Origin of the sequence: Pseudomonas sp. 273 (genome assembly GCF_029201425.1) — a bacterium.
Classification (GTDB): domain Bacteria; phylum Pseudomonadota; class Gammaproteobacteria; order Pseudomonadales; family Pseudomonadaceae; genus Pseudomonas; species Pseudomonas delhiensis.
Genome location: NZ_CP116775.1, coordinates 785,441 through 841,134 on the forward strand (window position 1 = coordinate 785,441; position 55,694 = coordinate 841,134).

Sequence of the window (55,694 nt, forward strand, 5' to 3'; positions counted from 1 at the left end):
GGTAAAGTCTTCTTGGAAAGCATTGCTGTATACAGCTTTCCTTGCATCGGCAGGCCCCTGGCCCCTGACGGCAGCAGCCGTTACTAACCGTCATCCTCCTTTACGATTATCGTCTCAACGAGCACCGCGAACCCTGGCTGTCGGCATCAGGGCCAGCCGCTCGTTCTCTGGCCCTGGCCCGCGTAAAGTCGATGGCATGGTGTTCTCCTGGGCATCGGTTGCAGTTGGGCAGCGTTGGGTTTACCGTTTCAATGAAAAGATCAATATCAGTGATCTTTTTTGCCTTTTGTTAAACCGCATCGATCTTGAGAGGTTTATAAAAACTGTATTTTGAACACTTTAAGTGATCAAAAATCAGGAAAGCTGAACCTGCTGCTGACCGAACTAAGTGACACACGGCTTATCTCGAGTCGCTGGTTGCGGGCCCACGGCTATTCCAACAGCCTCGTCGCGCGCTATGTGAGCAGCGGCTGGCTGGTGTCGCCAGTACGCGGCGTGTATATGCGCAAGGGCGGCCGCCTGCAATGGGAGGGTGTGGTTCGCAGCATACAGGTTGGGGAAGGCATGCCTTTGCATGTCGGCGGCCGTTTCGCGTTGAGCCTGCAGGGGCATGAGCACTACCTGCGCTTGGGCGATGCCGGAACCATCACGCTATATGGGCCGGAACGGCCACCGGGTTGGCTCGGCAAGCTGCCATTGGCGCAGCGTTTCGAGTTCCTGGGCAGGGGAGTCTTCGATCTGCCGCCCTTGTCGTTCACCGGTGCGGTGCCCGAGAGGATGCTGTCCGAGCAAGGGCTGACCTGGTACCGGGCCGCGCCGGGCGCCGATGCCCTGGTCTGCTCCACGCCGGAGCGGGCCATGCTGGAACTGTGCGATGGCGTCATGGATGCAGCGTTGGTCTACGAGGCCGATGCGCTGATGCAGGCCATGACTACCCTGCGGCCGCAGCGGGTCGGCCTGCTGTTGCGCCATTGCCGCAGCATCAAGGCCAAACGGGTGTTCCTGGCGTTGGCCGAGCGCCATCGACACGCGTGGTTGTCGCGCATATCGCTGGATGGTGTGGACCTGGGGCGGGGAAAGCGTGCGCTGGTGCCCGGCGGGCGATTGCATCCGACCTACCAGATCACCTTGCCGGAAGACCTCGATGAACACTTGGCTTGAGCGTTGGGACCGGCGCTATACCGACCGCGTGCGGCTCCTGGTCGAGATCCTGCCGCTGCTGGAGCGGGAGCCATGCTTTGCGCTCAAGGGCGGTACGGCCATCAACCTGTTCGAGCACGACCTGCCGCGCTTGTCGGTGGACATCGATCTGGCCTGGTTACCGGTACATGACTACAGCGAAGATGCAAGGCTGATCGCGCAAGCGCTCGGGCGACTGGCCGATAGGCTGCGTGCCCATCCCTTGCGCCTGCAGGTGCAGGAGGCGGCAGGAGAGGGCGCCGGCGTTACGCGGCTGGTGGCCAGTCGCGGCCGGGCGCGTGTGCAGATCGAGACGACCCCGGTCATGCGTGGCACGGTGCATCCGCCGCGGAAAATGGTGGTGCGCCCGAGTGTCGAGGAGGCATTCGGCTTCGCCTCGGCGCAGGTCCTGGACTTTGCAGACCTTTATGCCGGCAAGCTGGCTGCCGCGTTGTCGAGGCAGCATCCTCGTGATCTTTTCGATGTCGGACTGTTGCTGGAAGATGAACGAGCGGACCAATTGCTCTGGCGGACTTTTCTCGTCTACCTGACCTGTAGCCCCAAACCTGCCTGGGAGATGCTGGCGCCTCGAGTGCCCGCGGACTTCTCGGCGACCTTCGATGCGCACTTCAGGGGCATGACGGCCGAGCCTGTCGAGGCCAAAGCCTTGCTGGACATCCACGAGCGCCTGCTGACGCGCGTGGCCGGTTGGCTGGACGAGCCGTCATGTGCATTCCTGCGCTCCATCGAGGACCAGAAGCCGGACTTCGACCTGATCGGGCTTGCGCCTGCCGCCGATCTGCCGGCCGTGCGGCGCAAGCTGCACAACCTGGCCCAGCGCACCGACGCCAAGCGGCTGGCGGATCGGAGGCTGCTGGAAGAAACGCTGGCCGGGATCGTCGCCGCCAGATGAGGTGCTTACCCTCGCCTGCTGTGGCCTTGGAACTGCTCGACCACAAGGGGTGCTGGATCGAATGTTTGGCTTCACCCATGCTCGCCGCGTGGGTGAGCCCGGTGATCTGCAGGCGGGGAACCTTGCGTACGACGGTTGAGAGGGTAGGCGGGTATGGGCCCGCCTCCTTCTCGTTTCAGGCTGGTTGATACTGTTACGCCTCCTGTAGTCGCACGGAAGGTACCCCTGGGACTCGATGTTCCCGTCGTCGTTTCAGCGGCCGGCGAAGTTCGCCTCGCGGCGTTCCAGGAAGGAGGCCACGCCTTCCTTGACGTCCTCGCTGCCCATCAGCGGCTGCAGGTCCGGCAGCAGGCGGCGGGCGGCTTCCGCTTCGCCTTCGGCCAGGGCCAGGCGCGCGCTGGCCAGGGTGGCGCGCACGCCCAGGGGGCCTGGCGGGCGATGCGTTCGGCGATGGCCAGGGCCGCGGCGAATTCTTCGCCAGGGGCCGTGACCTCTTGCACCAGTCCCATGCGGTGGGCTTCCCGGGCGTCGAACTCGTCGCCGGTGAGCAGGTAGCGCATCGTGTTGCCCCAGCCGATGTTCTGCACGAAGCGGATGGTCGCGCCGCCCACGGCATAGATGCCACGCTTGACCTCGATCTGGCCGAAGCGCGCGTCCTCCGCGGCGACGCGCACGTCGGCGGCCAGCATCAGCTCCAGGGCGGCGGTGAAGCAGACGCCGCGGGCGGCGACCACGATCGGCTTGGCCACCCGCCGCGCCGGGTCGAGGCCGAAGGGGTCGCAGGCGCCAGGGGGAAGGTCGGGGAAGCGGCCGCTGGCGAACTGCGGGCCCCACTTGTCCAGCTCCAGGCCTGCGCAGAAGTGCTGGCCCTCGCCATAGAGCAGGCCGCAGCGCAGTTCGTCGTCGCGCTGCAGCTCGCCGTAGGCCTCGGCCAGCGCCAGGTACAGCTCCACGTCCATGGCGTTGTACTTCTCCGGGCGGTTCAGCCCGATGCAGAGCACATGGCCCTTGCGCTCCACTTTCAGTTTCTGGCTCATGCCGGCTCTCTCTCGTCGTGAATGGCGGTACAGCGAAGTTATCCAGATAGCCTTCCGCGGCGCCGCTGTCCATGTCTGTCAGGCATTTGCTGAGGCTGCCCGGGATGCGACATCGCGCGCCGTCTTCGCGCTCGCCTTGCCACCGGGAAAATGAGAAAATATTGCATTTGCGAGATACCCGCAGGGGTTGGGGGAGACATGAGCTTTACCCGCAGACAGGTACTGGGCGGCATCGCCGGCCTCGCCGTGGTCGGCCTCGGCGCCGGCGGCGCGCGCCTCTGGCTGGCGCGCCCGCAGGTGACCGCGGAGCACGACTATGAACTGATCGCCGCGCCCATGGACCTGGAGCTGGTGCCCGGGCACAAGACGCCGGCGCTGCTCTACGGCAACCGCTTCCCCGGCTTCGAGATCCGCGCCCGCCAGGGCGACTGGCTGCGCGTGCGCTTCACCAACAAGCTGGACGAGCCGACCACCATCCACTGGCACGGTATCCGCCTGCCGATCGAGATGGACGGCGTGCCCTACATCTCGCAGCCGCCGGTGCAGCCGGGGCAGAGCTTCGTCTACCTGTTCAAGACCCCCGACGCCGGCAGCTACTGGTACCACCCGCACCTGATGAGCAGCGAGCAACTGGGCCGCGGCCTGGTCGGCCCGCTGATCATCGACGAGCGCGAGCCCACCGGCTTCACCCGGGAGAAGATCCTCTGCCTGAAGACCTGGCACGTGGACGAGCAGGGCGCCTTCACCGCCTTCAGCGTGCCGCGCGAGGCCGCCCGCGAGGGCACTCGCGGCAGCCTGTCGACCATCAACGGCGAGCACGTGCCGGTGATCGAGCTGCCCGCCGGCCAGGTGACCCGCGTGCGCATCCTCAACATCGACAACACCGTGACCTACCGCCTCAACCTGCCGGGCAGCGAGGCGAAGATCTACGCCATCGATGGCCACCCGGTGGAGCCGCGGGACCTCGACGAGCAATACTGGATCGGCCCGGGCATGCGCCTGGAGCTGGCGATCCGCGGCCCGGCCGAGGGCCAGGAGCTGTCCCTGCGCGATGGCGTGGTGCGCCTGGGCACGGTGCGCGGCGTGGCGCCGGTGCAGGGCGGTTCCGCCGAGTGGCCGCCGGCGCTGCCGCACAACCCGGTGAGCGAGCCGGACCTGGACAAGGCCGAGACCATCGACTTCAAGTTCGAGTGGGTGGGCGCAATGACCGACTACTCCAAGGGCCAGGACACCCCCTCGCTGTGGCAGATCAACGGCGTGGCCTGGCAGGGCGGCGAGGAGCACAAGCACAACGCGCCGCCGCTGGCCAAGCTGGAGCTGGGCAAGAGCTACATCTTCACCCTGCGCAACCTGACGCAGTACCAGCACCCCATCCACCTGCACGGCATGGCCTTCAAGGTGCTGGCGTCCAACCGCCGGAAGATCATCCCGTACTACAGTGATACCTACCTGCTGGGCAAGAACGAGAGCGCGAAGGTGGCGCTGGTGGCGGACAACCCCGGCCTGTGGATGTTCCACTGCCACGTCATCGACCATATGGAGACCGGCCTGATGGGCACCATCGCCGTGGGTGACGCCTGGTGCGGCTGACCAACAGCAAGGGCCACCCGACGGTGAAGGGGCTGGCCCCGGTGGTCGACCGTAGCCGCGACCGCGAATTCATGCGCGAGGCCATGGTCCTGGCCGAGCAGGGCGCGGCCCTGGGCGAGGTGCCGGTGGGCGCGGTGCTGGTGCTGGAAGGGCAAATTATTGGGCGCGGCTTCAACCAGCCGATCACCGCCCATGATCCCAGCGCCCACGCCGAGATGGTCGCCATTCGCGAGGCCGCGGCGGCGACTGGCAACTATCGCCTGCCCGGCAGCACCCTCTACGTCACCCTGGAACCCTGCAGCATGTGCGCCGGCCTGCTGGTGCACGCGCGCATCCAGCGCCTGGTCTACGGCACCACCGAGCCCAAGTCGGGGGTGGTGGTCAGCCGCGGCGAGTTCTTCGCCCAGGACTTCCTCAACCACAAGGTGCTGGTGGAAGGCGGGGTGCTGGCGGAGGAGTGCAGTGCGATGCTCTCGGCCTTCTTCAAGGCAAGGCGCAAGGGGTAGGGCGCGGCGTCCTATGCATGGCGCAGCGGTGCTCGCGCCTACGAAAATCGATGCCAGCCGGTGATGTAGCAGCGGGCCCGGCTCGCGATTCGCACGCGGGGGGATGGTTTTAGCGTAGGGCGAATAACCGTTCGCGGTTATCCGCCGTTTTTCGTGGGTGCGGCGGATAACGCCTGAGGCGTTATGCGCCCTACGAATGGATTGCCGTCGGAGAGATTGGTGCGGACGGTGGGCCGATCGCGGACGGAGTCTCCTACGGCCGTGCTTTCCTGGAACCGTAGGAGCGGACTTTGTCCGCGATCATGGCGGATAACGCTGTAGGCGTTATGCGCCCTACGAACTATCGCGAACGCGGAAACCCAGGGTTCGCGAGCAAGAACTAGGCGTCCCCCTCGATCCTACGAAGAGCAGTGCCGCTCTTGATTTTGGGTTTCCAGAGAAACAACCGAGCGCACCGGAACGCCCCTTCAGAAGGCCGAGCGAAACCGGCGCTCAGGAGGTCATGCGACATGGATGTCGCTAGAGCCCCGATCAGCACAGGGACGTGCTGTCGGGGCGGGCCTCCGTGGCGGGGGAGTTCGTGAGGGTAGCCCGGCTTCATCGGGCCCGTATGCGGGGCAAGCCTTTTTGGTTCCTTTTGTGGCGTTTGACAAAAGGGACTCGCCCGAGGGGCGAAACAAGAAACATCAACGCACTCGGAGCGGCGCGCCACACCCAAACCCAATAGACAGTTGCTCCTACGCCACCCTTACCCATGCCATTTTCGTCCGCGATGCCCTGCGCTGCGTTCGTCTCAGAGCTTCTCGTCAGGCTCTTCGCTGGGTCGGGTCTTGTTCACCCCGGGCAGGTGCAGGCCGCTTTCGGCCAGTTGGCCGCCTTCGAGCTGCGGCTGGGTCACCCAGGTGAGGATGTCGTAGTAGCGCCGCACGTTCTGCACGAAGTGCACGGTCTCGCCGCCGCGTGCGTAGCCGTAGCGGGTCTTGCGGAACCACTGCTTCTGCGACAGGCGCGGCAGCATCTTCTTCACGTCCAGCCACTTGTCCGGGTTCAGGCCTTCCTGCTGGGCCAGCTTGCGGGCGTCGTCCAGGTGGGCGCTGCCGATGTTGTAGGAGGCCAGGGCGAACCAGCTGCGGTCCGGCTCCTTGATGCTGTCCGGCAGCTCGTCGCGGATCTGGTCGAAGTACTTGCCGCCGCCCTGGATGCTCTGCTTGGCGTCCAGTCGGTTGGACACGCCCATGGCCTGGGCGGTGCGGTTGGTCAGCATCATCAGGCCGCGCACCCCGGTCTTGGAGGTGGCGTCGGGCTGCCACATGGATTCCTGGTAGCCGATGGCGGCGAGCAGGCGCCAGTCCATCTTCAGCGTCTGGGCGATCTGCTTGAAGTGCGGCTCGTAGCGCGGCAGGCGCTGCTGCAGGTGCTGGGCGAAGGTGTAGGCGCCGACGTAGCCGAGCACGTCGACATGGCCGTAGTAGCGGTCCTTCAGGTGCTGCAGGGTGCCGTCCTGCTTGACCTTGTCGAGGAACTTGTTGACCTCGGCGTACAGGCTGTCGTCCGTCCCGCCGGGCAGGGCCCAGGCCAGGCCGCGGGCGTCGCCGAGGTCGAAGGCGACGCGCACGTTGGGGAAGTAGACCTGGTTCATCGCCAGCTCGTTGGAGTCGATCAGTGTCAGGTCGATGTCGCCGACGTCCACCATGCGCAGCAGGTCGACCATCTCGTCGGCGTCGGATTCCTTGTACTCCAGCTTCGGGTAGCGCTTCTTCAGCTCAGCCAACTGCATGGCGTGGCTGCTGCCCTTGAGCACCACGATGCGCTTGCCGATCAGGTCGTCCGGACGGGTGGGGCGCGGGTCGCCGTTGCGGTAGACCACCTGGGGGGTGACGTCCAGGTAGGAGTGCGAGAAGCGCACCGAGGTCTCCCGCTCGCCGCCGGGGGTGAGGCCGGCGGCGGCCAGGTCGGGGCCGCCGGATTGGCCGAGCTTGCTGTAGAGGTCGTCGAGGTTGTCGGCGGTCTCCATCTGCAGCTTCACCCCCAGGTGATCGGCGAAGCGCTTGGCCAGTTCGTATTCGAAGCCGGTCTCGCCGTTGCGATCCTGGAAGTAGGTGGCCGGGCTGTTGCGGGTTATCACCCGCAGCACTCCGTCCTTCTGCACCCGCTCCAGGGCTGTCGGGGCTTTCGCCTCGCTACAGCCGGAGATCAGCAGAAAGATACAGGTCGCCAGGATCCATACGGCGGAGCGCACGCGTGACGGGTTCAGGGCAAACATCGGCGCAGTATACGCCAAGGTCGCGGAGCCCAATATCTGGACAGCTCGGGGCATCTCTGCTAGCGGCTTCGTTTCAGACGCCGTACCAGACGCCGGTCAGGGGCCCCGGGGCGCGCCTGGAGCGGGCGTGCGGCGAGCTCGCTCGAAAGCGCTCGAAGATGAATGGCGCCGCTCCCCCGCCCAATGGCAGAAAGCCCTCGCCGTCGGCCGAGCTGCAGGTGCCGCCGGGGCACGCTTTACGGTAGAATGCACGGCCTCTGCGGGCCGGCCCTCCCGGCCCTGCGAATTCCCCTGTCTCCAGAGGCTGTTCCGACAATGCTGATCCTGCGCGGCGCTCCCGCCCTTTCCGCCTTCCGCCACGGCAAACTGCTCGACCTGCTCACCCGGCAGGTACCCGCTGTCACCGGGCTGTACGCCGAGTTTGCGCACTTCGCCGAGGTCAGTGGCGTGCTGACCGCCGATGAGGAACAGGTGCTCGGCCGGCTGCTGAAGTACGGCCCGAGCGTGCCGGTGCAGGAGCCCCGGGGCCGGCTGTTCCTGGTGGTGCCGCGCTTCGGCACCATCTCGCCGTGGTCGAGCAAGGCCACCGATATCGCCCATAACTGCGGCCTGGCGAAGCTCGAGCGTATCGAGCGCGGCATCGCCTACTACGTCGCCGGCGAGCTGTCCGAGGCCGACGTCGCGCAAGTCGCCGCGCGCCTGCACGACCGCATGACCCAGCTTGTCCTGAAGGATCTGGAAGAGGCCGCCGGCCTGTTCAGCCATGCCCAGCCCAAGCCGCTGACCGTGGTCGACATCCTCGGCGGTGGCCGCGCCGCGCTGGAGCAGGCCAACGTCCAGCTGGGCCTGGCCCTGGCCGAGGACGAGATCGACTACCTAGTGAAGAGCTTCGTCGAGCTGGGCCGCAACCCCCACGACGTCGAGCTGATGATGTTCGCCCAGGCCAACTCCGAGCACTGCCGCCACAAGATCTTCAACGCCAGTTGGGACATCGACGGCCAGGCCCAGGACAAGAGCCTGTTCGGCATGATCAAGAACACCTTCGAGATGCACCGCGAAGGCGTGCTGTCCGCGTACAAGGACAACGCCGCGGTGATGACCGGCTCGGTCGCCGGGCGCTTCTACCCCGACCCGCAGACCCGCCAGTACGCCGCCAGCGAACAGCCGGTGCATATCCTGATGAAGGTCGAGACGCATAACCACCCGACCGCCATCGCCCCGTTCCCCGGCGCCTCCACCGGCTCCGGCGGCGAAATCCGCGACGAGGGCGCCACCGGCCGCGGCGCCAAGCCCAAGGCCGGCCTGGTCGGCTTCACCGTCTCCAACCTGAACATCCCCGGTTTCGAGCAGCCCTGGGAAGTGCCCTACGGCAAGCCCGAGCGCATCGTCACCGCGCTGGACATCATGATCGAAGGCCCGCTGGGTGGCGCGGCCTTCAACAACGAGTTCGGCCGCCCGAACCTGACCGGCTACTTCCGTACCTTCGAGCAGGCCGTCGCCACTCCGCGTGGCGAGGAAGTGCGCGGCTACCACAAGCCGATCATGATCGCCGGCGGCCTCGGCAACATCCGTGAAGACCACGTGCAGAAGGGCGAGATCAGCGTCGGCGCCAAGCTCATCGTGCTCGGCGGCCCGGCCATGCTCATCGGCCTGGGCGGCGGCGCCGCCTCGTCCATGGCCACCGGCGCCAGCGCCGCCGACCTGGACTTCGCCTCGGTGCAGCGCGAGAACCCGGAAATGGAACGCCGCTGCCAGGAGGTCATCGACCGCTGCTGGCAACTGGGCGAGCAGAACCCGATCAAGTTCATCCACGACGTCGGCGCCGGCGGCATCTCCAATGCCCTGCCGGAGCTGATCAACGACGGCGGCCGCGGCGGCCGCTTCGAACTGCGCGCGGTGCCCAACGACGAGCCGGGCATGAGCCCGCTGGAAATCTGGTGCAACGAGTCCCAGGAGCGCTACGTGCTCTCGGTCGACGCCGCCGACTTCGAGACCTTCAAGGCCATCTGCGAGCGCGAGCGCTGCCCGTTCGCCGTGGTCGGCGAGGCCACCGAGGAAAAACACCTGACCGTCGCCGACAGCCACTTCGGCAACAAGCCGGTGGACATGCCGCTCGACGTGCTGCTCGGCAAGCCGCCGCGCATGCACCGTTCGGTCAGCCGTGAAGCGGAGGTCGGCGACGACTTCGCCGCCGCCGGCCTGGACCTAGCCGAAGCCGCCGAGCGCGTGCTGCGCCACCCGGCCGTGGCCAGCAAGAACTTCCTGATCACCATCGGCGACCGCACCATCACCGGCCTGGTGGCCCGCGACCAGCTGGTCGGCCCCTGGCAGGTACCGGTGGCCGACTGCGCCGTCACCGCCACCAGCTTCGACGTCTACACCGGCGAAGCCATGGCCATGGGCGAGCGCACCCCGCTGGCGCTGCTCGACGCCCCGGCCTCGGGGCGCATGGCGATCGGCGAGACCATCACCAACCTGGCCGCCGCGAGCATCGACAAGATCGCCGACATCAAGCTGTCCGCCAACTGGATGGCCGCCGCCGGCCACCCGGGCGAGGACGCGCGCCTGTACGACACCGTCAAGGCGGTGGGCATGGAACTGTGCCCGGCGCTGGGCATCACCATCCCGGTGGGCAAGGACTCCATGTCCATGAAGACCCGCTGGCAGGATGGCGAGGTGGAGAAGAGCGTGACCGCGCCGATGTCGCTGATCATCTCCGGCTTCGCCCCGGTGACCGACGTGCGCCGCACCCTGACCCCGCAACTGCGCCTGGACAAGGGCGAGACCGACCTGATCCTGATCGACCTCGGCCGCGGCAAGAACCGCCTGGGTGGCTCGATCCTGGCGCAGACCTACGGCAAGCTCGGCCAGCAGGCCCCGGACGTCGACGACGCCGAGGACCTCAAGGCCTTCTTCGCAGTGATCCAGGGCCTGAACGCCGACGGCCACCTGCTGGCCTACCACGACCGTTCCGACGGTGGCCTGCTGGCCGCCGCCGTGGAAATGGCCTTCGCCGGCCACTGCGGCCTGTCGCTGCGCCTCGACGCCCTGGCCGCCAGCCGTGAAGAGCTGGGTGCCGCGCTGTTCAGCGAGGAGCTGGGGGCGATCATCCAGGTGCACGAAGGTGCCACCCCGGAAGTGCTGGCGCAGTTCAGCGCCGCCGGCCTGGACGACTGCGTGGCGGTGATCGGCCAGCCGGTCAACGGCGACGAAGTCGAGCTGAGCTTCAGCGGCGAGATCGTCTACCGCGCCGAGCGCCGCCTGCTGCAGCGTATCTGGAGCGAGACCAGCTACCAGATCCAGCGCCTGCGCGACAACGCCGCCTGCGCCGACCAGGAGTTCGACGGCCTGCTGGAGGAAGACAACCCCGGCCTGTCCGTCAAGCTTTCCTTCGACGTCAACGACGACATCGCCGCGCCCTACATCAAGAAGGGCGTGCGTCCGCAGGTGGCGATCCTCCGCGAGCAGGGCGTCAACGGCCAGGTGGAAATGGCCGCGGCCTTCGACCGCGCCGGCTTCGCCGCGGTGGACGTGCACATGAGCGACATCCTCGCCGGCCGCGTCAGCCTGGAAGACTTCAAGGGTCTGGTGGCCTGCGGCGGTTTCTCCTACGGCGACGTGCTCGGCGCCGGCGAAGGCTGGGCCAAGTCGATCCTGTTCAACGCCCGTGCCCGCGACGGCTTCCAGGCCTTCTTCGAGCGCAAGGACAGCTTCGCCCTGGGCGTGTGCAACGGTTGCCAGATGATGTCCAACCTGCACGAGCTGATCCCCGGCACCGAGTTCTGGCCGCACTTCGTGCGCAACCGCTCCGAGCAGTTCGAGGCGCGCGTGGCCATGGTCCAGGTGCAGGAGTCGCAGTCGATCTTCCTGCAGGGCATGGCTGGTTCGCGCCTGCCGATCGCCATCGCCCACGGCGAGGGCCATGCGGAGTACGAGAGCGAGGAGGCGCTGCTGGAGTCCGACCTGTCCGGCTGCGTGGCGCTGCGCTTCGTCGACAACCACGGCAAGGTCACCGAGACCTACCCGGCCAACCCCAATGGCTCGCCACGCGGCATCACCGGCCTGACCAGCCGCGACGGCCGCGTGACCATCATGATGCCGCACCCGGAGCGGGTGTTCCGCGCCGTGCAGAACTCCTGGCGCCCGGACGAGTGGCAGGAAGACGGCGGCTGGATGCGCATGTTCCGCAATGCCCGCGTCTGGGTGGGCTGAGTTCGAGCCCGGGACGGGAACAGGGGAAGGCTTCGGCCTTCCCCTTTTTCGTTGTGGCGCCGTTTTTCCCGGGTCGATGGCGCGTGGGGCGGGCCATCGCGGACGGAGTCCGCTCCTACGGGGGAGTGGCGTGGGTGGGGATGGCGTAGGGCGCATAACGCCTAAAGCGTTATCCGCCATTTTTCATCGGGCTTCGGTGCATTGGCCGGCGGCGGATAACCGCGAACGGTTATGCGCCCTACGGTCGAGCGCGGGTGTAGGAGCGGACTCCGTCCGCGATAATCACTGCTACGGGAATCCAGGAAGAGGAGGGGGCATTGGCCGAGTCGGAGATCCTTCCCGAAGTCCGCCACGTGGAGGCCGGCCAGGCCCTGCGCCTGTGCCGTTGCGGCCGTTCGCCGACACTGCCGGATTGCCCGGCGGACTGCGCCCGGGCGCTGGCGTGGGTCGCGCCGCGCGAGCAGTTCCTGCTGCTCTGCCGCTGCGGCCGTTCGGCCGACCTGCCTTACTGCGACGGCAGCCACGCGCCCCCCACCGAAGGTTGGGCTGGGCGCTGGCGGCGCTTTATCGGAAAGTGATTTCGACTGAATCTGCACTCCATCACGTTTTACAAATCTTGGGAATTTTCCTCCAGAACGTGAAGGCAATCGCGCTGTCGAAATTTGCCGAGCATGACCGTCGAGTCACTGGAGGCAAAATGCCACTATCTGTGGCAGCATTCGCTCCTCGACTCCCCACCCGGTCCAGTTTTCCGCCACGGAGCGTCCGATGTACAAACTCTGCTTCTATGTTCCCGAGACTCACCTGGAGACGGTGAAGAAAGCGGTGTTCGCCGCAGGTGCAGGACGCATCGGTGCCTATGACAGTTGCTGCTGGCAGGCCCTCGGCCAGGGCCAGTTCCGCCCGCTGCAGGGCAGCAACCCCTTCCTCGGCGCGGCCGGCCTCGTCGAGCAGGTGGCCGAGTGGAAGGTGGAGATGGTGGTGGCCGACGAGCTGATCCACGACTCGGTCAAGGCGCTCAAGGCCGCGCACCCCTACGAGACGCCGGCCTTCGAAGTGTGGCGGCTGTCGGACATGGTGTTCTAGCCGCCGCGGACATGAAAAAGGCGCCCTCGGGCGCCTTTTCGTTTCCCGCTCAGGGGCGGATCTCGATCAGCGTGCCGTCCTTGACCAGGCTCCAGACCTCCTGCATGTCCGGGTTGGTCATGGCGATGCAGCCGTTGGTCCAGTCCAGGGTGGAGAAGTACCACTCCGGGTATTCGTCGCTCTGCGGGGTGCCGTGGATCATGATCATGCCGCCGGGCGACAGGTTCTTCTCGCGGGCGCGCACCACGTCGCGGGCGTTGGGGTAGGAGATGTGCATGGACAGGTTGAACTTGTCGCTGGTCTTGCGCCAGTCGATCCAGTAGAAGCCTTCCGGCGTGCGGTTGTCGCCCTCGGCCAGCTTGGTGCCGCGCGGGCTCTTGCCCAGGGAGATGCGGTAGCTCTTGAGGATCTTGCCGTTGCTCAGCAGGTGCAGCTTGTGCTCGGACTTGAGCACCAGCACCTTGTCGATGCGGCCTTCCAGGGTCGGCGTCGCATTGGCCTGCGAGAAGGCGGCAAAGGTCAGGCACAGAAAGGCAAGCAGCCAGCGCATGGAAAGACGATCCCCCGGATGTTCGATAAAGCGCCGCGATGCACGGCCCTGCAAAGTGTTCAGGTCTTCTTATGGTGGCCCAGCATGGGTGCTATGGCCTCGTTGCGCACCGGGAAGTCCTGCCTCTGCCGGTCGCTGAAGTAGCATTCTAAGGTACGGCCCACGGTGGGGAAAGCCAGCTCCGACCAGGGAATCGCCGATTCTTCGAACAGGCCCACCTCCAGGCTTTCCTCGCCGGCGGCGAAGTCCAGGTCGGCCAGCTCGGCGCGGAAGAACATGTACACCTGGCTGATGTGCGGCAGGTCGAACAGGGTATAGAGCTGCAACTGGCGGACGCGGGCGCAGGCTTCCTCCAGCGTCTCGCGGGCGGCGGCCTGCTCGAGGGTCTCGCCGTTCTCCATGAAGCCCGCCGGCAGCGTCCAGAAGCCCTGGCGCGGGGCGATGGCGCGGCGGCACAGGAGAATGCGCCCCTCCCACACCGGCAGGCAGCCGGCGACGATGCGCGGGTTCTGGTAATGCACCGTCTGGCACTGGTCGCAGACATAGCGTGGCCGGTTGTCGCCGCTGGGGATGCGCAGGCTCACGCTGGCGCCGCACTGGCTGCAGAATTTCATGCACTTTCCCTGGGAATCGATCTTGCCATCTTGCTCGCCGGAAGGCCCGCGCAGCAAGGGGTGGGGCTTGGGGCGAGGCCGTCTTTCGTGCCATGATTCCATAATTGAGCGAATGCCTTACACGCAGGATGTCCGCATGCTGGACGAGCTGCGCCGGCGTATCACGGCGCACACCCCACAGGACCTGAACAGCGAACACGGCTTCCCCGAAGCCGCGGTGCTGTTGCCCATCACCCGGAGCGAGGAGCTGGTGCTGACCCTGCGCGCCACCGGCTTGTCCACCCACAGTGGCGAGGTGGCCTTCCCCGGCGGGCGGCGCGACCCCGAGGACGTCGACCTGATCCACACCGCCCTGCGCGAGGCCGAGGAGGAGATCGCCCTGCCGCCGAGCCTGGTGGACGTGGTCGGGCCGCTGAGCACCCTGGTCTCGCGCCACGGCATCAAGGTGACGCCGTTCGTCGGTTTCGTACCCGACTTCGTCGAGTACACCCCCAACGACGGCGAGATCGCCGCGGTGTTCAAGGTGCCGCTGGAGTTCTTCCGCGGCGACCCGCGCGAGATGACCCACCGCATCGACTACTTCGGGCGCAGCTGGTACGTGCCCAGCTACCGCTTCGGCGAGTACAAGATCTGGGGCCTGTCGGCGATCATGGTCGTCGAGCTGGTCAACCTGCTGTTCGATGACCACATCGACCTGCACCAAGCGCCGCCGCAATTCATCAAGCTCAGCTGAGCGGCGCGGTACGACAACAAGATGCCTGAGGAGCCACCGATGAAATACCGCCTGGGCGATGCCCGAGTCGAAACCCACCCCGCCAGCTGGATAGCGCCGAACGCCGCGGTGATCGGCAAGGTGCGCCTGGACGCCGGCGCCAGCGTCTGGTTCAACGCCGTGCTGCGGGGCGACAACGAGCTGATCCACATCGGCGAGAACAGCAACGTCCAGGACGGCACCGTGATGCACACCGACATGGGCTTCCCGCTCACCCTCGGCAAGGGCGTGACCATCGGCCACAACGTCATGCTGCATGGCTGCACGGTGGACGACTACAGCCTGATCGGCATCAACGCGGTGGTGCTCAACGGCGCGAAGATCGGCAAGTACTGCATCATCGGCGCCAATTCGCTGATCCCCGAGGGCAAGGTGATTCCCGATGGCTCGCTGGTCATGGGCTCGCCCGGCAAGGTGGTGCGCGAGCTGACCGAGCCGCAGAAGAAGATGCTCGAGGCCAGCGCCGCCCACTACGTGCACAACGCCCAGCGCTATGCCCGCGACCTGGCCGAGCAGGAAGAATGAGCCAGGAACGCCCGGTGGCCTCGCCCTGCGTCTACGTCTGCACCCTGGACGAGCAGGACCTGTGCATCGGCTGCCAGCGCACGGCGGACGAGATCACCCGCTGGGGCCGCATGGACAACGACGAGCGCCGCGAGGTGCTGCGCCAGTGCCACGAGCGCGCCCGCGAACAGGGCGTGCTGCTCTAGCGCGCCGAAGAACATCCCCTTCCCGAGGTTGCACGCAATGCCCCGTATTGGAACCCCCTGTCGCCCACCGCGACCCGCGTACTGCTCTGTGGCTCCGGCGAGCTGGGCAAGGAAGTGGTGATCGAGCTGCAACGCCTGGGCTGCGAAGTGATCACCTGCGACCGCTACGCCGATGCCCCGGCCATGCAGGTGGCGCACCGCAGCCACGTGCTGAGCATGCTCGACGGCGCCGCCCTGCGCGCGGTGATCGAGCAGGAGAAGCCGCACTACATAGTCCCGGAAATCGAGGCCATCGCCACCGCCACCCTGGTCGAGCTGGAGGCCGAAGGCTACACCGTGGTGCCCAGCGCCCGCGCCGCGCAGCTGACCATGAACCGCGAGGGCATCCGCCGCCTTGCCGCCGAGGAACTGGGCCTGCCCACCTCGCCGTACCACTTCGCCGACAGCTACGAGGACTACGCCGCCGGTGTCGCCGCCGTGGGCTACCCCTGCGTGGTCAAGCCGATCATGAGTTCCTCGGGCAAGGGCCAGAGCGTGCTCAAGTCCGACGCCGACCTCAAGGCCGCCTGGGACTACGCCCAGGAAGGCGGCCGCGCCGGCAAGGGCCGGGTGATAGTCGAGGGCTTCATCGACTTCGACTACGAAATCACCCTGCTCACCGTGCGCCACGTCGGCGGCACCACCTTCTGCGCGCCCATCGGCCACCGCCAGGTGAAGGGCGACTACCACGAATCCTGGCAGCCCCAGGCCATGAGCCCGAAGGCCCTGGCCGAGTCGGAGCGGGTGGCCAAGGCGGTCACCGAGGCCCTGGGCGGCCGCGGCCTGTTCGGCGTGGAGCTGTTCGTCAAGGGCGACCAGGTGTGGTTCAGCGAAGTCTCGCCGCGCCCCCACGACACCGGCCTGGTCACCCTGATCTCCCAGGACCTCTCCGAGTTCGCCCTGCACGCGCGGGCCATCCTCGGCCTGCCGATCCCGGCGATCCGCCAGTTCGGGCCCTCGGCCTCGGCGGTGATCCTGGTGGAAGGCGAGTCGCGGCAGGTCAGCTTCGGCAACCTGGGCGCCGCGCTGACCGAGCCGGACAGCGCCCTGCGCCTGTTCGGCAAGCCGGAAGTCTCCGGCCAGCGGCGCATGGGCGTGGCCCTGGCGCGCGCCGAGTCCGTCGAGGAAGCGCGGGCCAAGGCCACCCGTTCGGCCGAGGCGGTGGTCATCGAGCTGTGAACCGCCTGGCGGGGCTGGCCTGGTGGGCGGCGGCGCTGCCGCTGATGCCGCTGGCCCTGCCATTGGCCGTGCGCACCCGGCGCACGGCCCTGCGCCTGGCGCCGGCGGCCGGTTCCCGCGAGGGACTGGCCGGCGCCGAACTTCCCGGCGAACCGTTGCGGCTGCTGTTGCTCGGCGAGTCGACCGTCGCCGGCGTCGGCGCCTCCTGCCTCGACTTCGCCCTGGCCGGCCGCCTGGCTATTGCCCTGGCGGCGCGCCTGCAGCGGCCGGTGGCCTGGCGGGCGCTGGGGGAGAACGGCATCACCGCGAGCGAAGCCTGCGAGCGCCTGCTGCCGCTGGCCGACGGGCGCTACGACCTGGTGGCGCTGGTCTTCGGCGTCAACGACACCACCCATTTCAGTTCCAGCGAGCGCTGGCAGGCATCCATCGCCCGCCTGGTCGGGCATTTCCAGGCCGGTGGCGCGCGGGTGGTGTGCACCGCCGTGCCGCCGCTGCGGCATTTTTCCGCATTACCCTGGCTGCTGCGGCAGTTGTTGGGCTGGCGCGCGGCCCTGCTGGATCGCCAGCTACAGGCGTTGGCCCAGGCGCAAGGCGCCGGCTACTGCGCGGTGGGGTTGGAGATGCAGCCGCAGTACCTGGCCATCGATGGCTATCACCCGTCGGCGCTGGGCTACCAGGTGTGGGGCGAGCATCTGGCGGACTGGCTGGTGGCCGCGGACCGCGCCTGATGCCGGATCGCGGATGGAATCCGCTCCTACGCTGCCCCACCCACGCCATTCACCTGCGCGCGATTTCGCGGGCAGGGCCCGCTCCTACAGGTCCCCGGGAGACACGGTATTCCTTGGTTCATCGCGCTTTCCCGGGGAAGGCGGCCTTGATTTTCAGGAAGAAGTAGGCGGAGTCCCTGAAGCCATAGGCCATGCGCTTGATCACCTTGATGCGATTGTTTACCCCTTCCAGCAGGCTGGTGTGCATGGGGAAGCGAGCGCTGGCCAGGATGCCTCGGGCGTATTTGCGCAGATTGCGAGCGAAGCGTTGCAGCGGGGCCAGGCCACTGTCCCTGGCGTGGCGCAACCAGTCCCGCCAGCGGCGCCAACCCTCCCGCACGCTGGGGGCGTACCAGATTTCCTTGAGCGCATCCTTGAGCACGTAGACCGTGGCCAGTGGCTGGTTGGCCTCGAGGATTTCCTGCAACTGCACGGCTTGCTGATCCTTGAGGTTTTCGCGATTGCGCAGCAGCAACCAACGACTCTGCTTGATTACCTTGCGTGCCGCTTTGTCCTGGCGTAGCGCGTTGGCCTGATCGACACGGATGCGGTCGATCACCTCCCGGCCATAGCGAGCCACCACGTGGAATAGGTCGTAGACCACTTCGGCACGGGGGCAATGCTGTTTTACTTCCAGATCGAAGGCGGTGTTCATGTCCATCGCCACGGCCTCGATTTGCTGGCAGCGCTCACCGAGCAGTTCGAAGAACGGCTGAATCGCCTCGCGGCTGTTGCCATGCCCGACCCACAGCACGCGTGTCCGCTGCGCATCCATGATCACGGTGGCGTAACGATGTCCTTTGTGAAGAGCGAACTCGTCCATCACCAGGCGGCGAACATCACCCGGCTCGAAAGCACCGACTGCGGCCTCTAGACGACGTTTGTCGAGCTGCTTGAGCGTGTGCCAATGCAGACCGACGAGGCGACTGACGTGACTGATGGGCAGTAATTGCAGCAAAGCCTCGAGCCAGATGCGCAAGCGCTGGGTCAAGCGCGACGCTGGCTCCAGCCAGTCGATCCGCTCGGTCACCCGACCACAGCGCAGGCAGTCGACGCGGCGCACCGGCAGTTGGAGCAGGACGCGCTGGTCGAACAGATCACGATCACGCACCCGGCGAATCCGCCGTTCGTGGATTAATGGACTGGCCTGACCGCAGCGCCCGCATTTGGGGACAGCGCTGGCGTGAGGCTTGAGCTCGATCAGCAGGGTGCTGTCGGCAGATGGGTGGCAGGCGATGACTTCGTAGCCTGGCCAGAAAGCAGCAAGATCAATAGGATGCACGGCGACAGCAGGGGGTGGGGGTTGGTTCGTTTGGCGACTGCCAATCTACCCGCTTCCCTGACTGTCAATCCGCTCTTTCCCCAGACTCCGCGAAGAACCTATTCCTTCCCCGTAGGAGCGGACCTTGTCCGCGATAGCCGGAGGTTCCGGCGCGATTCGCGGATGAGATCCTACCCTGCCGGCGGGCACTGCTTCTCGTAGGAGCGAGCTTGCTCGCGAATAAGCCCCGCAGCGGAGCCTGTTCGCGAGCAAGCTCGCTCCTACGAAGAGCAACCTCGGCACGGCCTGCAAGACAGTTGCTCCTACGATGGTATTTCCGCTGCTCTTGTAGGAGCGGGCCCTGCCCGCGATTCGCGCGCAGGGCGCGCTCCTACAGGGGATCGCCGTCGATCAGAGTTCCTGCTCCCGCGTCTCGTGCAGGCACAGCACCGCGATCAGGCTCAGCGCCGCCGCCACCGATACGTAGCCGCCGACCCAGCTCAGCCCGCCCATGCCCACCAGCTTCTGGGCGATGTAGGGCGCCACCGAGGCGCCGAGGATGCCGCCCAGGTTGTAGGCCGCGGAGGCGCCGGTGTAGCGCACGCGGGTGGGGAAAAGCTCCGGCAGCAGGGCGCCCATGGGGGCGAAGGTCACGCCCATGAGGAACAGCTCCAGGGCCAGGAAGGCCGCCACTTCCACCGACGAGCCCTGGCTCAGCAGCGGTTGCATGGTGAAGCCGGAGAGGATTGCCGCGACGCAGCCGACGATCAGCACCGGGCGGCGCCCGAAGCGGTCGCTCAGCCAGGCGGAGAGGGGCGTGGCCGCGGCCATGAACAGCACGGCGAAGCACAGCAGGCCGAGGAACTGCTCGCGGCTGTAGCCCAGGCTGGTCACCCCGTAGCTCAGCGAGAACACCGTGGAGATATAGAAGAGGGCGTAGCACACCACCATGGCCAGGGCGCCCAGCAGCACCGGGCGCCAGTGGTGGGCGAACAGCTCGGCGATCGGCAGGCTGGAGCGTTCCTGGCGCGCCATGGCCTTGGCGAACACCGGGGTTTCCGCCAGCTTCAGGCGCACGTAGAGGCCGACCAGCACCAGCAGCGCGCTGAGGATGAAGGGAATGCGCCAGCCCCAGGCGCGGAACTGCTCCTCGCTGAGGGTCATGGCCAGGCCGAGGAACAGGCCGTTGGCGGCGAGGAAGCCGATCGACGGGCCCATCTGCGGGAACATGCCGAACCAGGCGCGGCGGTGCCTGGGCGCGTTCTCCGTGGCCAGCAGCGCGGCGCCGCCCCATTCCCCGCCCAGCCCCAGGCCCTGGCCGAAGCGCAGCAGGCAGAGCAGCGCCGGGGCCCAGGCGCCGATGCTGTCGTAGCCCGGCAGCAGGCCGATCAGGGTGGTGGACAGGCCCATCAGCAGCAGCGAGGCGACCAGCGTCGACTTGCGCCCGATGCGGTCGCCGAAGTGGCCGAACAGCGCCGAGCCCAGCGGCCGGGCGAGGAAGGCGATGCCGAAGGTGATGAAGGCGCTGAGCATCTGCGCCGTGCCCGAGGTCTGCGGGAAGAACACCGGGCCGATCACCAGGGCGGCGGCGGTGGCGTAGACGTAGAAGTCGTAGAACTCGATGGCGGTGCCGATGAAGCTGGCGACAGCGACCCGCGCGGTGGAGTTGGCGGGTTGCTGTTCGGCGGCAGCGGCAAGGCTGGCGGTGGTCATGGGGGATATCCCTGTCAGTCATGGCCGGCACGGCTCTGCGGGCGTGTCCGGCGGCGATGGATGCGTCGCCCGTGCGCGAGGCGGGAAGCGCCACCCGGGTAGAGGCAGGCGCGGGAGCCTCGCGGCGGGTCGGGGCGAGGCCGGGCGCTTCGCCGGGCGCAGGCACGGGGCCGGGCTCGGGCTGGCGGGCGGTCGACTGGCGCCGGGCGTTGCGCGGGTAGCGCAGGCCCTGGCGCGGGATGCTGGGTAAGCAGGGGGTGATTATAGGGCGCGGGCCAGCCGCTCAGGCAAGCCCGCCGGCGCTGCCCGGCGCCGCTGCGGCGGCGCGCCCGGTGAGCCAGACGCGCACGCTCTTCACGCGGTTTTCGCCGGACTGCAGGATTTCCAGGCGGTAGGGGCCGATGCGCAGGCACACCGGGCAGTCGGGAATCTGCTCCAGCGCCTCGGTGACCAGGCCGTTGAGAGTCTTCGGGCCTTCGCTGGGCAGTTGCCAGCCGAGGGCGCGGTTGAGCTCGCGGATGTTCGCCGAGCCGTCGATCACGTAGGTGCCGTCGGCCTGGGGGTGGATGTCCGGGTTGCGCAGGGCGTCGGCGTTGCTGAACTCGCCGACGATCTCCTCGAGGATGTCTTCCAGGGTGATGATGCCGATCACCTCGCCGTACTCGTCGACGACGATGCCGATGCGCCGCTTCTGCTTCTGGAAGTTGATCAGCTGGGTGGCCAGCGGCGTGCTCTCTGGGATGAAGTAGGGCTCCAGGCAGGCCGCGCGCAGGCTGTCCTTGGTCAGCTGGTTGTGCGTCAGCAGGCGGGCGATCTGGCGCATGTGGACGATGCCCTCGACCTGGTTGATGTCGTTGCGGAACACCGGCAGGCGCGTGTGGGTGGTGTTGCGCAACTGGCCGATGATGCTCTCCACGTCATCGTCCAGGTCGATGCCCTGCACCTCGTTGCGCGGCACCATGAGGTCGTTCACGGTGATCTTTTCCAGGTCGAGGATGCTCAGCAGCATGTCCTGGCGGTTGGCGCTGAGCTTCTCGCTGGATTCGCTGACCACGCTGCGCAGCTCGTCGTTGTTCAGCGGCCGGCTGCGGCGCTGCGCCGGGTCCAGGCCGCACAGCCGCAGGATGCCGTTGCTCACCCCGTTCATCAGCCACAGCAGCGGGCTGAACAGGCGCTGCAGCCACAGCAGCGGCAGGCTGGCGGGGAAGGCCACGCGCTCCGGGCGCAGGGTGGCGTAGGTCTTGGGGGTGATCTCGCCGAAGATCAGCAGCACCAGGGTCAGCGCCAGGGCGGTGGGCGCCACCGCGAAGTCGCCCCACAGGCGCAGGGCCAGCACGGTGGCCAGGGACGAGGCGATGACGTTGACCAGGTTGTTGCCGATGAGGATGGTGCCCAGCAGGCGGTCGGTGCGCAGCAGCAGCCAGCTGGTGCGCCGCGCCGCGCGGTTGCCCTGCTTGGCCTGGTGGCGCAGGCGGTAGCGGTCGAGGCTGAGCACCCCGGTCTCGACGCTGGAGAAGAATGCCGAGCACAGCAGCAGGACGACCAGCAGGCCGATCAGGTAGCCGGGATGGATGTCGCCCATGCGTCGGGTTCCCTCAGCGTTCCGGGGCGCCCAGGCGCCGCCGGGCTCAGATGTGCAGGATGAATTCCTTGACCAGCTTGCTGCCGAAGTACGCCAGCATCAACAGGCAGAAGCCGGCCAGGGTCCAGCGGATCGCCTTGTGCCCGCGCCAGCCGAGCTGGTGGCGGCCCCACAGCAGCACGGCGAAGACCACCCAGGCGAAGCAGGAGAGGATGGTCTTGTGCGCCAGGTGCTGGGTGAACAGGTTGTCGAGGAACAGCCAGCCGGAGACCAGCGACAGCGAGAGCAGCACCCAGCCGCCCCAGAGGAAGCCGAACAGCAGGCTTTCCATGGTCTGCAGCGGCGGGAAGTTGCGGATCAGCCCGGCCGGGTGCTTGTGCTTGAGGCGGTGGTCCTGCACCAGCAGCAGCAGGGCCTGGAACACCGCGATGGTGAGCAGGCCGTAGGCCAGCACCGAGAGCAGGATGTGCGCGAGGATGCCCGGCTGCTCGTTGATCGGCTCCAGGGTGCCGTGGGGCACCAGCACCGACAGCGCGGCGGTCAGCATGCCCAGGGGGAAGAGGAACAGCAGCAGGTTCTCCACCGGGATGCGCAGGCAGGCCAGCAGGGTCAGGGCGATCACCGCCGCGGCGATCAGGTTGGCGGCGTTGAAGAAGTCCAGCACCAGCCCGGCGTCGGTCAGCAGTTGCGGCGCCAGGCCCAGGCACTGGGCGATCAGCGCGGCCAGGCCGAGCGCCAGCAGCAGGGGTTTGTTCGGCGCGGCGCGGCGCGCCAGGCAGACACCGTGGTAGGCCGTGGCGCCCAGGTAGAGGAGGGCGGCGAGCAGGCTGGGCAGCAGAGGGTGCATAGCTTCTTGGGCGAATCCTTCGAAAGGTGCCGAGTTTGGCACAGAACGGCCGTGCCTAGAAAGCAGCCGGGAACGCTTCGCTTTCTCGCTGCAGCGGGATCATCGGCGGTGTCTGTGGCCTTCGCAGTTGGTTATAATCCCGCGCTTGCTGCCACGCCCACCCCGGCCGGCCACGGCCCGATAGGAACGCGCATGTTCGAAAACCTTACAGACCGCCTCTCGCAAACGCTGCGCCAGGTCACCGGCAAAGCCAAGCTGACCGAGGACAACATCAAGGATACGCTCCGCGAAGTGCGGATGGCCCTGCTCGAGGCCGACGTGGCCCTGCCGGTGGTCAAGGACTTCGTCAACCGCATCAGGGAGCGCGCGGTCGGCACCGAGGTGTCCAAGAGCCTGACCCCGGGCCAGGCCTTCGTGAAGATCGTCCAGGCCGAGCTGGTCGAGCTGATGGGCGCGGCCAACGAGGACCTGGCGCTCAACGCCGCGCCGCCGGCGGTCATCCTGATGGCCGGCCTGCAGGGCGCGGGCAAGACCACCACCGCCGGCAAGCTGGCGCGCTTCCTCAAGGAGCGCAAGAAGAAGTCCGTGCTGGTGGTCTCGGCGGACGTCTACCGCCCGGCGGCGATCAAGCAGCTGGAAACCCTGGCCAGCGACATCGGCGTGACCTTCTTCCCCTCGGACACCAGCCAGAAGCCGGTGGCCATCGCCGAGGCGGCGATCCGCGAGGCGAAGCTGAAGTTCATCGATGTGGTCATCGTCGATACCGCCGGTCGACTGCATATCGACGCCGATATGATGGACGAGATCAAGCAGGTCCACGCGGCGATCCAGCCGGTGGAAACCCTGTTCGTGGTCGACGCCATGACCGGCCAGGACGCCGCCAACACCGCCAAGGCGTTCAACGACGCCCTGCCGCTGACCGGCGTGGTGCTGACCAAGGTCGACGGCGATGCCCGTGGCGGTGCCGCGCTGTCGGTGCGCGCCATCACCGGCAAGCCGATCAAGTTCCTCGGCATGGGCGAGAAGAGCGAAGCCCTCGACCCCTTCCACCCGGACCGCGTGGCCTCGCGCATCCTCGGCATGGGCGACGTGCTCAGCCTGATCGAGCAGGCCGAGCAGACCCTCGACCGCGAGAAGGCCGAGAAGCTCGCGAAGAAGATCAAGAAGGGCAAGGGCTTCGACCTCGAAGACTTCCGCGACCAGTTGCAGCAGATGAAGAACATGGGCGGCCTGGGCAGCCTGATGGACAAGCTGCCGATGCTCGGCGGCGTCAACCTGGCGCAGATGGGCAACGCCCAGGGCGCGGCCGAGAAGCAGTTCAAGCAGATGGAAGCCATCATCAATTCCATGACCCCGGCCGAGCGCCGCGACCCGGAAGTGATCAGCGGCTCGCGCAAGCGCCGCATCGCCCTGGGTTCGGGCACCCAGGTGCAGGACGTGGGCCGTCTGATCAAGCAGCACAAGCAGATGCAGAAGATGATGAAGAAGGTCACCGCCAAGGGCGGCATGGCCAAGATGATGCGCGGCATGGGGAGCATGTTCCCCGGCGGCATGCCGAAGATGTGAGCCGCAGGCCCGCCTGCCTGGCGGGCCGACGTGCTGCGGCTTGCGGCGCGGGGCTTTAGCTCATAGAATATGCGGCCTTTCGGGCTCCGTGCCCGGGGGCTGCATTTCTTTTTTGCAAGCAAACCATAGGAACAATGTACGCATGGTAACCATTCGTCTGGCTCGTGGCGGCTCCAAGAAGCGCCCGTTCTATCACCTGACCGTGACCAACAGCCGCAACGCTCGCGACGGCCGTTTCGTCGAGCGCGTCGGCTTCTTCAACCCGATCGCTACTGGCGCCGAAGTCAAGCTCTCGGTCAACCAGGAACGTCTGAACTACTGGCTGAGCCAGGGCGCCCAACCGTCCGAGCGCGTAGCCCAGCTGATCAAGGAAGCCGCCAAGGCTGCCTGAAGTCGATGAACACGATGCCTGCGGCCGAGGAAATGATCGTACTCGGCAAGATAGTTTCCGTGCATGGCATTCGTGGCGAGGTGAAGGTGTATTCCTTTACCGACCCGTTGGACAACCTGCTGGACTACCGGCGCTGGACGCTACGGCGTGGCACCGAGGTTCGACAGGCTGAACTGGTCAGTGGCCGCGTGCAGGGCAATGTCCTGGTGGCGAAGCTGAAGGGCCTGGATGATCGCGAAGTCGCCCGCACCTATGCGGATTTCGAGATCCTGGTACCGCGCAGCGAGCTCCCGGAGCTGGACGACGGCGAGTTCTACTGGAGCCAGTTGGAAGGTCTCAAGGTGATCGATACGAACGGGCAACTGTTCGGGATACTCGACCACATGCTGGAGACCGGCGCCAACGACGTGATGGTGGTCAAGCCCTGTGCGGGCAGCCTGGACGACCGCGAGCGCCTGTTGCCCTATACGGAGCAATGCGTGCAATCGGTGGACCTGGCAGCTGGCGAGATCAGGGTGGACTGGGACGCGGATTTCTGACCCGCAGGGTAGGAGTTTCAACCCATGTGGATCGGGGTCATCAGCATCTTTCCGGAGATGTTCCGCGCCATCAGTGACTACGGCATCACCAGCCGTGCGGTGAAACAGGAGCTGATCCGGCTCGAGTGTTTCAACCCACGCAACAACACTGATGACCGTCACCAGACGGTGGACGACCGGCCCTTCGGCGGTGGTCCGGGCATGGTGATGAAGATCAGGCCGCTGGAAGGCGCACTGGGCGATGCCCGGCAAGCCGCAGGCGGACCGGCGAAGGTGATCTACCTGTCGCCGCAAGGTCGCAAGCTGACGCAGGCGGCCGTGAAGGAACTGGCGAACGAGGAACGACTGATCCTGATCGCCGGGCGTTACGAAGGCATCGACGAGCGCTTCATTGAAGAGCATGTCGATGAGGAATGGTCGATTGGCGATTATGTCCTGTCCGGGGGTGAGCTTCCGGCCATGGTGCTGATCGACGCGGTCACGCGGTTGTTGCCCGGTGCATTGGGCCACGTGGACTCCGCCGAGGAGGACTCCTTCACGGATGGCCTGCTCGATTGTCCGCACTACACCCGACCCGAGGTGTACGCAGACAAACGTGTTCCCGAGGTGCTGCTCAGCGGCAACCACGAACACATCCGGCGCTGGCGTTTGCAGCAGTCCCTAGGCAGGACCTGGGAACGACGTGCCGATCTTCTGGATTGCCGCTCGCTTTCTGGAGAAGAGAAGAAGCTGCTGGAGGAATACATCCGCCAGCGGGACGATAGTTAACGTATCGATGGCGAGCGCCGAGCGCTTGTCTTAGGAGCACTGAGATGACCAACAAGATCATTCAGCAGATCGAAGCTGAACAGATGAACAAAGAGATTCCGGCGTTCGCCCCCGGCGACACCGTAATCGTCCAGGTGAAAGTGAAGGAAGGCGACCGTCAGCGTCTGCAGGCCTTCGAAGGCGTCGTGATCGGCAAGCGCAACCGCGGCCTGAACAGCGCGTTCACCGTTCGCAAGATCTCCAACGGCGTAGGCGTAGAGCGTACCTTCCAGACCTACAGCCCGCTGGTCGACAGCGTCAGCGTCAAGCGTCGCGGCGACGTGCGCAAGGCCAAGCTGTACTACCTCCGCGAACTGTCCGGCAAGGCAGCGCGCATCAAGGAAAAACTGGTCTGAGTCCACGACTCCCAGTCGATCCGGAAAAAAGCAGCCCTCGGGCTGCTTTTTTCATGCCCGGGATTTGGTGGGAAGGTGATGACAACCTGTAGGAGCGGGCCCTGCCCGCGATTTCGCGCGCAGGGCGCGCTCCTACAACTGTGCCTCCGGAACCGTGGGGCGCGTGCGTAGGACTCCGTCCGCGATCAGGCCAACAGACGACTCCCGGTTTCCCGGCTTCCCGGCCGCCTCACGGCCGCATGCTGACGCGCAGCGAAGCCTGGGACAGGTCGATGTCCTGCAGGCTCAGGCTGCCCATGCTCTGGCTCTGCGGGGCGCCGGCGACGCGGATGTTGTCGAAGCGCATCTCGCCGATGGAACTGGGCAGGCGCAGGCTGATGGAGCCGTCGGGGTTGACGTTGGAGGCCAGGTGCTCGGTGTCGTAGACCACGTCCTTCATCGAGGTCTCGGCCTGCAGGCTGTCCACCACCGGCAGCACCAGGCGCGCCAGCTGCTTCATGGTGCCCACGCCGTCGCCGGCCTCGGCGCTGACGAACAGGCTCTGCAGCGTCTCGTCGAAGCCCTGGGCGTTGATGCCGCTCATCTCGCTGTCGCTCAGCGGCTTCAGCCCGCGCGGCTGGTGGCTCTGGCCGATCGCCGGGGCCTGGCGCTGGATGTCCGCGCTGGCCAGCTGGAAGGGCCCGAGCAGGGCCGCCACCAGGGTGGCGGCCAGGCGCAGGTTGTTCTGTTTCTTCAGCGCCCGCTTGACCTGGCGCTCGCTGATCCAGCCCTGGGCGATCAGGGTTTCCCCCAGGCGCAGGCCGTTGCGCAACTGCAACTGGATCGCCTGGTCCAGCTGGGCGGCGCTGATCAGGCCCTTGTTGACGAGAATCTGGCCGAGGCGGGAATTCTGGGTATTGGACATGGTGGTGGACCACGTAGGCAAAGAATGATGGCGTTGTGCAATCATTGCTTCCGGCACGCCGCCTGTCACCCATCTTAGGATAGGCTGACGAAGGATTCGCCAGCCGATCCCGGGGCATTCCGACTATCGGTCGCCCTCCTTGCCGGCGGCGTCGGCGCCTTCCTCGATCAGCGCTATCACCAGCCAGCCCTCCCCGGGGGTCAGGGGCCGGGTGCTGCTGGCCACGTGCATCCAGCCCGACGGGTCGCGGGCGAACAGCAGGGTGGCGGCGTTGCCGTACAGCGCCTGGTACCGCTCCCAGCCGAAGCTCTCGCTGAGCAGGGTGCTGCGCACCTCGGCGCCGCGGGACAGCAGGCCGGCGAACTGCGGGTAGCTCAGCTCGCGCGGGCTCAGGTTCTGCCCGCGGTGCTGGTCGCTGGCGCGGTGCTTGTCGCTGCGCCGGCTCTCCTGGCCGCTGGTCAGGCTGTAGAGGCGGGCGCCGAACTCGTGGCGGAAGCGCATGCAGGCCAGGGTGTTCAGCTCGCCCGAGGGCGACAGGGCCAGCAGGTGGCCGAGGCCGACCAGGTCCAGGTGCGCCTCGGCATGCTGCGAGGTGGGATTGCCGAAGTAGGTGGGCAGGTTGTCCATGCGCGCGGCGCGGATGTTCTCCCAGCTGGAGTCGGTGAGCAGCACGCGGCTGCCGGCGTTCTTCAGCGCCGTGCCGATGGCCCGCGCCACCGGGTTGGCGCCGACGATGAGGAAGCCGCTGGGCGCCGGCTCCGCCACCTTCAGCAGGCGCGCCAGGGGCCGCGCGGTGGCGCTCTGCAGGACCACGGTGCCGATGATCACCAGGAAGGTCAGCGGCACCAGCAGCTGGGCCTGTTCATGGCCGGCCTCCTGCAGGCGGATGGCGAAGATCGCCGAGACCGCCGCCGCGACTATCCCGCGCGGGGCTATCCAGGCCAGCAGCGCGCGTTCGCGCCAGTCCAGCGACGAGCCGGCGCTGCTCACCAGCACGTTCAGCGGCCGCGCCACGAACTGGATCAGCGCCAGCACCAGCAGCGCCGCCGGGCCCAGGCCGAGCAGGGCGGACAGGTCCAGGCGCGCGGCGAGGACGATGAACAGGCCGGAGATCAGCAGCACGCTGAGGTTCTCCTTGAAGTGCAGGATCTGCCGCACGTCCACGCCCTTCATGTTGGCCAGGCACATGCCCATCAGCGTCACCGCCAGCAGGCCGGACTCGTGCACCGTCAGGTTGGCGCCGATGAAGATGCCCAGCACCGCCGACAGCGCGGCCAGGTTGTGCAGGTAGTCCGGCAGCCACTGGCGGCGTAGCACCTGGCCGAGGGCCAGGCCGCCGAGGATGCCGAAGGCGCTGCCGCAGGCGATCACCGCGGCGAAGGTCAGCAGGCTGTCGCGCCAGCCGCTGCCGGCGTCGCTGGCGGCGATGAAGCTGTACACCACCACCGCCAGCAGCGCGCCCAGCGGGTCGATGACGATGCCTTCCCAGCGCAGGATGTTGGCGATGGTCGCCTTCGGCCGCACCACGCGCAGCATCGGCACTATCACCGTGGGGCCGGTGACCAGGGTGAGGGTGCCGAACAGCAGCGCCATCTCCCAGCTGAAGTCCAGCAGCCAGTGCGTCGCCAGGGCGATCACGCCCCAGGTCAGCAGCGCGCCCCGGGTGACCATGCGCTGCACCACCTTGCCGATCTCGCGCCATTCGCTGAAGTGCAGGGTGAGGCTGCCCTCGAAGAGGATCAGCGCCACCGACAGCGAGACCAGGGGGAACAGCAGCGGGCCGAACAGCGCCTGCGGGTCGAGCAGGCCGAGCAGGGGGCCGGCGAGGATGCCGGACAGCAGCAGGAAGAGGATCGCCGGCAGGCGCAGGCGCCAGGCCAGCCACTGGCAGAGCAGGGCGCCGGCGCCGATGCCGCCGAGGGAAAGCAGAACGCGGGTTTCATCCATGCATGAGGTTCCTTGACGAGGGTTTGGCTGGCCGCGGACGGCCCGCCTGTGGAAGACTAGCCGCGCCCCGACCGCTTTAGAAACCGCCAGCGCATGACACCCGTTCCCCATCCCCTGATCGACCGTTTTCTCGACGCCCTGTGGCTGGAGAAAGGCCTCTCCGACAACACCCGCCTGGCCTACGGCAGCGACCTGGCGCTGTTCAACGGCTGGCTGGGCGAGCAGGGCGTGGGCCTGGAGCGCGCCGGCCGCGAGCTGATCCTCGACCACCTGGCCTGGCGCCTGGCCCAGGGCTACAAGGCCCGCTCCACCGCGCGCTTCCTTTCCGGGGTGCGCGGCTTCTACCGCTACTGCCTGCGCGAGAACCTCATCGCCGAGGACCCGACCCTGCAGGTGGAACTGCCGCAACTGGGCAAGCCGCTGCCCAAGTCGCTGTCCGAGGCCGACGTCGAGGCGCTGCTGGCAGCGCCCGAGACCGAGGACCCGCTGGGCCTGCGTGACCGCGCCATGCTGGAGGTGCTCTACGCCTGCGGCCTGCGCGTCAGCGAGCTGGTCGGCCTGACCCTGGAACAGCTCAACCTGCGCCAGGGCGTGGTGCGGGTGTTCGGCAAGGGCAGCAAGGAACGCCTGGTGCCGCTGGGCGAGGAGGCCATCCTGTGGATCGAGCGCTATATGCGCAATGCCCGCGGCGACCTGCTCGGCGGCCGCCCCAGCGACGTGCTCTTCCCCAGCCTGCGCGGCGAGCAGATGACGCGCCAGACCTTCTGGCACCGCATCAAGCACCACGCCAGGGTGGCCGGCATCGGCAAGTCGCTGTCGCCGCACACCCTGCGCCACGCCTTCGCCACCCACCTGCTCAACCACGGCGCCGACCTGCGCGTGGTGCAGATGCTGCTGGGCCACAGCGACCTGTCGACCACCCAGATCTATACCCACATCGCCCGCGCGCGCCTGCAGGAGCTGCACGCCCAGCACCACCCGAGGGGCTAGAGGCGGCTGCAGGCTACAGGCGGCAGGCTGCAGGAAAGAGCCGGGCAAGGTGCAGCGGGACGCCCGCTCTTCGCCTGTAGCCTGCCGCCTGCGGCCTGTAGCCTCGTGCTACAAGCGTGCGGTTCGGTGGAGGGCCGCCCTGTGATAGTCTTCGGGGTTCATCCACAGGAGTTTTCCATGCGTCTGTCCCGATTCCTGGTTGCCGCGGCCCTGGGCCTGGCCAGCACCTTCGTCCTGGCCGCCGAGCCCGACCAGACCATCCGCAAGACCCTGCAGTCGCTGCAGCCCGACCTGCCCATCGAAGCCATCAGCGCCAGCCCGGTGCAGGGCCTGTACCAGGTCCAGCTCAAGGGCGGCCGCGTGCTCTACGCCAGCACCGACGGCAACTTCGTCGTGCAGGGCAACATCTACCAGGTGAAGGATGGCGCGGCCACCAACATCACCGAGGTCGCCGAGGCGGCCGGCGTGGCCAAGACCATCAATGCCCTGCCCGCCAGCGACATGGTGGTGTTCCCCGCCCAGGGCAAGGCCAAGGCCCACATCACCGTGTTCACCGATACCACCTGCCCCTACTGCCAGAAGCTGCACGCCGAGGTGCCGGAGCTGAACAAGCGCGGCATCGAGGTGCGCTACCTGGCCTTCCCGCGCCAGGGGCCGAAGTCCCCGGGCGACCAGCAGCTGCAGGCGGTGTGGTGCTCCAAGGACCGCGCCGCGGCCATGACCGACATGTTCCACGGCAAGGAAATCAAGGCCGCGCAGTGCCCCAACCCGGTGGACAAGCAGTTCGAGCTGGGGCAGATGGTCGGCGTGCAGGGCACCCCCGCGATCATCCTCGAAAGCGGCCAGATGCTGCCGGGCTACCAGAGCGCCGGCGAAATCGCCAAGCTGGTGCTGGACACCAAGTGAATCGGGCCCTGCGCCTGATTTGACTAATGGGGAGCCGCTTCGTAATGTGCGGTTCCTTTAACCATGAGGCCGGGCGCTCGCCCGGCCTTCGTACGGTACGTCCCCGTCCCCGCCGCCTGCGCGCCGCGTGCCGGGGCGTACCCCGTTTGCCGCGATGATGGGGAGTTTCAGCGTGAAACCGGTGAAAGTGGGAATCTGTGGGTTGGGGACCGTCGGTGGCGGTACCTTCAATGTACTCAAACGCAACGCCGAGGAGATTGCCCGCCGTGCCGGGCGTGGTATCGAGGTTGCGCAGATTGCCGCCCGTCGCCCCAACCCGAAATGCGAAACCGGCAGCACCCCCATCACTGCCGACATCTTCGACGTGGCGAACAACCCGGAAATCGACGTGGTCATCGAACTGATCGGTGGCTACACCCTGGCCCATGAGCTGGTGCTCAAGGCCATCGAGAACGGCAAGCACGTGGTCACCGCGAACAAGGCGCTGATCGCCGTGCACGGCAACGAAATCTTCGCCAAGGCCCGCGAGAAGGGCGTGATCGTCGCCTTCGAGGCCGCGGTGGCCGGCGGCATCCCGGTGATCAAGGCGATCCGCGAAGGCCTGGCGGCCAACCGCATCAACTGGCTGGCCGGCATCATCAACGGTACCGGCAACTTCATCCTCACCGAGATGCGCGAGAAGGGCCGCGCCTTCGCCGACGTGCTCAAGGAAGCCCAGGCGCTGGGCTACGCCGAGGCCGACCCGACCTTCGACGTCGAGGGCATCGACGCCGCGCACAAGCTGACCATCCTGGCGTCCATCGCCTTCGGCATCCCGCTGCAGTTCGACAAGGCCTACACCGAGGGCATCACCAAGCTGACCACCGCCGACGTGAACTACGCCGAGGCCCTGGGCTACCGCATCAAGCACCTGGGCGTGGCGCGCCGCACCGACAAGGGCATCGAACTGCGCGTGCACCCGACGCTGATCCCGGCCGACCGCCTGATCGCCAATGTGAACGGCGTGATGAACGCCGTCATGGTCAACGGCGACGCCGCCGGCTCCACGCTGTTCTACGGTGCCGGCGCCGGCATGGAGCCCACCGCTTCCTCGGTGGTCGCCGACCTGGTCGACGTGGTCCGCGTGCTCACCACCGACCCGGAGAACCGCGTGCCGCACCTGGCGTTCCAGCCGGACGCGCTCTCCGACCACCCGATCCTGCCGATCGACGCCTGCGAAAGCGCCTACTACCTGCGCATCCAGGCCAAGGACCACCCGGGCGTACTGGCCCAGGTGGCGACCATCCTCTCCGAGCGCGGCATCAACATCGAATCGATCATGCAGATGGAAGTCGAAGAGCATGACGGTCTGGTGCCGATGATCCTGGTTACCCACCGCGTGCTCGAGTCCCGCATCATCGAAGCCATCGCCGCGCTGGAAGCGCTGGATGACGTGGTCGGCAATGTCGTACGCATTCGCGTCGAACAGCTCAACTAATCGGGCTGCAGGCTACAGGCGGCAGGCGCCAGGCGGAAAAGCCTGCCGCCTGCCGCCTGAGGCCTGAAGCCAAAACCGAAGGTTTTGAACAAATGCGCTACATCAGTACCCGCGGCCAGGCGCCCGCGCTGAACTTCGAAGACGTGCTGCTGGCGGGCCTGGCCAGCGACGGCGGCCTCTACGTGCCGGAAAACCTGCCGCGCTTCACCGTCGAGGAGATCGCCTCCTGGGCCGGCCTGCCGTACCACGAGCTGGCCTTCCGGGTGATGCGCCCGTTCGTCGCCGGCAGCATCAGCGATGCCGATTTCAAGAAAATCCTCGAAGAGACCTACGGCGTCTTCGCCCACAACGCCGTGGCGCCGCTGCGCCAGCTGAACGGCAACGAATGGGTGCTGGAGCTGTTCCACGGCCCGACCCTGGCCTTCAAGGACTTCGCCCTGCAACTGCTCGGCCGCCTGCTCGACCACGTGCTGACCAAGCGCGGCGAGCGCGTGGTGATCATGGGCGCCACCTCCGGTGATACCGGCTCGGCGGCCATCGAGGGCTGCAAGGCCTGCGAAAACGTCGACATCTTCATCATGCACCCGCACAACCGCGTGTCCGAGGTGCAGCGCCGGCAGATGACCACCATCCTCGGCGAGAACATCCACAACATCGCCATCGAAGGCAACTTCGACGACTGCCAGGAGATGGTCAAGGCCAGCTTCGCCGACCAGGGCTTCCTCAAGGGCACCCGCCTGGTGGCGGTCAACTCGATCAACTGGGCGCGGATCATGGCCCAGATCGTCTACTACTTCCACGCCGCCCTGCAGCTCGGCGCACCGGCCCGCTCGGTGGCTTTCTCGGTGCCCACCGGCAACTTCGGCGACATCTTCGCCGGCTACCTGGCGCGCAACATGGGCCTGCCGGTCAGCCAGCTGATCGTGGCGACCAACCGCAACGACATCCTGCACCGCTTCATGTCCGGCAACCGCTACGACAAGGACACCCTGCACGCGTCGCTGTCGCCGTCCATGGACATCATGGTCTCGTCCAACTTCGAGCGCCTGCTGTTCGACCTGCACGGCCGCAACGGCAAGGCCATCGCCGAGCTGATGGACGCCTTCAAGGCCACCGGCAAGCTGTCCGTCGAGGACGACCGCTGGACCGAGGCGCGCCGCCTGTTCGATTCCCTGGCGGTGGACGACGAGCAGACCTGCCAGACCATCGCCGAGGTCTACGCCGAGTGCGGCGAACTGCTGGACCCGCACACCGCCATCGGCGTGCGCGCCGCCCGTGAATGCCGCCGCAGCCTGGCCATCCCCATGGTCACCCTGGGCACCGCGCACCCGGTGAAATTCCCCGAAGCGGTGGAAAAGGCCGGCATCGAGGCCGTCCCGGCGCTGCCGGCGCACCTGGCCGACCTGTTCCAGCGCGAAGAGCGCTGCACCGTGCTGCCCAACGAACTGGCCAAGGTCCAGGCCTTCGTCAGCGCCCACGGCAACCGCGGCAAACCGCTCTAAGCCGGTCGAAAGAAAAGCCCGCCAGCTTGGCGGGCTTTTTCGTTTCCGGGGCAAATATCTGAGGTTATTGAACTTTTTCCTGCAGAAAGAGGTCTTTTCCTGACGTATCCGTTGTATCCCAGGAGAACCCCATGGACCGACTCGAGCCCCTGCTCGCAGCCATCTTCAGCCAATACGCCCACGATCTCGGACCCGCGCGTCCGGACGGTGGCCGGGTGCTGAGCCTGAGCACCTCCGAAGGCGAGGTCGTCCTGCGTCGCGTCCTCAGTGGCGACCAACTGGCCGACGAGCGCAATTGCCAGGAAGCGCTGGAGGCCATCAGCCGCGACCTGGCGGTCCAGGAGGGGCGGATCTGCAACGACGTCATCCACGCCCTGCGCCAGCGCGCCGCCCAGGTGCTCAGCTACGACGCCTGAGCCCGCCAGCTCCATCGAGGATGCCGCCGCCCCGGCCCGGGGCGGCGGCATTCGCGTTTCTACAGCCGCCCGCATTGCACCAGACGGGCGCGGATGGCCCCGGTGGTGCGGCCATGGGCGCGGGCGATGGCGGTGACAGCTTCGCCCTCGTCGAAGCGCTGCAACAGGGCCTGTTCCTCTTCCTCGTTCCAGGGCTTGCCGGCCTGCTCCGGGCTCGGGCGCACCTTGCCCTGGGCTTCGAGGGCCTGGATGGCCTGGAACAGCGCGCGGATCACCTCCGGCGCCTGGCAGGCATCGCCGCCGGGAAGGGCTTGCCCGGTGCGCGGATCGAGGCCGTGGGCCAGCTTGCGCAGCGTGTCCAGGCAATGCGGGTTCGTTTCCATGAAGCCGTCTCCTCTGCGGAGCGTCCGGAATGGACGCCGAAAGGATCAGGTAGTGGATTTCCTGGTGCGGATCAGTCGGCCCGGTCGCTTTTCCCTGTAGGAGCGAGCTTGCTCGCGAACCCAAGCCCGGCCCGCCCGCCAGCCTAACCGGCGAGCGACGTGCTGTTCGGCCACTGCGGACAGCCCCTCTCCCGCTTGCGGGAGAGGGGGCCGTTGGGCAGAACGAATGGCCATGGAGTCAGCCGGGTGCCGTTCGCGAGCAAGCTCGCTCCTACGAGAGCGGGTGTGCAGGATGACTGCTTGGTTTCGCTTGACGCCGAACGGCTCCCTCTCCCTTCAGGGAGAGGGCTGGGGAGAGGGTTGCGGACGTCGACGACACACCGATGCTGGGCTTGACTCCGCACCCCCTCCCTAACCCTCCCCCGCAAGCGGGAGAGGGGACCGTTGGGCAGAACGACAGGCCATGGAGTCAGCCGGTATAGCCCCGTTCGCAAGCTCGCTCCTGCAGGGGCGCGGTTCAGACCGCCCCATCACGCCGCAGCGCGGCGATCTGTTCGGGGTCGTAGCCCAGTTCCGCCAGGATCGCGTCGTTGTGCTCGCCCAGCTTCGGGCCTATCCACTCGGCCGAGCCGGGGGTTTCCGAGAGCTTGGGCACTATGCCGGGCATCTTGAAGGGCTTGCCGTCCGGCAGCTTCGCCGAGAGGAACATCTCGCGGGCGAGGAATTGCGGATCGCTGAACATGTCCTCGGCGGAGTAGATGCGGCTGGCCGGCACCTCGGCCGCGTTCAGCACCTTCAGCACCTCTTCCTGAGGCAGTGAGCGGGCCCAGCGGTCGATCACCCCGTACAGCTCGTCGCGCCGGGCGTCGCGGCCGTCGTTGCCGGCCAGCTGCGGGTCGTCGGCCAGGTCCTGGCGGCCGATGGCGAGCATGAAGCGGCGGAAGATGGCGTCGCCGTTGGCGGCGATCTGCACGTGCCTGCCGTCGGCGGTGGTGTGCACCGAGGAGGGGGTGATGCCGGGCATGATGTTGCCGCTGCGCTCGCGGATGAAGCCGAACACGTCGAACTCCGGGACCATGGACTCCATCATGGCGAACACCGCCTCGTACAGCGCCACGTCCACCACCTGGCCCTGGCCGCCGTTGACCTCGCGGTGGCGCAGGGCCATGAGCGCGCCTATGACGCCCCACAGGGCGGCGATGGAGTCGCCGATGGAAATGCCGGTGCGCACCGGCGGGCGGTCCTCGAAGCCGGTGATGTAGCGCAGCCCGCCCATGGATTCGCCCACCGCGCCGAAGCCCGGCTGGTCCTTGCAGGGGCCGCTCTGGCCGAAGCCGGAAAGGCGCACCATCACCAGCCTGGGGTTCAGCGCGTGGAGCACGTCCCAGCCCAGGCCGAGCTTCTCCAGCACGCCGGGGCGGAAGTTCTCGATCAGGATGTCGGCCTCGGCCAGGAGCTTCTTCAGTACCTCGCGGCCGGCTTCCTGCTTGAGATTGAGGGTCAGCGAGCGCTTGTTGCGCGCCTGCACGAACCACCACAGCGAGGTGCCTTCGTAGAGCTTGCGCCACTTGCGCAGCGGGTCGCCGCCGTCGGGCGATTCGATCTTGGTGACTTGCGCGCCGAACTCGGCGCACAGGCGCGCGGCGAAGGGGCCGGCGATCAGGGTGCCGAGCTCCACGACCTTGAGGCCGGCGAGGGGTTTGGCGGTGGCGTTCATCGGGTGTTCCGTCGGTCGGGCAGTGTGGGGCGACTCTAGCGTGGCTCGCGGCCGACGGGTAGCCCGGTGGCGCGGGCAAAGCTGACCGATCGGTTGTGAAGGCGTTCCGCGATCGGCTCCGGGCGCGTAGAGTAGGGAGCATTCCCACACTTTTTTCAGGCCGGCCCGGGTATCCGCTCATGCGTGCCGTTGATCTTCCTCCTTCTGCCGACCCCACGTCGCCTGCGCCCCGGATGCCGAAGGAGGGCGCATGTCGCTGAGCCTGCCCACCCTGCTGCTGGTGGACCTCTACATCCTCGCCCTGGTCGGGGTGCTGATGTTCTTCGCCTGGTACGGCGGGCGCCGCGAGCCGACCCTCGGCTACATGGCCGGCATGCTCCTGCTCGGGGCACTGTCCACCTTCCTCATCGCCCTGCGCAGCTTCGGCCTGGAGATGCTGGCCATCGTCGCCGGCAACGTGGTGGTGATGCTTTCCTGCGCGCTGCTGTGGACCAGCATGCGCGTGTTCGCCGGGCGCGCGCCCTACTGGCCCGGCGTGGCCGCGGGGGCCGTGCTCTGGCTGCTGCTGTGCCTGTGGCCGGCCTTCCTGCACTCGATGGTCGCGCGCATCCAGGTCCACTCGGCGCTGACCGTGGTCTACTGCCTGCTCGCCGCCGCCGAGCTGTGGCGCAGCCGCCGGCGCCTGGAAGTGCCGCTGCGGCCGACCCTGGCCCTGCTGCTGTTCCACGCGGGCTTCTATACCCTGCGCATCTTCGTCGACCGCGGCGCGGTGCCGGGCGAGCCCTCGGGCACCTACACCACCCTGTTCACCCTGCTGGTGTTCGAGACCATGCTGGTCGCCGTTGGCCTGGCCTTCACCACCCTGACAATGGTCAAGGACCGTGCCGAGCTGAAGTTCCGCTCGGCGGCCCTGAGCGACCCCCTGACCGGCATCGGCAACCGCCGCGCCTTCATGGATTCCGGCGAGCGCCTGCTGCGCCTGTGCGCCGAACGCGGCGAGCCGGTGGCGCTGCTGGTCTGCGACCTGGACAACTTCAAGCGCCTCAACGATGCCTACGGCCACCCGGTGGGCGACCGCGCCCTGCAGGAGTTCAGCCGCATCACCGCCTCGCGCATGCGCCGCCAGGACGTGTTCGGGCGCATCGGCGGCGAGGAGTTCGCCTGCCTGCTGACCGGGGCCGGCACCGAGGCCGCCTGCCAGGTGGCCGAACGCATCCGCCGGGAGTTCGCCGAGGTTCCGTTCGTCGGTGAGGGCCTGCTCAGCGTCAGTATCGGCGTGGCCACCAGCGAGGAGGGCGGCTACGAGCTGGCGCGGCTGCTGTCGCTGGCCGACCAGGCGCTGTACCTGGCCAAGGCCAAGGGCCGCAACCGCATCGAGCTGTCGGCCTCCCGCCCGGGGCACGAAGGCCGCGGCCACCGCTGAGCGCGACGGGGGCGGCAGGGCGGGCGCAATCGGGGTAGACTTGCCGCCTTCGCATCGCTGGGATAGACCATGGCCCTCTCCGCCACCCCCTACAAGGCCGACATCAGCCTCACCGACCTGGACCGCGGCGTCTACGAGACCCTGCGCTTCACCGTCGCCCGCCACCCCTCGGAAACCGAGGAGCGCCTGGCGGTCCGCCTGCTTGCCTTCGTGCTCTGGTACAACGAGCAGTTGGCCTTCGGCCGGGGCCTGTCGGACGTCGAGGAGCCGTCGCTGTGGGAGAAGAGCCTGGACGACCGCATCCTGCACTGGATCGAGGTCGGCCAGCCGGACAGCGAGCGCCTGGTGTGGTGCTCGCGGCGTTGCGAAAGACTCTCGCTGCTGGCCTACGGCAACCTGCGCGTATGGACCACCAAGGTCCTCGACGGCGTGCGCCACCTGAAGAATCTCAATGTCGCCGCCGTCCCCCAGGAGCCCCTGGAGGAACTGGCCCGCGACCTGCCGCGTTCGATCAACTGGACCGTGATGATCAGCGAGGGGACGATCTTCGTCACCGACGAGAACGGCCAGCACGAACTGCAATTGGAATGGCTGATGGGCGAGCGATAAAAGCCGCCGGAAAGGACACTGTACGACCGATGCGCATCGACCCCCGCCCGCTGCCGGAAACCCTGCCCGACCTCGGCGACCTGCCGCCGCTGCTCACCCGCCTGTACGCCGCCCGTGGCGTGAAGTCCGCCGAGGAGCTGGACAAGGGCCTGGCGCGGCTGATCCCGTACCGCCAGCTCAAGGGCATCGACGCCGCCGTCGAGCTGCTGGTCGACGCCTTGCAGAAGCGCCAGCGCATCCTCTACGTCGGCGACTTCGACGCCGACGGCGCCACCGCCAGCAGTGTCGGCGTGCTGGCCCTGCGCCTGCTCGGCGCGGCCTGGGTCGACTACCTGGTGCCGAACCGTTTCGAATACGGCTACGGCCTGACCCCGGAAATCGTCGCGGTCGCCCTGGAGAAACGCCCGGAGCTGTTGGTCACCGTGGACAACGGTATCTCCAGCATCGACGGCGTGGCCGCGGCCAAGGCCGCCGGGCTGCGTGTGCTGGTCACCGACCACCACCTGCCGGGCCCGGAGCTGCCGGTTGCGGACGCCATCGTCAACCCCAACCAGCCGGGCTGCGAATTCCCCAGCAAGGCGATGGCCGGGGTCGGGGTGATCTTCTACGTGATGCTCGCCCTGCGCGCGCGCCTGCGCGAGCTGGACTGGTTCGCCCGCAGCGGCACGCCGGAGCCGAACCTGGCCGAGCTGCTCGACCTGGTGGCCCTGGGCAGCGTCGCCGACGTGGTGCCGCTGGACGCCAACAACCGCATCCTGGTGCACCAGGGCCTGGCGCGCATCCGCGCCGGCCGCGCCCGCCCGGGCCTGCGTGCGCTGCTGGAAGTGGCCGGGCGCGATGCCCGGCGCATCACCTCCACCGACCTGGGCTTCATCCTCGGCCCGCGGCTCAACGCGGCCGGGCGCCTGGACGACATGTCCCTGGGCATCGAGTGCCTGCTCTGCGAGGACGAGGCCCTGGCCCGCGACATGGCGGTGCAGCTCGACCAGCTCAACCAGGACCGCAAGGCCATCGAGCAGGGCATGCAGCGCGAGGCGCTGGCCCAGCTCAAGGAACTGCCGGTGGAGGAAATGCCCTTCGGCCTGTGCCTGTTCGACCCGGACTGGCACCAGGGGGTGATCGGCATCCTCGCCTCGCGCCTGAAGGAGCGCTACCACCGCCCGACCATCGCCTTCGCCGACGCCGGCGACGGCAGCCTCAAGGGCTCGGCCCGCTCGGTGCCCGGCCTGCATATCCGCGACGCCCTGGACGCAGTGGCCGCGCGCCACCCGGGGCTGATCAGCAAGTTCGGCGGCCATGCCATGGCAGCCGGCCTGTCGCTGCCCCAGGGGCATTTCGGCGCCTTCGCCGCGGCCTTCGACGCCGAGGTGCGCCGCCAGCTCAGCGAGGACGACCTCACCGGGCGCATCCTCTCCGACGGCCAGCTGAGCCTGACCGAGTTCCACCTGGAACTGGCCCGCGCCCTGCGCCAGGCCGGCCCCTGGGGCCAGCACTTCCCCGAGCCGTTGTTCCATGGGGTGTTCCAGATCGTCCAGCAGCGCATCGTCGGCGAACGCCACCTGAAGCTGGTGCTCAAGACCGAGTGCGGCTCGCTGCAACTGGACGGCATCGCCTTCAACGTCGACCGCGAGGTCTGGCCGAACCCGACGGTGCGCTGGGCGGAGATGGCCTACAAGCTGGACGTCAACGAATTCCGCGGCAACGAGAGCGTGCAGCTGATGGTGGTGCACCTGGCGCCGCGCTGACCCGCCAGCGCCTCCCATCGCAGGGTTTACGAGCGCCAGCTGCAGACAAAAAGAGACCCGCGCAAGGCGGGTCTGAAATCGCCGCAGGAGAGAACGCGGCGAGCGTGGTTCTTCTTCCGGGCTCAGGCGCTGGCCGGCTGCGCGCCGCGGCGGGCCAGGCGGCGGCGCCAGGCGCGGTACAGCGGCAGGCAGAGCATCGCCGCCACCAGGGCCCAGGTGCCGATGGCGATGGGGCTGGACCAGAGGATGCCCAGCTCGCCGTTGGAGATCGACAGCGCGCGGCGCAGGTTCTGCTCCATCAGCCCGCCGAGGATGAAGCCCAGCAGCAGCGGCGAGAGCGGGAAGTCGAGCTTGCGCAGGATGTAGCCGAGGATGCCGATGGCGACCATCAGGAACAGGTCGAAGGTGGTGGCGTGCACGGCGTACACGCCGATCGCGGTGATGATCGCGATGCCCGGCACCAGCGCCCAGTTCGGCACCGCGAGGATGCGGGTGAACACCCGGACCATGGGCACGTTGAGGATGATCAGCATCAGGTTGGCGATGAACAGCGAGGCGATCAGGCCCCAGACGATGGTCGGCTGCTCCTGGAACAGCAGTGGGCCGGGGGTGATGTTGTACAGGCTGAGCGCGCCGATCATCACCGCCGTGGTGCCCGAGCCGGGCACGCCGAGGGTCAGCATGGGCACCAGGGCGCCGCAGGCGGAGGCGCCGATGGCGGTTTCCGGGGCGGCCAGGCCGCGCATGTCGCCCTGGCCGAACTTGCCCTTCTCGCCGGCGTAGCGTTTCTCGGTCATGTAGGCCACCGCGCTGGCCAGGGTGGCGCCGGCGCCGGGCAGCACGCCCATGACGAAGCCGAGCAGGCCGCAGCGCAGGTTGACCACGAATACCGAGGCGGCTTCCTTGAGGTTGAACAGCATGCGCCCGCTGGCTTCCACGGCCTTGTGCCCGTGGTGGGTCTTCTCCAGCAGCAGGAGGATCTCGCTGACCGAGAACAGGCCCAGCACCAGGACCACGAACTGGATGCCGTCGGCCACGTGGATGCTGTCGAAGGTGAAGCGATACACGCCGCTGTTGGCGTCGATGCCGACGCTGGACAGGAACAGCCCGAGCAGCGCCGCCAGCAGCGTCTTCAGCGGGCGGTCGCCGGCCAGGCCGCCGAGCGCGACTATGGCGAAGACCATCAGCACGAAGTATTCCGCCGGGCCGAAGGCGATCGCCCAGTTCGCCAGCAGCGGGGCGAACAGCACCATGCCGCAGGTGGCGATGAAGGCGCCGATGAACGAGCTCCAGGCCGACAGCGACAGGGCCACGCCGGCCAGGCCCTGGCGCGCCATGGGGTAGCCGTCGAGGGTGGTCATCACGGTGGAGGCCTCGCCGGGGATGTTCAGCAGGATCGAGGAGATCCGCCCGCCGTATTCGCAGCCCAGGTAGACCGCGGCCAGCAGGATCAGCGCCGACTCCGGCGGCAGGCCGAGGGCGAAGGCCACCGGGATCAGCAGGGCCACGCCGTTGATCGGGCCAAGGCCCGGGAGCAGGCCGACCACGGTGCCGATCAGCGTGCCGATCAGCGCGGTGATCAGGTTGTAGGGGCTCAGGGCGACGCCGAAGCCCTGCCCGAGATAGCTCAGGGTATCCATGACGGTGTCCTCAGAAGGGCAGGAAGTCGAGCACGCCCCGCGGCAGCGGGACGTCCAGGGTGCGGTCGAAGAGCAGGTACAGGCCGATGCTCAGCAGCGTGCAGGTGGCCACGCTGACGGCCGGCCTGCCGCCGTAGAGCAGGGCGATGAAGCTGCCCACCAGGGCGCTGGCGAGGATGAAGCCCAGCGGCTCGAAGAGCCCGGCGTAGACCAGCAGCAGGCCGACGCACGCCACCACCTTGCGCAGCAGCGCGCCTTCCAGCGGCTGCTCGTCGTCGTGGCGCACCGGCGTGGGCCGCAGGATCAGCCAGGCCAGGCCGATCGCCATCAGCGCCAGGCACAGCAGCGGGTAGGCGCGCGGGCCCACCGGTTCGTAGGAGAAGGGCGCCTGGTAGTCCCAGGCGATGGCCGCAAGGCCGAGGCAGGCCAGCAGCCAGGCACCGGCGAACAGCCGCTGCGGCAGCGAGTGGGGGGCGTGCATGTCGGGAACCTCGCAGCTTACTGGATCAGGCCGAAGTCATGGGCCATCTGGCGGTAGCGGGCGACCTGCTGCTTGACGTAGCTGTCCAGCTCCGGCCCGGTCATGGCGAAGGGGAACAGCTCGCGCTGGTCGCGCAGCCTGGCGAAGTCCTCCGAGGCCAGCAGCTTGTCGAAGGACGCCTTCCAGAACTGGTAGTCCTCGTCGCTGACCTTGGGCCCGACGTAGAAGCCGCGCACCACCGGCCAGACGATGTCGAAGCCCTGCTCCTTGGCGGTGGGGATGCCGGCCATGCCCTCGTCCTGCAGGCGCTCCTCGGAGAACACCGCGAGCAGGCGCATCTTGCCGGCGCGGATGTGCGGCATGGAGTCGGAGATGTCGGTGCTGCCCACCTGGATGTGCCCGCCGAGCAGCGCCGTGGCGATCTCGCCGCCGCCTTCCAGGGCGACGTAGCGCAGCCGCTTCGGGTCGATGCCGGCGGCCTTGGCGATCAGCGCGGTCTGCATCCAGTCCTGGCTGCCGACGGTGCCGCCGGAGCCGATCACCACCTTGCCCGGGTCGGCCTTGAGCGCGGCCACCAGGTCGGCGAGGTTCTTGTAGGGCGAATCGTTGCGCACGGCGATGGCGCCGTAGCTGGTGCCGATGGCCGCCAGCCACTTCACCGCGTTCTCGTCGTAGCGGCCGAACTTGCCCTGGGCCAGGTTCAGCAGCGAGCCGCTGGAGAAGGCGGTGATGCTGTTGCCGTCGGCCGGGCGCTGGGCCACCACGGCGTTGTAGGCCACCGCGCCGACGCCGCCGGGCATGTAGGTGACGCGCATCGGGCTGGACAGCAGCTTCTCGTCCAGCAGGGCGCTCTGCGCCAGCTTGCAGGTCAGGTCGAAGCCGCCGCCGGGGGCGGCCGGGGCGATGCATTCCGGGCGCTTGGGCTCGGCCTGGGCGGCGCCGGCGAGCAGCGCGGCGGCGGCGAGGAGCAGGGGAAGGGTATGGAGCTTGGTCATCTTCGGGGCCTCTTCTTGTTGTTGTTTACCAGATCGCCAGGGAATAGGTGAGATAGACGCGGGTTTCGTCGGCGTTGCGCGCGAAGTTGGAACGGTAGGTGGCGTTGCGCAGGCGCACACCGAAGTCCTTCAGCGGGCCGCTCTGCACCACGTACTTGAGGTCGGTGTTGCGTTCCCACTCGCGGCCTTCGCCGGCGCGGCCGTTGATCTCGGCGTTGTCGCCCTTGAGGTAGCGGTTCATCAGGGTCAGGCCGGGCAGGCCGAACACGGCGAAGTCGAAATCGTGGCGCAGCTGCCAGGAGCGTTCCTTGGCTTCGGCGAAGTCGCCGACCTGGACAAAGTTCACCAGGTAGGGGTTGCTGCCGTCGATGTAGGGGAAGGCGCTGTCGCCATCCATCTGCTGCCAGCCGACGCTGAACTTGTTGGCGCCGATGGCGTAGCCGAGCATGGCGTTGAAGGCGCGGTTGTCGATGCTGCCGCCGCGGGCGGCGCCGTCGTCGTCGCTGATCGCCAGGCGCCAGTCGCTGGTCAGCTTGCCGTCGCCCAGCTTGTGGCTGGTGAGCAGGCCGACGAAGTGCTGGCGGTACACCTCGTCCAGCTCGGCGTAGTGGTAGCGGCCGGTGAAGTGGTCGTCGAACTTGTAGTCGCCGCCGGCCAGGTCGTAGTGCTCGCCGGCCACGGTGCCGGTGAAGCGCTTGTTCTTGTTGTTCAGCGCCAGGTCCTGGGCGTCGGTGGAGTCGCGGTCGATGGCCTTCTCCAGGCGCCCGCCGGTGAAGGCCAGGCCGGGCAGGTCGCGGGACTCCAGCAGGCCGCCCTCGAAGATCTGCGGGAACAGGCGGCTGTCGTTGGGCTGCAGGGTGGGCAGGTCGGGGACCAGGCTGCCGAGCCTGAGTTCGGTCTGCGAGACCTTGAACTTGGCGGTCAGCCCGAGCTTGCCGTACTCGTCGGCGGCGCGGCCGTCGTCGTGGGTGGGCAGCAGGCCGCTGCCGGTGCGGTCGGGGCTGGAGTCGAGCTTCAGGCCGAGCATGCCCAGGGCGTCCAGGCCGAGGCCGAGGGTGCCGTCGGTATAGCCGGACTGGAAGTCGAGGATGAAACCCTGCGCCCACTCCTCGCGCTTGGACTGGCCGGCGCCGTCGCGGAAGTCGCGGTTGAAGTAGATGTTCTGCGTCTGCAGCTTCAGGCTGCTGTCTTCGATGAAGCCGGCAGCGTCGGCTTCCCCGGCCAGGCCGCCGAGGGCCAGGGCCGCGCCGAAACCGGCGGGGAAGACACGGGAAAAGACGGGATTGGCCCCACGGGCCGGGTGCTGGACAGTCAGCATCGGTGGACTCCATTTCTTGTTCTTGTCTGGATGGCGCCACGCCGCCAACCGATTTGGGGACGATCTTCGTCGTCTGGGGGCCGATCCTAGCGCCGCTGCCTTTCACCAGGCTTTCAGCCGTTCACAGGTGATCACATGCGGTTACACTGCGCGTTCCAACCCCTGCCGAACGAGGAAGACCGCCGTGCGCATCCTTCTGGTCGAAGACCATCCGCAACTGGGCGACAGCGTGCAGCAGGCGCTCAAGGGCGCGGGCTGGACGGTCGACCTGCTGCGCGACGGGGTGGCTGCCGACCTGGCCCTGGCCAGCGAGGAGTACGCCTTGGCCATTCTCGACGTCGGCCTGCCGCGGCTGGACGGCTTCGAGGTGCTGGCGCGCCTGCGCGGCCGCGGCAAGACCCTTCCGGTGCTGATGCTGACCGCCCGCGGCGAGGTCAAGGACCGCGTCCATGGCCTGAACCTCGGCGCCGACGACTACCTGGCCAAGCCCTTCGAGCTGAGCGAGCTGGAGGCGCGGGTGAAGGCCCTGCTGCGGCGCAGCGTGCTCGGCGGCGAACAGCAGCAGCGCTGCGGCGAGCTGGTCTATGACCTGGGCGCGCGGCGTTTCAGCCTGGCCGGCGAGCCCTTGACCCTGACGTCCCGCGAGCAGGCCGTGCTGGAAGCGCTGATCGCCCGCCCAGGGCGGGTGCTGAGCAAGGAACAGCTGGCCGCCCAGGTGTTCGGCCTGGACCAGGACGCCAGCGCCGACGCCATCGAGATCTACGTGCACCGCCTGCGCAAGAAGCTGGAAGGCGGAGCGGTGCGCATCGTCACCTTCCGTGGCCTGGGCTACCTGCTCGAGGCGGTCGATGCCTGAGGCGCCGCGGCGCCTGGCCCTGCCCGGCTCCGGCAGCCTGCGCTGGCGCCTGCTCTGGCGCCTGGGCGGGTTGCTGCTGGTGCTGTTGCTGCTGGGCAGCCTGACCACCTACCAGCGCGCCCGCCACGCCTCGGACATCGCCTACGACCGCACCCTGCTGGCCTCGGCGCGGGACATCGCCGACGGCCTCTACGACAGCGACGGCATGCTGCGCGCCAACGTGCCCTACGTGGCCCTGGACAGCTTCGCCTACGACAGCGCCGGGCGCATCTTCTACCAGGTGATCGACACCCGCGGGCAGTCCATCTCCGGCTACGAGAACCTGCCGGCGCCGCCCTCCGGCACCCCGCGCACCGACGACTACCCGGCGCTGGCGCGCTTCTACGACAGCGAATACCAGGGCCAGGGCGTGCGCGTGGTCAGCCTGCTGCAGCCGGTCAGCCAGCCGACGGTCAACGGCATGGCCGAGATCCGCGTGGCCGAGACCCTCGGCGCGCGCGAGCGCCTGGCCCGCGAGCTGCTCGCCGACACCCTGCTGAACCTGGCGTTGTCGGCGCTGGCCGCGCTGGTCATGGTCTGGTACGCGGTGAGTGCCGGCCTGCGCCCCCTCGACCGCCTGCGCGCGGCCGTGGAGGAGCGCCAGGCGGACGACCTGCGGCCCTTGCCGCAGGTGGCGGTGCAGCGCGAACTGCGCCCGCTGGTGGCGGCGCTGAACCATTTCACCGTGCGCCTGCGTAGCCTGTTCGAGCGCCAGTCGCAGTTCATCGCCGAAGCCTCCCACGAATTGCGCACGCCGCTGGCGGCGCTCAAGGCGCGGCTGGAGCTGGGCCTGCGCGAGCAGGAGCCACGGCGCTGGCGCGAGACACTGGAAGAGGCGGTGCAGTACACCGACCGCGTCACCGGGCTGGCCAACCAGTTGCTGTCGCTGGCGCGGGTGGAAAGCGGCGCGCGGGCCATCGCCGAGGGCGGTGGCGAGGCCATCGAACTGGGGGGCCTGGCGCGGGAGCAGGGCATGGTGCTGGCGCCGCTGGCCCACGCGCGCGGCGTGGCCCTGGCCCTGGAGGCCGAGCGGCCGGTGTGGATCAAGGGCGACCCGACGCTGCTCCACGAACTGCTCGACAACCTGGTGGGCAACGCCCTGGCCCATGCCGCCGGCAACGTGGTGATCCGCGTCGGCCCGCCGGGCGTGCTGGAGGTCGAGGACGACGGCCCGGGCATCCCGGCGGAGGAGCGCGACAAGGTCTTCGGCCGCTTCTACCGCAAGCGCCAGGAGGGCACCGGGCTGGGCCTGGCGATCGTCGGCGAGATCTGCGCCGCGCACCGGGCGCGCATCGAACTGGCCCATGGCGAGTTGGGCGGGTTGCTGGTGCGGGTGAGTTTTCCCGCCGAAGAGCAGCAGGCCGTCTAGGCCCCATCGTTGGCTGGAACACCGGAATGGCGGATAACGCTGTAGGCGTTATGCGCCCTACGGGGAGGAATGCCATGCCTCACAGCAATCTGCAGGAGCGGGCCCTGCCCGCGATTTCGCGCGCAGGGCCCGCTCCTACAGGGGGATGGTGCGGTGGGGTGGCGTAGGAGCGGATCTTATCCGCGAATCGCGCCGGAACGTCCGGCTATCGCGGACAAAGTCCGCTCCTACAGGTCCAGGGAAGCACGGTCGTAGGAGCGGACTCCGTCCGCGATTTCGCGCATAGGGCGCGCTCCTACAAGGGAAACGCCGTGCCGCGTGGGAAGGCCTCTGCCGGCCCGTTACTGCAACATCCCCATCGCCGCTTCCATGGCCGCCGACAGGTCCTCGTCCTCGTTGAGGTTGGCCTGGGGGTCGATGCCCAGCTTGGCGAAGGACGGGATGCTGCTCCAGTCCAGCTCGGTGAAGGGGTGCTGGCTGCCCAGGTAGCTCTGCAGGGTGGCGACCTGGACGATGTCCACGTAGTCGGCCTTGGCGGAGTCGCGGGTGAAGTCCAGGTAGTGGCCGGGCACTTCGGCGATGGGCGCGGGGAATTCCCAGGCCTTGAGGATACGGTCGCCGATGACCGGGTGAATGCGCTCGATCACATGGTTGAGGCTGATGGAGTCGGCCAGCAGCTCGCCGTTCTCCTCGGCGTAGGTGAGGATCGGCAGCACGCCGATCTGGTGCACCAGGCCGGCGAGGGTCGCCTGGTCGGGCATCAGCCGGGTGTAGTGGCGGCACAGCGCGTGGCAGATGCCGGCGACCTCGACGCTCTTGTTCCACACCTCGCGCATCTTGCGGTCGACCACGTCGGAGGTGGCCTGGAACATCTGCTCCATGGCCAGGCCCGTGGCCAGGTTGCTGGTGTAGTTGATGCCCAGGCGGCCGATGGCCATCTGCAGGTCGGTGATTTCCTTGTTGGTGCGCAGCAGCGGGCTGTTCACCACCTTGATGATGCGCGCGGTGAGCGCGGCGTCGTTGCCGATCACCCGGGCCAGGTCATGGATGCTGACGTCCGGGTCCTCCGCCGCCTCGCGTACCCGCAGCGCCACCTCGGGCAGGGTGGGCAGCACCAGTTCGTCGTTGTCGATGGCCCGCAGCAGTTCCTGTTGTACTTTTTCGGCAAGCTTGCTCATGGCGTTTCCTTGAGGGACGCCGGGCTCCCCACCCGGCAGGCGATTCGGTCAGCGCTGGATCTCGCGGTCGCTGTCCAGTACGTAGGGCAGCGTCAGCAGGCGCAGGGCCGGGCCGTCCTCGGCCTGGCCGAGGCGCACGCGGCCGTCGGCCACGGCGTCGTCCTGCAGCACCGCCAGCAGCTCGATGCCTTCGGCGGCACGGGCGGCCAGTACCACTTCGCCGACGCTGCTGCCGTGCACCGGCGAGAACAGCTCGGCGCCCGGCTCGGGCAGCTCGGCGGCGTCCAGCGCCAGGCGGTGCAGGCGGCGCTTGAGGCGGCCGAGGTACTGCATGCGCGCGACGATTTCCTGGCCGGTGTAGCAGCCTTTCCTGAAGCTCACGCCGCCGACCGCCTGCAGGTTGATCATCTGCGGGATGAACAGCTCGCGGGTGGCACCGAAGACCTGGCCGACGCCGGCGCGCACCTGGCCCAGCAGCCAGTCGTTGAGGCTGCCTTCGCCCAGGCTGGCGTCCAGTGCCTCGCGCACTTCGCCGGTGCGCGGGGCCGGTACCCAGAGTTCGGCGCGGCCATGGCCAAGGCTGATCGCCAGCAGGCCGCCGTTGCGCGCAACGCGGTCGGCCTCGGCGGGCAGGTCCAGGCCGAGGCCGGCGAGCACGGCTTCGCCGCCGCTCAGGCCGAAGCGGACCCAGTCGGCGCTGGCGTCGCCCAGGCTGGCCTTGGAGAACACGGCGTATTTCTTAAGCTCCGCCAGTTGCCCTTCCAGCAGCTCGGCGGCCAGCGCCAGCAGGTAGCCGTCGCCCTCGGCGACGATGCGGAAGCTGGAAGTCATGCGCCCCTTGGGCGTGCAGCGGCCGCCCAGGCTCGAGGTGCTGGCGTCGAGGTAGTTGAGGTTGCAGGTCAGCTGGCCCTGCAGGAACTTGGCGGCGTCCACGCCACGGACGGCGAGGACTCCTTCGTGGGTCAGGGCGGTGTAGAACGCGGAATCGGCCATTGCGGGTCGCTGGAAGAAAGTCAGGCTTGCCATGATAGAGCCGGGGCCCGCGCTTGTCAGCGGGTGCCGCCGGGCGAGGGCATGCGTATAATGCCGCTCGCTTCACGGAATCCGGCAGGCGCCGCACCGTGGGGTTTCCGATGTAGCGCCGAGGACCCGCAGAATGACCGACGAAATCGAACTGAAACGACTCTTCTGGCACAGCCGCCGCGGCATGCTGGAGCTGGACGTGCTGCTGGTGCCTTTCGTGCAGGAGGTCTACCCGGGCCTGGACGCCGAGAACCAGGCGCGCTTCCGCAAGCTGCTCGAGTGCGAGGACCAGGACATGTTCGGCTGGTTCATGCAGCGCGGCGAGCCGGAAGACGCCGATCTGCGCCACATCGTGCGCATGATCCTGGCCCGTGTCCAACCGGATTGAGGCCTTCGAATGCCGCTGGCGGCCGTCCCGACGGCTGCTGGTGGCCTACCTGGCGAGCCTGGCGCTCGCCGTGGCGGCGCTGAGCCTGGCCGCCCTTTCCGCCTTCTGGCAGGCCCTGGGCCTGCTGCTCTGCCTGGGCCACGCCCTGTGGGTGCTGCCGCGGCAGGTCCTGCTGCGTAGCCGCCATGCCTACCGCGCCCTGCGCCACGACGCCGACGGCTGGCAGTTGTGGAGCCCGGCCGGCGGCTGGCAGGCGGTGCAACTGCGCGCCGACAGCCTCGCGCTGCCGGCGTTGATCGTGCTGCGTTTCCACCTGCCGGGTAGCCGCCTGGGCCGCGGCCTGTGCCTGCCGCCCGACAGCCTGGCGGCGGAGGCCCACCGCCGCCTGCGCGTGCGGCTGCGCTTCAGCCGCGGCCGCTGGGCGCCGCCGCGCTAGCCTCAGCGCGGTCTGTTCGCCAGTTCCGCGCCCTGGCGCAGCGCCTCCAGCAGGCTGCGTTCGTCGGCGAGCCCCTTGCCGGCGATGTCGAAGGCGGTCCCGTGGTCCACCGAGGTGCGCACCACGTCCAGGCCGACCGTGACGTTCACCCCGGCTTCCAGCCCGAGCACCTTCACCGGGCCGTGCCCCTGGTCGTGGTACATGGCCACCACCAGGTCGAAGTCGCCGCGGCCGGCGCGGTAGAACAGGGTGTCGGCCGGCAACGGGCCGGTGACGTCCAGCCCCCGCGCCTGCAGCAGGCTGACGGCGGGGATGATCTTCTCTTCCTCCTCGCCGTAGCCGAACAGGCCGTTTTCCCCGGCGTGGGGGTTGATGCCGCAGACGCCGATGCGCGGCCGGGGGATGCCGGAGCGTACCAGCGTCGCGTGGCCGCGCTCGATGGTGCGCTGCACCAGGCCGGGCTCGATGCGGCGTATGGCGTCGATGATGCCGATGTGGGTGGTGACGTGGATGACCCGCAGCTTGGGAGCCACCAGCATCATCGAGACCTCGTCGACATTGGTCAGGTGGGCGAGCAGCTCGGTGTGGCCAGGGAACTTGTGGCCGCCGGCATGCAGGGCTTCCTTGTTCAGCGGGGCGGTGCAGATGGCGTCGATCTTCCCGGCCTTGGCCAGCTCCACCGCGCGGGCGATGAACTGGTAGGCCGCATCCCCCGCTACGGGGGACAGCACGCCGAACGGCAGGTCGTCGGGAATGAGGCCGAGGTCGATGCAGTCGATCACGCCCGGCTCGAAGCGGGCGTCGTCGGCATCCTCGATGCGCCGTACCCGGGCCAGCCCGCCGAGCAGCCGGTCGGCCTTCTCCAGACGCTGCGCATCGCCGATAACCAGGGGGCGGCAGAATCGGTGCAGCCCGGCGCTGGCCAGGCTCTTGACGATGATCTCCGGTCCGACGCCGGCCGCGTCGCCCATGGTGATGCCGATTACGGGAAGATAGTTGTTCATGGGTGGGACACTCTGAATTCAGGAGGGGGACTGTTGCGCGTCGTGCAGGTGGCGCCACGCGCGATAGAGGGCTTCGGGGCTGCCGAAGGCGCCGGCCTTGGTGACGATGCCGGGGCGGTGGCCGCCCGCCGGGGCCAGGGGGTGGCTGAGGACGCTGCCGGCCTCGATCTCGCCGACCAGCTGCAGGCCGTCGATGCCGACCGCGCCCAGCATCGCCCGCGCCGTTTCGCCACCGGTGGCGACCAGGCCGCCGACGCGGTGGAAGTGCGGCTTCAGCAGGGCGGCGAGGTTGGCCGAGAGCAGGGCGCCTTCGGCGGGGTCGGGTTGTTCGTCGCGGCCGATGCGCAGCAGCAGGTCCAGGCCTTGTTCGAGCAGCGCGCCCACCTGCGCCTGCCACTCCGGCCAGGCGGGGTGGTCGCTGCCCTGGCGCAGCACCGCCGGTGGCAGGCTGAACGGGAGGATGTCGCTGCGCCGTTGCAGCTCCTCGCATTGGCGGTCGGCGACGGTGGAAAGGCTGCCGGCCAGTACCACGGTCGCCAATTGCGAGGGGGCAGGCTCGGTCTTGCTCGGGACCACCGGAGTAGAGGAGGGCGGCGGCACTTCCCTTATCTGCCTTGCCAGGCCCCCGGAGCCGACCCAGAACGCCCGCAGCTCCGGCTGCGCGGTTTCCCGGGCCAGCAGGCGCAGGTCCTCGGGTGTCTCGGCGTCGAAGATCAGGGCCTGGACACCGCGTTCCTGGGCCGACTGGATGAGCCGGGGCAGTTGCCCGGCCGACTGGCGCAACTGCTCCAGGGCGCAGTGTTCCACGCGCAGCCCGGCGTCGCCGAGCATCCTGGCCATGTCGGCCGGCGCATCGGCATGCTCCAGGCGCCAGGTGTCGGTGCTTTCCAGCGGCGCGCCGTGCACCCGCACCTGGCCGTCGCGCACCGTGCGGCCCATTTCCGGAAAGGCCGGGGCGACCAGCGCCAGGCCCGCCAGGGGATGCAGCGCGGCGACTTCCGCGGCCCAGTTGCCGCGCAGGGTCGAGTCGATCTTCTTGTAGAGCCGCTGGCATGGCCTTGCCAGGGCATGGAAGGCCGCGACGCTGCGCTGCGCGGCCTGTGCCGCGTCCAGGCGGCGGCTGTCGGTATCCACGGCGATGACCTGGACCTGCGCCTGCGTCGGCCGGGCATCGAGCATCACCAGGGTCGGCCAGCCCAGGCTGGCGAACCCTACGGCGCAGTCCGCCGCGCCGGACAGGTCGTCGGCGATGATCAGCATGTTCATCGGGGCGACTCCGGCGCCATCGAGGCGCGCTGCCCGGCGCTTTCGGCCCGCTGCCTGACGCGCTTGGCGAGGGTCGAGACGAGAATGGGCGTGAGGATGGCGGTGACCACCACGCAGGAGGCGACGAGCATGGTGGCGCTGGCGGCGGCCGGGGCGTAGACCGGGTTGGCGGCGGCGACCAGGGCCGGCACCGCCGCGGCATTGCCCGCCGTGGTGGCCGCCGCGGCGCCGGCGACGCCGGTGCCACCGGTCAGGCGGTCGGCGAAGTACAGCGGGATGCCGGTCAGCACCACCACCGCCACGCCCATCAGAAGGCCGAGCACGCCAGCCTGCCAGACCTTGTGCAGGTCCAGGCTGGCGCCCAGGGCGAGGGCGAAGAAGGGGATCAGCACCGGTACCGCCTTGCCGAGGAATTCGCGCATCTCGCGGTCCAGGTTGCCAATGAGAATGCCCAGCAGCAGCGGCAGTATCGCCCCCAGCAAGGTCGGCCAGGGGAACGCCGACAGCCCGGCGACGCCCAGGGTGAGCATGGTCAGGAAGGGGCCGGACTCCAGCGACATCACCGAGTAGGCGCCGACGTCCTCGGGGCGGCCGTACTGCCCATCAGCGCCATGTACAGGCCGCCGTTGGTGTCGTTCATCGCCGCCACCACGGCCAATGTGGACAGGCCGGCGAAGAACCCGGCCGAGATGGGCTGTTCCCCCAGGAACTGGCCGAGCAGGATGCCCAGGAGCATCGCCGTGCCGACCTTGGTGGCGAAGAGCGCGCCGCCCTTCTTCAGCAGGTAGGGCGTGGTGCGCACGTTGATGCTCGCGCCCATGCAGACGTAGAACACCGCGAGTATGGGCAGCGCGCCAGTGAACAGGGCGTTGGTGAAGGAACCGAAGAATTTCGGCGTGTCCGGCGCGAAGGTGGCCACCAGCGAACCGAGCAGCAGCGGGACGATCATCATGCCGCCGGGGATGCGCTCGATCGTGCGCTTGATCGGGATCTGGATCATGGGCAGGTACCTGTTCGTTCTTGTTCGACTTGTTATGGGGAGTGTTTGATCGAAACGCTCATGCATTTGATCGAATCGATCATAAAGATGCGATTTAAAGGACAAGAGCTGCGCAAGTCAATCATGAGTTTGCGCATTTCGATCAAGGGAAGAGGGCTGGTGGACTGCGGGGGCGAAGAGGGAGGGGCCCGCCTCGGCGGGCGGGCTGGCTCAGGCGCCGGCGACGGGGGCCAGTTCGACGGTGGCCGTGGCGAGCAGGCGGAAGGGTTCGAGCGTCCTGTCGTCCGGCGCCGAGGTGATCAGGCGCCATTCCCGCTCCAGCGGCGTCCAGTGCTGCTGGCGCGCGCGCCCCAGCTTCTCGGCGTCGGCCAGTATGTACACTTCGGCGGCCCGCTTGATCACGCATTCCTTGAGGTAAGCCTGCTGGGCGCTGGCTTCGCAGAGGCCCAGCTCGGCGACGACGCCGTCGGCGCCGAGGAAGGCGCGGTCGAAGCTCAGCCGGCTCAGCGATAGTTCCGCCAGCGGGCCGAAGGTGCTCATGCCGGTGCTGCGCAGGTCGCCGCCGATCAGGGTGATCCGCACGCCCGGCGCATTGGCCAGCGCGCTGACCGCCAGCAGGTTGTTGGTGATCACGTGCACGTCCTGCAGCGCGCGCAGGTGCGCCGCCAGCGCCGCGCAGGTGGTGCCGCTGTCGAGGAAGATGCTGTCGCCCTCGCGGATGTGCGCGGCCGCGGCCCGGGCGATTGCCATCTTTTCCTCGCGGTGGCTGGCGTTGCGCTGCTCCAGGGTCGCTTCCGGCTCGTGGGTGCCGATCAGCGCGGTGGCCCCGCCGTGGGTCCGCACCAGCCGTCGCTGCCGGGCCAGCAGGCTGAGGTCGCGGCGCACGGTGGCTTCCGAAACGCCCAGGGCGGCGCCCAGTTCTTCCACGCTGGTGTCGCGGTGGCGAACGAGGTCGAGGATGGCGCGCTGGCGGTCGGTAGGTTTCATGGCGGTCTCGCGGGGTTGTCGGGGCTGCCGGCTGGCCGCTGCGAAGGCCGCCCGCGGTGGCGGGCGGGGCGCTCTAGCGGGGGCTGAGGAGGGTGTCGCGCGCCTCGGGAAGCAGCCCCGGGTAGTCCAGGGTGTAGTGCAGGCCGCGGCTTTCGTGGCGCTGCATGGCCGAGCGGATGATCAGGTCGGCGACCACGGCCAGGTTGCGCAGCTCGATCAGGTCGCGGCTGACCTTGTAGTTGCTGTAGAACTCGTCGATCTCGCTGAGCAGCATCTGCACCCGGTGCTGGGCGCGCTGCAGGCGCTTGTTGGTGCGCACGATGCCGACGTAGTCCCACATGAAGCGCCGCAGTTCGTCCCAGTTGTGCGCGATGATCACGTCCTCGTCCGAGTCGGTGACCTGGCTTGCGTCCCAGCTCGGCAGCGCCGGGGTGGCCGGCGTGCTTTCCAGGCGCGCCTGGATGTCGGCGGCGGCGGAGCGGGCGTAGACGAAGCATTCCAGCAGCGAGTTGCTGGCCATGCGGTTGGCGCCGTGCAGGCCGGTGAAGCTGGTCTCGCCGATGGCGTAGAGGTGCGGCACGTCGGTGTGGCCGTGCTCGTCCACCAGCACGCCGCCGCAGGTGTAGTGGGCGGCCGGCACCACCGGGATGGGCTCGCGGGTGATGTCGATGCCGAAGGTCAGGCAGCGCTCGTACACCGTGGGGAAGTGTTCCTTGATGAACTCGGCCGGCTTGTGGCTGATGTCCAGGTACACGCAGTCCACGCCCAGGCGCTTCATCTCGTGGTCGATGGCGCGCGCCACTATGTCCCGCGGGGCCAGTTCGGCGCGCGGGTCGAAGCGCTTCATGAAGCGCTCGCCGCTGGGCAGGCGCAGGTAGGCGCCTTCGCCGCGCAGCGCCTCGGTGATGAGGAAGCTCTTGGCCTGCGGGTGGTACAGGCAGGTGGGGTGGAACTGGTTGAACTCCAGGTTGCCGACGCGGCAGCCGGCGCGCCAGGCCATGGCGATGCCGTCGCCGGAGTTGCCGTCCGGGTTGCTGGTATAAAGGTAGACCTTGCTGGCGCCGCCGCAGGCGAGCACGGTGAAGCGCGCCGAGAAGGTGTCCACCTCGCCGCTGTCGCGGTTCAGCACGTAGGCGCCGAGGCAGCGCTGGCCGGGCAGGCCGAGCTTGCGTTCGGTGATCAGGTCGACCGCCACCCGCTGCGCCAGCAGCTCGAT

The 55,694-nt window shown here is 68.1% G+C and carries 52 protein-coding genes and 1 pseudogene (1 of these 53 cut by a window edge); 29 read left to right on the forward strand and 24 right to left on the reverse strand.

Going from position 1 to position 55,694, the window contains the following annotated elements; all coding sequences use genetic code 11:
* Window positions 1-330: 330 nt before the first annotated feature.
* Window positions 331-1,161 carry a type IV toxin-antitoxin system AbiEi family antitoxin domain-containing protein gene (locus PKO50_RS03730; protein WP_275628854.1) on the forward strand — a complete coding sequence of 277 codons (831 nt, stop codon included), beginning with the start codon at window positions 331-333 and terminating at the stop codon, window positions 1,159-1,161.
* On the forward strand, window positions 1,145-2,092 hold the full coding sequence (locus PKO50_RS03735) for a nucleotidyl transferase AbiEii/AbiGii toxin family protein (protein ID WP_275628855.1): 948 nt from the start codon (window positions 1,145-1,147) through the stop codon (window positions 2,090-2,092). The genes PKO50_RS03730 and PKO50_RS03735 overlap by 17 nt, the downstream gene beginning before the upstream one ends.
* 252 nt (window positions 2,093-2,344) lie before the next feature.
* On the opposite strand, the pseudogene PKO50_RS03740 reads toward PKO50_RS03735, so the two are convergent.
* A pseudogene (locus PKO50_RS03740) lies at window positions 2,345-3,129 on the reverse strand (crotonase/enoyl-CoA hydratase family protein).
* Between the two features lie 198 nt (window positions 3,130-3,327).
* Here PKO50_RS03740 and PKO50_RS03745 point away from each other — a divergent pair.
* Window positions 3,328-4,719: a multicopper oxidase family protein gene (locus tag PKO50_RS03745; RefSeq protein WP_275628856.1), complete on the forward strand. Its 1,392-nt coding sequence runs from the start codon at window positions 3,328-3,330 to the stop codon at window positions 4,717-4,719.
* Window positions 4,707-5,225: a tRNA adenosine(34) deaminase TadA gene (gene tadA, locus PKO50_RS03750; protein ID WP_275630422.1), complete on the forward strand. Its 519-nt coding sequence runs from the start codon at window positions 4,707-4,709 to the stop codon at window positions 5,223-5,225. Before PKO50_RS03745 ends, tadA begins: the two co-directional genes overlap by 13 nt.
* Before the next feature lie 793 nt (window positions 5,226-6,018).
* Here the strand turns inward: tadA and mltF are convergent.
* Window positions 6,019-7,488 carry a membrane-bound lytic murein transglycosylase MltF gene (mltF, locus tag PKO50_RS03755; RefSeq protein ID WP_275628857.1) on the reverse strand — a complete coding sequence of 490 codons (1,470 nt, stop codon included), beginning with the start codon at window positions 7,486-7,488 and terminating at the stop codon, window positions 6,019-6,021.
* A gap of 315 nt (window positions 7,489-7,803) precedes the next feature.
* Here mltF and purL point away from each other — a divergent pair, with 315 nt between their 5' ends.
* The 3 genes from purL (at window position 7,804) to PKO50_RS03770 (ending at window position 12,786) form a co-directional block, all read left to right on the forward strand.
* Entirely contained in the window at window positions 7,804-11,700 is a 3,897-nt protein-coding gene (gene purL / locus PKO50_RS03760) for a phosphoribosylformylglycinamidine synthase (protein ID WP_275628858.1), read from the forward strand.
* Window positions 11,701-12,017: 317 nt separating this feature from the next.
* The gene (locus tag PKO50_RS03765; RefSeq protein WP_256595871.1) at window positions 12,018-12,278 is read left to right on the forward strand and encodes a CDGSH iron-sulfur domain-containing protein; all 261 of its coding nucleotides are present in this window, start codon (window positions 12,018-12,020) and stop codon (window positions 12,276-12,278) included.
* 190 nt (window positions 12,279-12,468) lie between these two features.
* A complete protein-coding gene (locus PKO50_RS03770) occupies window positions 12,469-12,786 on the forward strand; it encodes a YqfO family protein (protein WP_109934465.1) in 318 nt (105 codons plus the stop codon).
* A 49-nt stretch (window positions 12,787-12,835) separates the two neighbouring features.
* Here the strand turns inward: PKO50_RS03770 and PKO50_RS03775 are convergent, their stop codons facing one another.
* Both PKO50_RS03775 and PKO50_RS03780 read right to left on the reverse strand, forming a co-directional pair.
* Entirely contained in the window at window positions 12,836-13,336 is a 501-nt protein-coding gene (locus PKO50_RS03775; RefSeq protein ID WP_275628859.1) for a L,D-transpeptidase family protein, read from the reverse strand.
* A gap of 59 nt (window positions 13,337-13,395) precedes the next feature.
* A complete protein-coding gene (locus PKO50_RS03780; RefSeq protein ID WP_109934463.1) occupies window positions 13,396-13,950 on the reverse strand; it encodes an NUDIX hydrolase in 555 nt (184 codons plus the stop codon).
* A 136-nt stretch (window positions 13,951-14,086) separates the two neighbouring features.
* On the opposite strand from PKO50_RS03780, the gene PKO50_RS03785 reads away from it, so the two are divergent.
* The 5 genes from PKO50_RS03785 to PKO50_RS03805 are packed head-to-tail and all read left to right on the forward strand — an operon-like array spanning window position 14,087 to window position 17,378.
* A complete protein-coding gene (locus PKO50_RS03785) occupies window positions 14,087-14,683 on the forward strand; it encodes a CoA pyrophosphatase (RefSeq protein WP_109934462.1) in 597 nt (198 codons plus the stop codon).
* A gap of 39 nt (window positions 14,684-14,722) precedes the next feature.
* Window positions 14,723-15,247 (forward strand): gamma carbonic anhydrase family protein, encoded by a 525-nt coding sequence (locus PKO50_RS03790; RefSeq protein WP_275628860.1) that lies wholly within the window; start codon window positions 14,723-14,725, stop codon window positions 15,245-15,247.
* Window positions 15,244-15,432, forward strand: a complete 189-nt coding sequence (locus PKO50_RS03795; RefSeq protein ID WP_089391428.1) for a DUF1289 domain-containing protein — start codon at window positions 15,244-15,246, stop codon at window positions 15,430-15,432. The genes PKO50_RS03790 and PKO50_RS03795 overlap by 4 nt, the downstream gene beginning before the upstream one ends.
* 57 nt (window positions 15,433-15,489) lie before the next feature.
* Complete coding sequence (gene purT, locus PKO50_RS03800; protein WP_275630423.1) at window positions 15,490-16,650, forward strand: formate-dependent phosphoribosylglycinamide formyltransferase; 1,161 nt, start codon at window positions 15,490-15,492, stop codon at window positions 16,648-16,650.
* On the forward strand, window positions 16,647-17,378 hold the full coding sequence (locus tag PKO50_RS03805; protein WP_275628861.1) for an SGNH/GDSL hydrolase family protein: 732 nt from the start codon (window positions 16,647-16,649) through the stop codon (window positions 17,376-17,378). The genes purT and PKO50_RS03805 overlap by 4 nt, the downstream gene beginning before the upstream one ends.
* 118 nt (window positions 17,379-17,496) lie before the next feature.
* Here the strand turns inward: PKO50_RS03805 and PKO50_RS03810 are convergent, their stop codons facing one another.
* The 4 genes from PKO50_RS03810 to PKO50_RS03825 all read right to left on the reverse strand — a co-directional run bounded on the left by PKO50_RS03810 (window position 17,497) and on the right by PKO50_RS03825 (window position 22,820).
* Window positions 17,497-18,699 carry an ISL3 family transposase gene (locus PKO50_RS03810; RefSeq protein WP_275627212.1) on the reverse strand — a complete coding sequence of 401 codons (1,203 nt, stop codon included), beginning with the start codon at window positions 18,697-18,699 and terminating at the stop codon, window positions 17,497-17,499.
* Between the two features lie 390 nt (window positions 18,700-19,089).
* Entirely contained in the window at window positions 19,090-20,391 is a 1,302-nt protein-coding gene (locus PKO50_RS03815) for an MFS transporter (RefSeq protein WP_275628862.1), read from the reverse strand.
* Between the two features lie 283 nt (window positions 20,392-20,674).
* A complete protein-coding gene (locus PKO50_RS03820) occupies window positions 20,675-21,973 on the reverse strand; it encodes an HlyC/CorC family transporter (protein WP_109935027.1) in 1,299 nt (432 codons plus the stop codon).
* 46 nt (window positions 21,974-22,019) lie between these two features.
* Complete coding sequence (locus PKO50_RS03825; protein WP_089391433.1) at window positions 22,020-22,820, reverse strand: inner membrane protein YpjD; 801 nt, start codon at window positions 22,818-22,820, stop codon at window positions 22,020-22,022.
* Window positions 22,821-23,012: 192 nt separating this feature from the next.
* Between PKO50_RS03825 and ffh the strand changes: the two genes are divergently transcribed.
* From ffh to rplS, 5 genes are all read left to right on the forward strand, one after another.
* A complete protein-coding gene (gene ffh / locus PKO50_RS03830) occupies window positions 23,013-24,386 on the forward strand; it encodes a signal recognition particle protein (protein ID WP_275628863.1) in 1,374 nt (457 codons plus the stop codon).
* A gap of 142 nt (window positions 24,387-24,528) precedes the next feature.
* Window positions 24,529-24,777 carry a 30S ribosomal protein S16 gene (gene rpsP / locus PKO50_RS03835; protein ID WP_089391435.1) on the forward strand — a complete coding sequence of 83 codons (249 nt, stop codon included), beginning with the start codon at window positions 24,529-24,531 and terminating at the stop codon, window positions 24,775-24,777.
* A 14-nt stretch (window positions 24,778-24,791) separates the two neighbouring features.
* Window positions 24,792-25,316 carry a ribosome maturation factor RimM gene (rimM, locus tag PKO50_RS03840; RefSeq protein WP_089391587.1) on the forward strand — a complete coding sequence of 175 codons (525 nt, stop codon included), beginning with the start codon at window positions 24,792-24,794 and terminating at the stop codon, window positions 25,314-25,316.
* A 24-nt stretch (window positions 25,317-25,340) separates the two neighbouring features.
* Entirely contained in the window at window positions 25,341-26,084 is a 744-nt protein-coding gene (gene trmD, locus PKO50_RS03845; RefSeq protein WP_089391436.1) for a tRNA (guanosine(37)-N1)-methyltransferase TrmD, read from the forward strand.
* A 44-nt stretch (window positions 26,085-26,128) separates the two neighbouring features.
* The gene (gene rplS, locus PKO50_RS03850; protein ID WP_009616363.1) at window positions 26,129-26,479 is read left to right on the forward strand and encodes a 50S ribosomal protein L19; all 351 of its coding nucleotides are present in this window, start codon (window positions 26,129-26,131) and stop codon (window positions 26,477-26,479) included.
* Between the two features lie 229 nt (window positions 26,480-26,708).
* Here rplS and PKO50_RS03855 read toward each other — a convergent pair whose 3' ends face one another.
* On the reverse strand, window positions 26,709-27,383 hold the full coding sequence (locus tag PKO50_RS03855) for a hypothetical protein (protein ID WP_275628864.1): 675 nt from the start codon (window positions 27,381-27,383) through the stop codon (window positions 26,709-26,711).
* Window positions 27,384-27,506: 123 nt separating this feature from the next.
* Window positions 27,507-29,330 carry a sodium:proton antiporter gene (locus tag PKO50_RS03860; protein WP_275628865.1) on the reverse strand — a complete coding sequence of 608 codons (1,824 nt, stop codon included), beginning with the start codon at window positions 29,328-29,330 and terminating at the stop codon, window positions 27,507-27,509.
* Window positions 29,331-29,423: 93 nt separating this feature from the next.
* Here PKO50_RS03860 and xerD point away from each other — a divergent pair, with 93 nt between their 5' ends.
* The 5 genes from xerD (at window position 29,424) to PKO50_RS03885 (ending at window position 34,621) form a co-directional block, all read left to right on the forward strand.
* Window positions 29,424-30,320, forward strand: a complete 897-nt coding sequence (gene xerD, locus PKO50_RS03865; protein WP_109935031.1) for a site-specific tyrosine recombinase XerD — start codon at window positions 29,424-29,426, stop codon at window positions 30,318-30,320.
* Window positions 30,321-30,497: 177 nt separating this feature from the next.
* Window positions 30,498-31,226 carry a DsbC family protein gene (locus PKO50_RS03870; protein ID WP_089391441.1) on the forward strand — a complete coding sequence of 243 codons (729 nt, stop codon included), beginning with the start codon at window positions 30,498-30,500 and terminating at the stop codon, window positions 31,224-31,226.
* Between the two features lie 172 nt (window positions 31,227-31,398).
* On the forward strand, window positions 31,399-32,703 hold the full coding sequence (locus PKO50_RS03875) for a homoserine dehydrogenase (protein ID WP_089391442.1): 1,305 nt from the start codon (window positions 31,399-31,401) through the stop codon (window positions 32,701-32,703).
* A 92-nt stretch (window positions 32,704-32,795) separates the two neighbouring features.
* Complete coding sequence (thrC, locus tag PKO50_RS03880; protein WP_089391443.1) at window positions 32,796-34,205, forward strand: threonine synthase; 1,410 nt, start codon at window positions 32,796-32,798, stop codon at window positions 34,203-34,205.
* 131 nt (window positions 34,206-34,336) lie between these two features.
* Entirely contained in the window at window positions 34,337-34,621 is a 285-nt protein-coding gene (locus PKO50_RS03885) for a DUF3509 domain-containing protein (protein WP_089391444.1), read from the forward strand.
* Window positions 34,622-34,680: 59 nt separating this feature from the next.
* Here the strand turns inward: PKO50_RS03885 and PKO50_RS03890 are convergent, their stop codons facing one another.
* Window positions 34,681-35,004 carry a hypothetical protein gene (locus PKO50_RS03890; protein WP_275628866.1) on the reverse strand — a complete coding sequence of 108 codons (324 nt, stop codon included), beginning with the start codon at window positions 35,002-35,004 and terminating at the stop codon, window positions 34,681-34,683.
* Between the two features lie 517 nt (window positions 35,005-35,521).
* On the reverse strand, window positions 35,522-36,721 hold the full coding sequence (locus tag PKO50_RS03895; RefSeq protein WP_275628867.1) for a CaiB/BaiF CoA-transferase family protein: 1,200 nt from the start codon (window positions 36,719-36,721) through the stop codon (window positions 35,522-35,524).
* A gap of 250 nt (window positions 36,722-36,971) precedes the next feature.
* Here PKO50_RS03895 and PKO50_RS03900 point away from each other — a divergent pair, with 250 nt between their 5' ends.
* The 3 genes from PKO50_RS03900 (at window position 36,972) to recJ (ending at window position 40,498) form a co-directional block, all read left to right on the forward strand.
* Complete coding sequence (locus PKO50_RS03900; protein WP_109935035.1) at window positions 36,972-38,144, forward strand: GGDEF domain-containing protein; 1,173 nt, start codon at window positions 36,972-36,974, stop codon at window positions 38,142-38,144.
* A 69-nt stretch (window positions 38,145-38,213) separates the two neighbouring features.
* A complete protein-coding gene (locus PKO50_RS03905; RefSeq protein WP_109935036.1) occupies window positions 38,214-38,753 on the forward strand; it encodes a YaeQ family protein in 540 nt (179 codons plus the stop codon).
* Window positions 38,754-38,782: 29 nt separating this feature from the next.
* Complete coding sequence (recJ, locus tag PKO50_RS03910; RefSeq protein ID WP_275628868.1) at window positions 38,783-40,498, forward strand: single-stranded-DNA-specific exonuclease RecJ; 1,716 nt, start codon at window positions 38,783-38,785, stop codon at window positions 40,496-40,498.
* Window positions 40,499-40,620: 122 nt separating this feature from the next.
* Here the strand turns inward: recJ and PKO50_RS03915 are convergent, their stop codons facing one another.
* Genes PKO50_RS03915 through PKO50_RS03930 form a run of 4 tightly spaced genes read right to left on the reverse strand, consistent with a single transcriptional unit; the run spans window position 40,621 to window position 44,932 of the window.
* Window positions 40,621-42,138 (reverse strand): tripartite tricarboxylate transporter permease, encoded by a 1,518-nt coding sequence (locus PKO50_RS03915; protein WP_109935038.1) that lies wholly within the window; start codon window positions 42,136-42,138, stop codon window positions 40,621-40,623.
* A gap of 10 nt (window positions 42,139-42,148) precedes the next feature.
* A complete protein-coding gene (locus PKO50_RS03920) occupies window positions 42,149-42,619 on the reverse strand; it encodes a tripartite tricarboxylate transporter TctB family protein (protein WP_109935039.1) in 471 nt (156 codons plus the stop codon).
* Window positions 42,620-42,636: 17 nt separating this feature from the next.
* The gene (locus tag PKO50_RS03925; RefSeq protein WP_275628869.1) at window positions 42,637-43,614 is read right to left on the reverse strand and encodes a tripartite tricarboxylate transporter substrate binding protein; all 978 of its coding nucleotides are present in this window, start codon (window positions 43,612-43,614) and stop codon (window positions 42,637-42,639) included.
* A 25-nt stretch (window positions 43,615-43,639) separates the two neighbouring features.
* Window positions 43,640-44,932, reverse strand: coding sequence for an OprD family porin (locus tag PKO50_RS03930; protein WP_275628870.1), 1,293 nt, complete (start codon window positions 44,930-44,932; stop codon window positions 43,640-43,642).
* 184 nt (window positions 44,933-45,116) lie between these two features.
* Between PKO50_RS03930 and PKO50_RS03935 the strand changes: the two genes are divergently transcribed.
* Window positions 45,117-45,788, forward strand: a complete 672-nt coding sequence (locus PKO50_RS03935) for a response regulator (RefSeq protein WP_089391454.1) — start codon at window positions 45,117-45,119, stop codon at window positions 45,786-45,788.
* Between the two features lie 19 nt (window positions 45,789-45,807).
* On the forward strand, window positions 45,808-47,196 hold the full coding sequence (locus PKO50_RS03940; RefSeq protein WP_275630424.1) for a sensor histidine kinase: 1,389 nt from the start codon (window positions 45,808-45,810) through the stop codon (window positions 47,194-47,196).
* A 341-nt stretch (window positions 47,197-47,537) separates the two neighbouring features.
* Here the strand turns inward: PKO50_RS03940 and PKO50_RS03945 are convergent, their stop codons facing one another.
* Together PKO50_RS03945 and PKO50_RS03950 are read right to left on the reverse strand one after the other, a co-directional pair.
* Window positions 47,538-48,374 carry an HDOD domain-containing protein gene (locus PKO50_RS03945; RefSeq protein ID WP_089391455.1) on the reverse strand — a complete coding sequence of 279 codons (837 nt, stop codon included), beginning with the start codon at window positions 48,372-48,374 and terminating at the stop codon, window positions 47,538-47,540.
* Between the two features lie 48 nt (window positions 48,375-48,422).
* The gene (locus tag PKO50_RS03950) at window positions 48,423-49,367 is read right to left on the reverse strand and encodes a folate-binding protein (protein WP_275628871.1); all 945 of its coding nucleotides are present in this window, start codon (window positions 49,365-49,367) and stop codon (window positions 48,423-48,425) included.
* A gap of 163 nt (window positions 49,368-49,530) precedes the next feature.
* On the opposite strand from PKO50_RS03950, the gene PKO50_RS03955 reads away from it, so the two are divergent.
* Entirely contained in the window at window positions 49,531-49,785 is a 255-nt protein-coding gene (locus tag PKO50_RS03955) for a succinate dehydrogenase assembly factor 2 (RefSeq protein WP_089391457.1), read from the forward strand.
* Entirely contained in the window at window positions 49,769-50,221 is a 453-nt protein-coding gene (locus PKO50_RS03960) for a protein YgfX (protein WP_275628872.1), read from the forward strand. The genes PKO50_RS03955 and PKO50_RS03960 overlap by 17 nt, the downstream gene beginning before the upstream one ends.
* Window positions 50,222-50,223: 2 nt before the next feature.
* Here PKO50_RS03960 and pdxA read toward each other — a convergent pair whose 3' ends face one another.
* From pdxA to nadB, 6 genes are all read right to left on the reverse strand, one after another.
* Window positions 50,224-51,225, reverse strand: coding sequence for a 4-hydroxythreonine-4-phosphate dehydrogenase PdxA (gene pdxA / locus PKO50_RS03965; RefSeq protein WP_275628873.1), 1,002 nt, complete (start codon window positions 51,223-51,225; stop codon window positions 50,224-50,226).
* Between the two features lie 18 nt (window positions 51,226-51,243).
* Entirely contained in the window at window positions 51,244-52,491 is a 1,248-nt protein-coding gene (locus PKO50_RS03970) for a four-carbon acid sugar kinase family protein (RefSeq protein WP_275628874.1), read from the reverse strand.
* The gene (locus tag PKO50_RS03975; protein WP_275628875.1) at window positions 52,488-53,051 is read right to left on the reverse strand and encodes a 2-keto-3-deoxygluconate permease; all 564 of its coding nucleotides are present in this window, start codon (window positions 53,049-53,051) and stop codon (window positions 52,488-52,490) included. Before PKO50_RS03975 ends, PKO50_RS03970 begins: the two co-directional genes overlap by 4 nt.
* Entirely contained in the window at window positions 53,051-53,491 is a 441-nt protein-coding gene (locus tag PKO50_RS03980) for a 2-keto-3-deoxygluconate permease (RefSeq protein WP_275628876.1), read from the reverse strand. Before PKO50_RS03980 ends, PKO50_RS03975 begins: the two co-directional genes overlap by 1 nt.
* A 210-nt stretch (window positions 53,492-53,701) precedes the next feature.
* Window positions 53,702-54,478, reverse strand: coding sequence for a DeoR/GlpR family DNA-binding transcription regulator (locus tag PKO50_RS03985; RefSeq protein WP_275628877.1), 777 nt, complete (start codon window positions 54,476-54,478; stop codon window positions 53,702-53,704).
* A gap of 73 nt (window positions 54,479-54,551) precedes the next feature.
* Window positions 54,552-55,694, reverse strand: the 3' portion of a protein-coding gene (gene nadB / locus PKO50_RS03990) for an L-aspartate oxidase (RefSeq protein WP_089391463.1). It continues 462 nt past the right edge of the window; the window shows 1,143 of its 1,605 coding nt (coding positions 463-1,605); its start codon lies off the right edge, out of view; its stop codon occupies window positions 54,552-54,554.

Bases quoted from the DNA above. Each gene is read 5' to 3' on its own strand.
- PKO50_RS03735 (WP_275628855.1), top strand. From the start codon at position 1,145: ATGAACACTTGGCTTGAGCGTTGGGACCGGCGCTATACCGACCGCGTG.
- PKO50_RS03745 (WP_275628856.1), top strand. From the start codon at position 3,328: ATGAGCTTTACCCGCAGACAGGTACTGGGCGGCATCGCCGGCCTCGCC.
- mltF (WP_275628857.1), bottom strand. From the start codon at position 7,488: ATGTTTGCCCTGAACCCGTCACGCGTGCGCTCCGCCGTATGGATCCTG.
- purL (WP_275628858.1), top strand. From the start codon at position 7,804: ATGCTGATCCTGCGCGGCGCTCCCGCCCTTTCCGCCTTCCGCCACGGC.
- PKO50_RS03770 (WP_109934465.1), top strand. From the start codon at position 12,469: ATGTACAAACTCTGCTTCTATGTTCCCGAGACTCACCTGGAGACGGTG.
- PKO50_RS03775 (WP_275628859.1), bottom strand. From the start codon at position 13,336: ATGCGCTGGCTGCTTGCCTTTCTGTGCCTGACCTTTGCCGCCTTCTCG.
- PKO50_RS03780 (WP_109934463.1), bottom strand. From the start codon at position 13,950: ATGAAATTCTGCAGCCAGTGCGGCGCCAGCGTGAGCCTGCGCATCCCC.
- PKO50_RS03785 (WP_109934462.1), top strand. From the start codon at position 14,087: ATGCTGGACGAGCTGCGCCGGCGTATCACGGCGCACACCCCACAGGAC.
- PKO50_RS03790 (WP_275628860.1), top strand. From the start codon at position 14,723: ATGAAATACCGCCTGGGCGATGCCCGAGTCGAAACCCACCCCGCCAGC.
- PKO50_RS03795 (WP_089391428.1), top strand. From the start codon at position 15,244: ATGAGCCAGGAACGCCCGGTGGCCTCGCCCTGCGTCTACGTCTGCACC.
- PKO50_RS03815 (WP_275628862.1), bottom strand. From the start codon at position 20,391: ATGACCACCGCCAGCCTTGCCGCTGCCGCCGAACAGCAACCCGCCAAC.
- PKO50_RS03820 (WP_109935027.1), bottom strand. From the start codon at position 21,973: ATGGGCGACATCCATCCCGGCTACCTGATCGGCCTGCTGGTCGTCCTG.
- PKO50_RS03825 (WP_089391433.1), bottom strand. From the start codon at position 22,820: ATGCACCCTCTGCTGCCCAGCCTGCTCGCCGCCCTCCTCTACCTGGGC.
- ffh (WP_275628863.1), top strand. From the start codon at position 23,013: ATGTTCGAAAACCTTACAGACCGCCTCTCGCAAACGCTGCGCCAGGTC.
- rpsP (WP_089391435.1), top strand. From the start codon at position 24,529: ATGGTAACCATTCGTCTGGCTCGTGGCGGCTCCAAGAAGCGCCCGTTC.
- rimM (WP_089391587.1), top strand. From the start codon at position 24,792: ATGCCTGCGGCCGAGGAAATGATCGTACTCGGCAAGATAGTTTCCGTG.
- trmD (WP_089391436.1), top strand. From the start codon at position 25,341: ATGTGGATCGGGGTCATCAGCATCTTTCCGGAGATGTTCCGCGCCATC.
- rplS (WP_009616363.1), top strand. From the start codon at position 26,129: ATGACCAACAAGATCATTCAGCAGATCGAAGCTGAACAGATGAACAAA.
- PKO50_RS03855 (WP_275628864.1), bottom strand. From the start codon at position 27,383: ATGTCCAATACCCAGAATTCCCGCCTCGGCCAGATTCTCGTCAACAAG.
- PKO50_RS03860 (WP_275628865.1), bottom strand. From the start codon at position 29,330: ATGGATGAAACCCGCGTTCTGCTTTCCCTCGGCGGCATCGGCGCCGGC.
- xerD (WP_109935031.1), top strand. From the start codon at position 29,424: ATGACACCCGTTCCCCATCCCCTGATCGACCGTTTTCTCGACGCCCTG.
- PKO50_RS03870 (WP_089391441.1), top strand. From the start codon at position 30,498: ATGCGTCTGTCCCGATTCCTGGTTGCCGCGGCCCTGGGCCTGGCCAGC.
- thrC (WP_089391443.1), top strand. From the start codon at position 32,796: ATGCGCTACATCAGTACCCGCGGCCAGGCGCCCGCGCTGAACTTCGAA.
- PKO50_RS03885 (WP_089391444.1), top strand. From the start codon at position 34,337: ATGGACCGACTCGAGCCCCTGCTCGCAGCCATCTTCAGCCAATACGCC.
- PKO50_RS03890 (WP_275628866.1), bottom strand. From the start codon at position 35,004: ATGGAAACGAACCCGCATTGCCTGGACACGCTGCGCAAGCTGGCCCAC.
- PKO50_RS03895 (WP_275628867.1), bottom strand. From the start codon at position 36,721: ATGAACGCCACCGCCAAACCCCTCGCCGGCCTCAAGGTCGTGGAGCTC.
- PKO50_RS03900 (WP_109935035.1), top strand. From the start codon at position 36,972: ATGTCGCTGAGCCTGCCCACCCTGCTGCTGGTGGACCTCTACATCCTC.
- PKO50_RS03905 (WP_109935036.1), top strand. From the start codon at position 38,214: ATGGCCCTCTCCGCCACCCCCTACAAGGCCGACATCAGCCTCACCGAC.
- recJ (WP_275628868.1), top strand. From the start codon at position 38,783: ATGCGCATCGACCCCCGCCCGCTGCCGGAAACCCTGCCCGACCTCGGC.
- PKO50_RS03915 (WP_109935038.1), bottom strand. From the start codon at position 42,138: ATGGATACCCTGAGCTATCTCGGGCAGGGCTTCGGCGTCGCCCTGAGC.
- PKO50_RS03920 (WP_109935039.1), bottom strand. From the start codon at position 42,619: ATGCACGCCCCCCACTCGCTGCCGCAGCGGCTGTTCGCCGGTGCCTGG.
- PKO50_RS03925 (WP_275628869.1), bottom strand. From the start codon at position 43,614: ATGACCAAGCTCCATACCCTTCCCCTGCTCCTCGCCGCCGCCGCGCTG.
- PKO50_RS03930 (WP_275628870.1), bottom strand. From the start codon at position 44,932: ATGCTGACTGTCCAGCACCCGGCCCGTGGGGCCAATCCCGTCTTTTCC.
- PKO50_RS03945 (WP_089391455.1), bottom strand. From the start codon at position 48,374: ATGAGCAAGCTTGCCGAAAAAGTACAACAGGAACTGCTGCGGGCCATC.
- PKO50_RS03950 (WP_275628871.1), bottom strand. From the start codon at position 49,367: ATGGCCGATTCCGCGTTCTACACCGCCCTGACCCACGAAGGAGTCCTC.
- PKO50_RS03955 (WP_089391457.1), top strand. From the start codon at position 49,531: ATGACCGACGAAATCGAACTGAAACGACTCTTCTGGCACAGCCGCCGC.
- pdxA (WP_275628873.1), bottom strand. From the start codon at position 51,225: ATGAACAACTATCTTCCCGTAATCGGCATCACCATGGGCGACGCGGCC.
- PKO50_RS03970 (WP_275628874.1), bottom strand. From the start codon at position 52,491: ATGAACATGCTGATCATCGCCGACGACCTGTCCGGCGCGGCGGACTGC.
- PKO50_RS03975 (WP_275628875.1), bottom strand. From the start codon at position 53,051: ATGTCGCTGGAGTCCGGCCCCTTCCTGACCATGCTCACCCTGGGCGTC.
- PKO50_RS03980 (WP_275628876.1), bottom strand. From the start codon at position 53,491: ATGATCCAGATCCCGATCAAGCGCACGATCGAGCGCATCCCCGGCGGC.
- PKO50_RS03985 (WP_275628877.1), bottom strand. From the start codon at position 54,478: ATGAAACCTACCGACCGCCAGCGCGCCATCCTCGACCTCGTTCGCCAC.